Consider the following 57,671-nt stretch of genomic DNA (forward strand, 5'->3'; position numbering starts at 1 on the left):
GACCACTTGCCGAACAGCACGCGGTCGCCGACCTGGACGTCGATCGGGATCAGCTTGCCGCTCTCGTCGCGGCCGCCCGGGCCCACGGCGATGATTTGGCCCTGCGAGGGTTTTTCCTTGGCTGTGTCCGGAATGATGATGCCACCAGCGGACTTCTCTTCGGCATCAATGCGCTTGACCACGACGCGGTCGTGAAGCGGACGGAAATTCATGCAGCTCTCCTAAATACTTGCATTCGTTTATGATTTCCAGATTGCTAGCAATCGAGGCCCGCGAGTGCCAGCACAGGCGAGGTTGAAATAGGACGGTTTTCCTTGGGAGCAAGTGTCGGTAGAAAAAAAATGGACACTTCATGGCCCGATCTGCCAGTTCGTCGCTAACGGTAAGAGGCAGGCCGTGGTCATCAAGATTGGACGGAACCGGAGGGGCGCCACCATCTCGATGATCGAGCGGCGATCGAGTCTCGCCTTGAGCTGCAACCAAGACGGATGTGAATTGGCACGCCCTGCGAACACCAAAGTTCGCATCATTGGTGAGAGCTTGTCGGTTGCCCGCCTTTGCGCAAGCTTGCGGAACGTTACCTCCGATCTCAGCTGCGTCCGGAAGCCGCACGAGACAGCGCGATCTGCCGAAGCGGGTCTCGTGTAGACCAACAGAGGCACCGACCTGTTTGCTTGGAAGCTCTCTTAGAACTTGACGCTACGTGCGGTTCAAGGCATCCGAACAACATCAAGCTCGCCGAACCAGCAGACTCTACCGCTTTTCAATTCGGCATAGAGCTTGCTTCGTGCACAACACCATCACTGAGCCGCCGCGGTGATGGTGGGGGCGGAGCCGGCGTCGTTCTGAACGGCATCGTGTCCGCCTCGCTGATCTCTCAATCGGACCAGAAAGGCCTGATATCGAACTTGCGAGACGGCTGCACTCGCGTTGGGCTCGCAATCGTGCGCCTATTTCTCAGTGAGAACACGCAAGGTAAAGCGCGCTGTTCTTGATTGGAAAGAAGATCTGTACCGCACTTGGCGCGGTCGTTGTGAATGGCGGGTGCTACTACCATCTCCTGCCTTGAAGCCTGCCAGCGCGTGGGAGTCGATGAAAATATCTCGAGCGTTCGCAATGACAGGCTGTTCGATCAACCGCCAAGGAATTCTGCGGATCACAGCGATTGTCGTCAGCGGATGGCTGTTCATGCAGGCCGGCCAGATATCGAGCGCACCTCGACCGGCACAGGCCAGCGCTCCGTCGGGCGGGATTCTGGCCGATCCGGCCGCCCCTGATGACCTGGATGCGGATTACAAGTCAGTTGACGCTCGCTCGTTCCCGGCCGGACATTGTCGTGTAAAGGCTTCGGAGCTAAGCGTTGTTGAGTTCGGCTCAAACTACGCGGATGTTGTTCACGTGTTCGGCTACGCAGGCACTCTCACGTCAAGGGAGATCGTGGAAGGTATCAAGTTTCATTTATTTGCGTGGAACGACGGGCGGGTTTTAGCGCTGTTCGCGAACGGACGGCTGTTGATCGCATCGCAGTCCGACCCATCATGAGACATCCGAAGCTCTTGCAGGATTGATAACCAAGCATTTGCCCTTTGCCTTTCATCGCCGCCTCGACGTGCGAACCCCACTTCTGAAAAGTCCAACATCAAAGTTCGCGATTTTGTAAAGGTGGAGACGAACCGACCACTTCGCCATGTGCGGTTGACTGAAGAGAAACGATGTCGGTCCTTTCAGGACAAAAGCTGCAGCATTAAAGGAAGCCGAGCGTCTCGCTGCTATCAAAGATTGAACCTTCCCGAATTAGTCGCAGTTTAAATCCGGCCCATCGGCATCAAACTGATTGCCAACCGACTTATCGAGCCATCCGTGAGGTCGATGCGCGATTGAGGCCGCTGCGCACAAGGTGGCGGCGTTTCTCTATCATTTGCGGGCCGGACGCTTAGGTTCAATAGGCAACGCTCCGCAACTCCATTTCGCTCCGCCCGCGAAGGATCACGGCTGGATGGGCCCTGATGTTCCGCGCGCTGCGGCTGAAACATATCGGCGATGACAAGCAGAGCATCGCTGCGTTGTGCGAAGATCTCCTCGGCCGAGATATTGAGTTGAACCTGCCGACTAATCTCGTTCACCGAAGCAATTAGTTGCATCGCTCAAGTCGACGGGGCCGCCGCATCGGTGAATTTCGGCACTACATGCCCATGCGGCGCAGAAAATCCTCAGAATGACAGGAGAAGTGCAACAGAAAAGTAACTCGGTGATCTCGAGTAAACCACTTGGGATATTTCGAGCGGGCGATACGGCGGCAAACGATCGCCAACACAAGAAAAAATGTATCCTGGCGGGAAGTCCAGGGCGGCGACGGAATTGGGCGACTATTGCTATATATTGGCTACACCACAAGATGAGTCTTATTCAATGCCGATGATCTCGGTTCGTGCGTGTATCATCCAATAATTCACGCGGGATGCATGCGGTTGTAACAGTGTGTCGCGAGAATATGCGCTACTTTTTTCAACGGACGTTTGTGTAGAGGAGATTGTGATGCCTGACTCTGCAGCTCCAGCTTTACCGCGGCCAATGGTGCCCTTTATTGATTTTGTTTTTCACGGATGGACACAATCGGTCCTTGATTTCCAGAAGTCAGGTCTTTCTTCTGCGCCTGCAACACTCGGCCTTGGCCACTTTACGATCCCCCGACAGCTGGTCGAGCCGTTGCTTTGGGGATTCCGCCAATCCAACACCTTGGCGGATGCGCTGTTTTACGATGTCGGCTTGCTCGCGCTGCGTCTGCTGACGCGCGGCATTCTTGTCACCACCACCTCAACCCCACAGTTGACGGCCTCCGCGGAGGTCGGCCTCGCCGGTGCACAGGCCGCTGCCAAAATCATCAATCTGAGTGCGCAAACCAATCCAGAAGGTACGATACTTGTGATTGATGCGCACCACGCCCCGTTCGTTCATACCTACGATGACGTGCGGACATTCTTGCAAGACGGGCTGTCGTTCGTGCCCAGCCGAGGCGGACAGCCAAAGACGGTCAAGATTATCACGGTGACGGGCGTCGGCAGCTCTGCGCTCGGATCCGCTGCGTTTGCCTGGAACGTCTCGGAGTCGTTGCGCCAACCGGTTGCTGCGATCGTGCCCGGCTATGGTCTTGCCGACATTGTTCCGCAGGCGCTCGGCGGATGGTTCGGCTTCGGTGTTCACGACTTCGCGCGCCGCGTGGCCCAGCAATTCCTCGCGACTACGGCGTTGGAGCTGGCGAAGGTCGGACGGCACTTGTCGTCCACAGCGATCGGCGACGACGCGTTCCGGACAGGCAGTCCAGAAAGTGACGTCCTGCACGAGGTTCTAAGAAGCGCCGAACAAATTGAGCGCCTCTACGGCCATAGCAAGGGCGCGCTCTGTATTCAGAACGCCGTCCGCAGCCTACCGCCCGAACGTACTCGCCGCTTGCATATCACCACCTTTGGCTGCGTAATTCAGGAGGAGACGGACGCCGACTACAACCAGGTGATGGGCGATATTGACGGCCTTGGGCAGCTCAATTCATGGGGCAATTGGCCGGAGCATTGGATTAAGAGCTGGCACAGCACCAACTCATTACTGCCGCTGACGATGCCGGTTGCCGATCTCGTGAAGAAGGATGTCCGCGCCGAAGATCCCGTTACGATCGACGAGACCGTGCTCCAGAACGCGTTAATCGCCGCCCTTGCAAGGCTTCAGCCCCGAGTGCAGTGAGCAGATAAGAGATAGGGGCAATCTCTCCGTCCAGGCGCCGGCCCGAACCGGCTGGTTCGGGCCGTCCCGACGCGGACACTCAAGCAGGGTTCGGTTTTTCTCGGGCCGCGCCGTAACAACCTAGATAAGGGACAATGGGCGATATCGCCTTCAGCGCAAATTCACGCCGTTCTGTGAGTCCTGGCACCGAACCGAAGCAGGAACTGCTCAACCTCCGTGGCCGGCTTCGCGGCGCGAGCCCTGGACTTCGTTACAGCCTTCTGCGCGAAGCCAATCGAGCTGATCGGCGGTTTCGACGCCCTCCGCGGTCGCCGCGACGCGCTCGCCCGGCGCATGGCCGGCTTCGAGCGCGTCGCGTAGCCGCGCTTGTGCAGAGCGCGATTGGCCAGGTTGGTCATCCCATAGTGGTGTTCCATATGGGCGATGTGAGCTTCGGCCTTGCGGCGTTCGGTGATGTCTGCGGTCGCTACCAGATGGCACATAGCGGGCAACCGTTTCGCTGAGCCTCAGCGCCGCCTGTCACTTGCGCCGCAGTACGGACACGTCCTCGAACATCCTCGTGTCGATGTCTGCGGCTTGCGTCTCAGCACCACCTATCATGCATCCCCTGGATTCAGGTTCTCTACCCCGGGGCGCTAACAAATGCAGCTTGGCTTAATTCGCAGTAAACGATGGAGGTGAGTCGCATCGAACAAAGAATTGCGACAGTTTCAAATTATCTGATGGTTAGCGTACGTATCACAGGTGCGCGAAGAAATTGACGCGCCTGGCGACAGGCAAAGATCTAGGCGCGCGGCGCTCTGTTGCATTCCAACGGCAAGCTGCCGGTCGATCTGGCACTGATCGTCCTGCGAATGCACAAAGACGCAGGAAATCCTCGGCAACTGCCTGGAATTCGACGCGAATTCGCTAATAGCAGCAGTATGATCCCGAAATTGCTTCCACGATGGGGGCTCAATCACGATACGCGCCAGCCGGTGTTCGTCCGATCCATAGCAACGATGATCGGATATATCGACAAGTTTGTCCTCGGGGATTTCGATAATCGCGAGCTAAGGGTTTCGCGAGCAATCCGTTTGCGCTCAAGGATCATCCAAGGAACGCTGCTTGAGAGTCAGCTTGAGTCAGCGAGCCTCAAAAGCGAGAGTCCGCGGCCTACGATCTTACGGGTTACGCGCCTTCGTCCCCGACTATTGAACCAATCGTCATACCGTTCCAGCCTCCGGGGGACCGCCATGTCGAAACACTCGCCCACCCCTAACGTCGCCGATCTGGCTCCTGACGATTCAATGCTGACCCCCTATGATTATGAGCATTTTGGAACGTATCTGAGCCTGCTAGTCGCCGACGCGGAGGGCACCGATTGGCGAGAAGTTAGTCGGCTCGTGTTGCGCATCGATCCCGCGCAGGATCTGCAACGCGCGTGGCAGGCCTATAGCAGTCATTTTGCCCGCGCCACATGGATGAGTAAGCGGGGCCATAGGCACCTTTTGGAGGATATTCCAACTCTTCACTAGGAGCATTTCACATCTTTCGTTTGCACTTTCGTAGACGAGCGGGACGGCTCCCTCGCCGAAATCCCTTCCTCATCCCTACGGTCTCGCCGAGATGGTGACGTTTGATGATCAACCGTTTCATCAAAAGGTCGAAGATCCTAACTCGTCTTCTATCACCCCAAGGTGCCATCTTCGCTCTAGATCGCCTGATCACGTCGAGATCGGATGGCCCGGAGCAGATGTCCCAGCAGGATCAGCATCGCTGCGCAGGCCGTCAAAATATTCCTTCGCTTTCAGGTGCCTCTGCAAAGCGATTGGCCTGTACGGGCCGAAGCTCGTATAATTGCGTACCGAGTTCATCGCGAGCCGTTCGTAGACCGTCTCATGAAGTTGAGCCGTGTCCGGAACGACGCGGACAGCTTTCGACCAATGGAGCGCAGTTCCGCCGACCCCGACCATACACTCATCGTGCATCATTCCATCGGCCGACGGATAGAGCCCGCAGCAGGCTTTTGTCGACGATCACGCGGGCCGCCTCGGGAATCTTGTCTGTGATGAATTCCAGCATCCAAGCGAGCGTGATATCCGACAAACGGGACTCGTTCTCGGGATAGCTTCCACCGATGTCGGCATGATTACCGGCGAACCAGATCTGGTCAAACTGCTCGGGCTCGCCCTGCCGGTCAGGCCACTTCACGGTCCCGCTCCCTCCCCATGGCACCCGCTTGAAATCCTTGCGGCCTTCGTCGATCGATTGCAGATGCCGCGCGTACTGGACGTCCGAAGTGAAGTGCCGGTCGTAGGCCCAGTCGGGGAAGAAGCGCTGCCACCCGATCGCCGCGACGGCATCCCAGATGCCGATGAAATAGGCGGAAGCGCCCGCGGCGCGGCCGACTGCCGATTTGTAGGTGGATCGGAACTGCTCTGCTAGCTTGTCAGCTTCCGCCCCGTTCCGGGGCATTCCGAGCCGGTAGACGCACGAGACCGCCTCATTGGCTACACGCCGCAACGATTTCGGATCGAGGCTGATGGACTCGCCATTCCGCTCCTTGTGCGGAATGCCGCAGAGTTCAAGTACGTGTGCGAGACATCTGGCCGTGTAGGCTCCCCGGCTGAAGCCGAATAGATAGATCCGGTCTTCCGGCTCCCACACGCCGACGATCGCCATATAGCAGTCGATGATCTTCTTCGTGATTCCGAACCCGAACATCTGCTGGACGGTCTCCTTGAGACGGTCCCAAATGTTGTCGTGTCTCGGCGCCGGCGTTCCGATGCCCGGGACGTAGAGTGCGAGCTGCTTCTTCGGGTCAATGATCGAGTCGGGACCCGTCCGCGTCGCTCTGTACAGTTTGTAGACGTTGGTGCGGCTCTCGTCCGGCAAGAGGCCGCCCTCGTTTCCGGTACCGTCGACAAACACCAGGATATTCTTAGGCATGACGGCCTCCCTCAAATGACAACCGGCTCGAGCGACGCGTCGGCGATGACGATGCCGGTCGCGTCCGTGAAGATCGCCGCGACGTCCCTCGCCTTCTGTCGGTACGCGTCGTAGGTGTCCTGCCCCATCAATGGAATGGCCTCCGCCAGGCTTGCCACCTGCCCCTGCTTTTTCGCGATCGCGACGGCCTTGAGCTTCTGCTCGTCGCTGCGAAGAGCAGCGATGGCGTCGTTTAGATCGGAAATATTGGTGGGCGTCACGAGCTTGCCGCCGATATAGACGACCTGACTCAGTCCGACGATGCCCAAGATCGTGTTCGGGACGACGAACGTTGATAGCTGATTTACCCCCGCTGCGATCAATCCGCCGATCACCACCAGTCCGAAAATGAAGCTTTGGTACCGGTACACGTCGAAGACGCCGTTCGTCGCGAAGAAATCACGCCACGTTGCATTCGACGGGTCGACTACGGTCCTGGCCATAGGAATCCAGCCATGTCTGAGGAGCCACGCCCGATTGTCGGCCGACAGCGTATTGCGCTGACTGTCCGTACCCTTGGCGATCGTCGCTCCGATGCCGCTGATGCCGAGCAGCGTCAGAATCGAGCCCGAGAGGTCCACCAAGGTCCCAGTCTGCAGCAGTAGTAGTGAAATCAAAGCGGCGACGGACAGCGAGAAGGCCAACGTCTGGAAAGTCGAGAGACTGCCCCTCCCGTCCGGCCCCGCGGAGACCTGGGCAGGGTTCAATGCGCGAAGGAAAGACGCAAACGTATGATCCTGCTTGCGGAGCGCGAACGCGATCCAGACGTAGAGGATCAGGACCTCCGCGATGACGGCAAAGATGCTGAACCAGTACGGACTGAGCCTGACGCTCACGGACGAGACCCGCCAGGGAGATTGCCCGACCGGGCTGTTGCACGTGTAGAGATACAGATCGACCCGGCTCCAGAACCAAGCCAGATCGTCGCTCATGTTCAGGGTGACGATGGTCTGATCTGGCTCGAGCAGATGCTTCTGCACCAACGGATCGGATTCCATCGCGCGGTGTGTGACAACGTCCTGCCGCTTGAAAAGATAGGTCTCATCGCCGTAGTCGATTCCGGCGAAGTATCGAACGCCGTCAACGAACGGCGCACGCACGCCGACGTCGACACGCTGGTTCGTCGGCAAGAAATTCGTGGCAAGCACGATGGGTGCGCCTACTGGATTGCGTCCGGACCGAAGCTCCACAGCGAACTCGCCGGGCTTCACGCACTGCTTCTGCGGGTCGTTAGGTGTGCCCGCCGGCTGTGCCTCGGCACCCACATTTGCTGGTCCGGATTTCTGAGGTGGCTGAATGCCGCGCGGCTGGTCGGGGGTAAGACTCTGCGCGGCTGGCGCCGGACCGTTGGCCGGCGCCGTCTGCTGCTGGGATCTCGCCGGCGCGAGAAGAGCCACGCACAGCAGCGGGATGGCGGTAAAGATACGTAATTTAGACATTGCCCCCTCAAAAGTCCGACTTCGCAAAAATATTTGCCGATGGTTGTAGCGTGATCGCAAGCCAACCAACGCAAAATGAGCGGCGCTGCCCCCGAATAAAGACGGTTCTGTAGTAAACCAACTAACGTGCGTGGACCGGACGATTAGTTAACTTGCGCCAGTGAAACCCCTGGCGCGTAACGTCATCTTCGATCGTCTTGCTGGTAGCGCGAACCGCCCGCCTCTTGCGCCAAGGGCCATTCAAGTGTGCTGGCACGGATCCGCCGCTAAAAATAACGAGCAGCTCCCCCCGTCCGTTGACATACACGTCATACATGTGCGCCCCCGCAGCATCATTTCGTTAGTGAGGTTTGCGTTGATTAAGTCCAACAAAGGATCCGTCGATCATGAAACGCACCTCACGCGGATCTACCGCCGTACACGGCAACCGCGTTGATCATCGAGCTCCGTCTAGCGTGGCGGCAGCATCCAAGATCTTGCAGGCAACATAAACACCGTACGCCGGTCTGATGGGAGGAAAATATTACGCAATGCGCCTTCATAGATTCAACTACTTTGTCGAGAAGCCACACAGCTCCAAAGCGTGTTGAGATCTCGTCACAAAATCCTTGGGCCGCCCGCTCGAGATCGGCAGCATCGCGAACAAGCAACCGCTGAATGATGAACTTCCCCAGATTGGAACGAATGTAGCGGGGACCGTAGTGTTAAGTCAGCCCAAAGGCCTGGCGCGACGTTGTAGAACTGCCGAGATGCTTGAACATGGCCCGAGATCCATGTCATTCGCTTATTCTCGGCGCATGGCCTCAGATTACCGACTGCTGTGGGCGAGCCTTATGTCGTGGACGACGCTGGGCCGACGCTGTGTCGCGTTAGTAAAAGCATCAAATTATATTTGAAAATTGAGTATTTGCTGCAACTGCCCCCGCATAGGCGGCGATCTGGAGTCGATAGAAATGGCCAGCCCAGATCCCGCTCCGTCACTTCTCCTTTGCCAAACCAAACCAGGCGGCTCAATGCAACGGCTCCGCGCATGGATGCCATCTTATCGAACTGCCGATCGTGATTAATGTAATTACCACAGCAAGGACGCCTCGATTCTGCATTTTGATACGCTTCTCAACGGATTTCGTACCTCGCCGGCTTCCGAAACAGTCATCCGCGACTTCAGCGAAGCCACCCTCAAAGCTTACTGCTGTTTTTCGAACTTGAAGGATAGTGACCGGCGCGATGCCCGTCCCCTGCAGCGGAGACCATTCGGGTCAGCGCCGGCCAGCACCGCAGAATACACCGTATGAGGGTGGCTGGCACAGACTTCCAATTCGGCCAGCCGCCGCCCGGCGCGCGACTTGAGCTTCGTCCGGGCGTAGCCGTCTGCTCTGCCGAGGACGTCGGTTAGGCCGGACCGTTTCGATCCCAGTGCCGATTCAAGCATGCGCAGTGAGTGAGCTTGGACGGCCTAACCTCGCCAGCCCCCTCATGGAGCGTGCCATTTTTGGCCGACTCCGAACAGAGCACGGTCGGGCGCGCCCGCGAGTGGATCGTGACCGACGGAACGCGGACCACCAAGAGCGGATACTTCTTCTCCGGCGTCAGAGGCAGACATCATTGGTGAGCAGCCGCGGTCCGTGATGGCCCAGAACCGACCTGATGGTGTTATCTCGTTGCAAAGATCATAAGCTCGATCCCCGCGGCGCCGAGTATAGCAGCAAGTACGTAGCGCGTTGTCGTCTCCGACAGCCAACGAAGACCAATCGTGGTCCCTATCATCGCCCCTGCGACGGCCCCCAGTGCGTATAGCCATGTCTGCGGTGAAGGCAACTGCCCGGCGTAGGTCGCGCCGGCCAGGCCTACCGCGGAGTTCACCCATATGAAAGGGGCAGACAAAGCTGCCGTCTCTTTCGGCGAAGCCCACCGCAAAGCAATAAGGACAGGCGCGAGGAAAACGCCGCCCCCGACGCCAGTAAGCCCCGAGACGAGCCCGATACCGGCGCCTGTTGCAATTGCGCCCCACGACGGAATGGCACGAGCAGAATTCGCTCCCTTGGCTCGCCCGATCAACAAGACCGCAGCAGCGAAAAGAAGGACAAAACCCGTGATAGCATCATAGAGATGGGGTGATAGGATTGTGAATCCTCCAATCAGGGCAGTCGGCACCGAGGTGGATAGAAAAAGCTTCAGTCTCTTCCAATCAATAAAACCACCACGATTAAGCAGCCATGTCGAATACGTGGCGGCAACAATGTTGAGTAACAGCGCCGTCGGTCGCATCTGAGCTGATGGAAACGATGCAAAGGCCATGAGCGCAAGAAACGCGGTACCACCCGCCTGTCCAACTGTCGCGTAAAGAAGGGAGATGATAGCGAAGAAGATTGTCAACATTGCAACCGGCAATTCAGTGCTCTGAGCAGGCGATGAAAAGCTTCCGTATCCAGATGGATTTGCGAATGCGTGGAACGATTGGTTGCTAACGCACCGCTGCAGGGAGTCCAGAGTCTACACCCGAGCAGTTCGGACCAAAGAGCGCGCCGGCGCCGATCTTCCTCTTTAGTCATCGGCGAAGATTTGGACGATCACCCGGTTGGGGCGAGATGAGTTTCTCGATCGCCGCAACGGCGTTGGATCCAATGGCTCGTCCTCGCTCATCCATACCGGTCCAACACGACTGGCGTCCGCGCGGATCGACCTCCAGCAGTTTTACGCCTTCCGGCACGCGCGCGCCGTCCCGAGCAACGCCGCGGAGCACTCCTCCGATGGGCGCCTGGACCGGCTTGCCACCAAGACATCCCACCAGCAGGCCCTTGGATACCGGCGTGCCGATATCGACACCTGAGCGCCAAATGCCATCGCGGTATGAATACACGAAGCGCTCGCACCCCGCGCCGCCGAGCTCGCGAGCTCTGCCGTCGGCCAGCTTGGTGACACCTCGGGAGACAATTGTACCGGTCTGGGTTGGATGGGTCTCGATGGCGGTGTCGCAGTTGACGCCCACCTCGAATCGAGGCCCGATGCCGACTGTTACCGGAGCAAAGCCGCGGAGGTCGCGAGGTGTTCGATGCTTCTGCATGCGTGCATCGACGATCACGGATAGCGAGCGCAAGGCAATAACGTCAGAGAAGTGCATTTCGGTCACTGCCACGCTGTTCGGGTCGGCGTGAATCCGGGTGATTTCCGCTAGCGTATCGGCCCGTCTGCCCACGACGCCCTCAATTTCGCATAGCTTACCGAACAGCGAGTCATGAAATGCCATGCGGCGGCGGATCACCGGTGGAAAGGCATCGTGTCTCATCACCACGGCAAACATCCCTTCGGTGAGTTTCGTGGCGATAGCAGAAGCGATTTCGTTCGTGCCCAGGACCAATGCGAAGGGCCTTGGCGCGCCCGGATCATCGGCCTTAGCATTAACTTTCATGGCGAGCTTCGCGTTGCCGGGATCCCTAGCAAGCCTCGCGCCAATCGCGGATGCTCAAGCAAACTGGTTCGTCCTGCTGGTGACGGCGAAGCCACGTTCGAATGAATGTCCCGGCATGGTTGCAGATGCGACAAGGTGAGTTGGGTTTCTGCCAAATCGGCAGGACTACACCGCAATCGCAGTGTCGAGCGAGGCGAGCGCCCGCTCGGGGTATGTAGTCAGACGCTGTATGCGAAGTACAGGTCTTCATTGTAGTCGTAGAGCTGGGCTTCCCCGCCTGTGACTTTCACGGAGAAGTAGGATGACGTATCGTGATCGAAGCCGCCGTAGACACCGGAGCTCTTTGGTTTGAGCATTAAATGCGACCGTTCACCATGGTGGTACAGGTTTGGCAACGCGCCGGTTACGTAGCAGTGCCGGCCGTAGTCATAACCACTGACTATCCCCGCTCGTACAGACACGCTGATCTTGGAAGATACGGAAGCTTCGTATTCGTGCACGCGCACGATAGCGCGCCCTAAGCTGTGGGCTAGCGCAACCGCAGCCGCGGCCGCCCGAACGTGCACTTTCATTCATATATCCTCCTACTGATGGACATCAAAGCGGAGCGGTCCGACGCCCCGACGCCTCGATGTAATGCGCCGGCCCGCTCCTACATCGCCGGGGAGTTTCGGCAATGCTTCATTGAACGAAGCAAGCAGCGTGCCTAAGCAGGACTGCAGCTACTACAAACATTACGAGGATCTGCCCTGCCCCAGCACTACGCCGCGAAAGGCTTGGAGGATATTTCGTTCGCGGCCTGGGTCGTCTTGTGCGTCAGCTTGGCGCCATGATGGCACGTCGGAAACGCTCCGCAAGAGAGCAGACCCAAGGTCTCCTTCGGCGGCGCCGAAGGCACCTCATGAGCACTTACGCCCGAGCTCACGCTTCGCGAATACTCAATCGCTTCGGGGGCGTGAAATATCGATACTTTCCTGTGAGCGTTCCGTTAACGAACTGAAGACCGTGATCGCCATAGATCATATCCTCGCGCAAGTAGCCGTCGGCTATGGCCCCTTGATTGTTGCCCCCGACTGTCTTGCGGTTAGTCGCCACCCCATGGCTGCCTGGCGGCGAGCCGAACATTTCAACGATGGCATCGCGCGGTGTGCCCAGTTTCAACCTGTCAAACTGTTTGGCAGGAATCATCCCCGCTGCCTTGATGGGCTCAGCTATCATTAGCGGGAGATCTTCAGATCCGATTGGCCTACGAACCACAACTTTCTCGATGCAATGCGAATGAATTGGGATTCCAGGATGCGAGTCCCATTTAATGTAATGATCGGACCGTAAGGTCTCCCAGCCGGCTTCTGTATAGATGGCCTCCAGCTCTCCACGTGCGAACGATTTTTTGTGACCAGTTGCCAACCCCTCCTTAGGGATAGGATGGTCTGGTTGATCGAGCGTGTTGGTGAAGCAATGAAATCCTCCCGGCCGCGTCCGATCGACCAGGGCTCTGACGAGGGGTTTCCAGACGGTCCGTTCCGTGAAGTGCAAGACCGAATGCGCTATAAAGACGTCGAGGTAAGGAGGGGGCTGGAAATCTTCAACAGCAGCCACACCGCTTGTTACCTTCACGGCAAGATGGCTCGCGAGCCGATTCAGCTTGGAGATAGCGGCCTCGGATATATCGGTCGCGATGACCTGATTACCACACTGGGCCAAATAAAGAGCGTTACGCCCCTCACCGCAGCCAAGCTCGACAACCACACTTTCCGCGCGGAGTGCTGGCGCGATCTCGAAGATTTCCGGGCTAGGACCACCCATACATGAAACGTTGTGATCGGCGTACCCCGTATCCCACCAAAACGGTGAACGTCTCGCCTCCTCTTCCATACTGCCCTCACACTGCCTGATATTGCTCTTCAAGGGTAACCATCGTGTTGGAATAAAACATTCGGGCCATAATGCTCGAATACTTGAACCCCTTATGAGTAAGTTGATAAACATCACCATCTGCCAGATTGACGAGGTGCAAAGACTCGAGCGCGTTGAGTTCTTCACCAAAGTCGACTGCCAGCGCCCGTCCAAATAATGCAGCGTAATTTTTTCTGCTTAAGGCTGACAATGTGAGGCCGAGCAGGACGTAACGTCGCACAAGCTCTTCCGTAGCCAACTTTATTCCATGTGATGCTATTGCCCTGGGATCGAACGGACGCTCCGAGAAGGCGTTGATGATGCGCGAAGTCACGCTCCGGTCTACGGCATAATCTGTGCTATAGTGATATTGACCGAAATAGCTTCTGGCGCCAGCTCCCAATCCTAGCAGGGGCGTACCCTCGAAGTCCGACGCCTCCTGCCGATAGGCGTGGTCACCAGTGATCCTGGTGAAACGTGTGAAGGATTCCTGGCGGTAGTTTTTGGATTCCATCAAAGCAGCGTTCTGATCGTACACTCCATACTTTTCCGCTTCAGAGAAAAATAATTCAGGATTGTCGGTTTTCGACGCAATGATGTTCGTCATCGGACGAACAACAACGGGATAAAGGGAAACTGTCTGCGGCTCATAGTCGAGCACGCGGCCAAGCGAAAAGGTCCAGGAGTCGCGGCTTTGACCGCGGAGGCCGTAAATCAGATCGAAGTTGACGTGAGAAAAGCGCTTGGTGACGGCTTCGATTGCGGCTTTTGCAATCTCGACCGAATATGGTCTCCCGCATTTCGCAAGCTCGCCGGGCTCCATGGTTTGGATGCCCATGCTCACTCTATTAACGCCAAGTGCCTTCAGGCAATCCAGAAGACCGTTGTTGAAAGAGTCCGGCGCGGCCTCCACCGTAATCTCACATCGCCGGCTTCGTTTTGGAAATGCAACGTCGAGGGCGGCGAAGAGCTCGCCGAACTGATGCTGTGTTAGCAGCGTCGGAGTGCCGCCGCCGAAATAGATACTGACAACTTCGCGATCTCCGAAGTATGCTCCATATTGAGCGATGTGCTCCACCAATCGAGCAACGTAAGCCCCTTGGGTCGCCTGGCTATTGCGCGTTGTCAGAAAGAGAGTGCAATAGGTGCAGCGGTAGCGACAAAACGGAATATGGATATAGATGTTGATTTGCTTTGAGCGACTAGCCTGCTCAGCAATATCAGTTATGCGGAGTGGTTGCGGGAAAACCCTATACGATCGCTTCGAAGGATAGCCATAGACATAGGTTGGAAGCTCCTTTTTCTCTATCTTCGCCCGAAGAACTTCCAGACGATCCATGACTTATCCCTCAGTCGCCGTACATGACCTGAGGGTCATGGACGCCTGGCACTAGCCACCAGGATCGCGCGGCCGCTCCTGCTGGCGCGCAACGAGAGACACTCAAGAGTCGTGCCAACCGCGCAGGAAGAGCCCAGAGACACTCGTTCTGCATCTTATTCAATGACTTAACCGCGAGCGCGTGCACCGCACGTTGTCCGAACATCACTGTCTTGGAAGCGACAACCCGACAACAGGGAGCAGGATACCTCGGGAGAGCGGCAACGATCCTCCAGCGGTCCAGGGACGTTGCAATATGAATCCGTTTCGAGAACGGTCGTGAACGCGCCGCCACCGGGCATCGGCGTCACTACCCCAACCGACGGTGATCCGTATCCTAGCTCCAGCCGCGAACCCAATCTCGATCGCGCCCCCGTCCAGGAAGGCGCTGCCAGTACTTGCGGGCCGGCGCCTCGGAGACTGAGGCCAAGGGGCCAGGCCAAACAGTCCCCGCGGGCCTGCCGCCGCCAAACTGGAAGCAGATTAGGGTGAACGTTTCATGTTGGCACGCAACCTCGACAACCCTGGCCGCCGGCGCCAAGCTCTCTTCGATGATCCGAAGCTCCTCGGCAGCGGTCCACCGCCGTCGGGCTCGGGACCCGAGAGACCCCTCACCGCCGTCACGTTTGCTCATTTGCCTGACAAATAGAGATGGATGGGCTCTCACCGGATTCACCGATCATCACCGACGGACTCGCAGAGTTTTTATCATCGCTGCGGCGTTAAACCGCTATGTGATGATGCGTCCTTTTGGTAGGTCAAGATCGAGCAGCGTGAGTGTTGCGTCAGCAATACAAGCTTCTAGTCTGGCCCATTCGACGACCGCACGCCGAATCAGCTTTTCCTGAAGCAGCCCGATAGTTGGCTTGCTTCATCATTGGGGTTGCCAGGTTTGATGGGTAATTTCTGAGGGCGTGACATCTTCGGTGGTTTGCGCATATGTTGGCCGGATGACTGCGAAAAAACCGATCAACACTCTGAGAAAGAAGCTCAAGACCGCTTCGAGGCCGCGCTACGTGGCGCGCTCAAGACGCCGCATGATCCGTTGAAGGAAAAATCGAAAGTTCGGACGGTAAAGAAGCCCAAGAAGAAGCCCGGCAAGTGCGCCGGGATTCTCATTGATGGAGTCACTCATGAAAGTCCGTATTTTTATGTAGCTTGCTGAATTGTTCGGCGTGCCAATAAAAGTTCGAGACCGTCATTTTGGGCGACGGGCCTCAGATGTTGTCCTTTAGCCACTTGCTGCCGGATTCGTTGAATCCAAACCAGGCTGCTGCATCGCCTGAGATATCGACGACAAGCAATTGATCGTCGCTAAGAACGTGTTGTCTGAGGCGGTCGCGAACTTGTACTGGCGTATCGTTGCATTTTACGATCCAAGTTGAATCGAGATGATGCCACCAAGCGCCGAGTGCTTTTATCGCACTTACTAATTCCTCGTATGTTTCACCCCGGGTGGGATGAAGGTCGTAGCCTATAAGTATCGTGGCCATTCTGGCCCTTTCGTAAATGTGGGGCCAACTTCACTGCATAGGAGAATCCGGAACACTCCGGGTGTGAATACCCCTAATCGACCGCTGATCGACCCCATAAGTTGATTTGCGGCATCGGAAGCCCGCCCCGGCAAGGGCGGGCTTTTCCGACTCAACGGAGAGGTTGAGACGATTCGCCGATAAAAGTCTAGGTAGTGCGTAACCTTGGCGCTCCTACGGGTTGCCTCTGGCGTGGTCTCGCAAGGGCAGATTCGATCACTGCAGTTTTCCCAGCTCACCTGCTCGAGCGCTTTATTTGGAACCGACGCGCGTAATGCTCTTCGGCTTCCTCGAGATGAAGTGGGGTATCTTCCGACGGAATGATCCGCGTCGACGGTTGAAGCACATTTGAGAGTGGTCGGCGTCACGCATCGATCCCAGCTAGAGCGACTAGCGCGAGTCGACCAAACGGGTTGCGACCGTAATCGCAGAAGCACTCCGATAGTCGGTCGCCGAGCAGCTATCCGGCATGTCCTCATCGAGCGCGATTGGAGCGATGTCAAAGCCGAGATTCTTACCAGTGCGCTCCGGCCGCATGTCGCTGCTACGTGCTCAGGCTTGTCCGCGAGGAAATATACATGCTTTGGATCGTGGCGATTGACAACTCTCTATCGGATCGCCTTGATGCAATCAGGCGCAAAGAAACTCTTTCATGATCGCAGGTCTCACCGTCCTCCTTGTCTGCCAGCTCGTCGGTGAGGTCATTGTGCGGGGTTTGGCTCTACCGCTGCCCGGCCCCGTGCTCGGCCTTCTGTTCTTGCTGATATTGCTGCTTGCGCGCGACCGCTTCGTGGTGATCGCGCGCGGCCCTCTCCGAAACGAGGGCGTCGAGAAAGTCAGCAAGGTACTTCTGACCCATCTGTCGCTCCTGTTTGTTCCTGCCGGCGTAGGCCTCGTGCAGAAGCTCGATGTGCTCGCTACCTATGGGATCGCGCTCATCACAATTCTTATGCTGTCCGTAACCGCCACCCTGCTCGCGACCGTGCTGACGTTCCGGCTTGTCAGTCAGCTTATGAGGCAATAGGAAACGCAATGAAGGAGTATCCCTTCTCACTTTGGGTCTATCTCTCACAATCTCCCCTACTCTGGCTGACGGTCACACTGCTCGTCTATGCGATCATGGATGCCGTATCGTTGGCAAGGCACCGTCATCCACTCGCCAACCCCGTCCTGCACGCGATGTGGATTATCGGCCTATTTTTGCTTCTAACAGGCACTTCTTATACGACATACTTCGCCGGTGCTCAGTTCGTGCACTTCCTGCTCGGACCCGCAACGGTCGCCCTCGCGGTACCGCTCTATGAGAACCGCGCGATGGTTACTGCGGCGGTCGTTCCGACGTTGGTCGCACTGATTGTGGGCTCGCTCACGGCGGTCACATCTGTCGTACTACTTGCTGAGGTCGCGGGCTTGCCGCGCGAGGTGATCCTGTCTCTGGCGCCGAAATCGGTCACAGCCGGCGTTGCGATGGGAATCAGCGAAACGCTGCATGCGGATCCGTCCCTAACGGCCGTTGCGGTCATTGTCACGGGTATCATAGGCGCCATCATCGTAACGCCGCTGATGAACCGCGTCGGGATAGGCGATTTTCGGGCGCGAGGTCTCGCTGCAGGCGTTGCGGCGCACGGTATCGGTACGGCGCGCGCTTTCCAAGTGGACGAGATCGCCGGTGTCTTTTCAAGTCTCGGCATGAGCCTGAATGCCCTTGTGACGTCGTTCCTGGTACCGCTCGCCGCGACTACACTGATCCAATGATGAAAAAAGCCGCTGCTGGTTTTCTCCAGCAGCGGCTCAAGTCTAGGGAGAAAGCAGACGAGCCGGTCTGCCAGCGGATCTGGTCCCTCGTGCGAGGTCGGCGAACCTTCTAGGCCGCCTTGTCTTGATGGTTTCCGGGGCTCCTTGGAAATTTTGGTCAGCTGGCCACGCGCCTATCACATTTCCAAGTTTGTTCCTGATGGATCGACCTGACCATCAAGCTCCGGAAGCCGCAGTCTTTTGCCGCTGATGAGCCGATAGCAGGATGCTGTTGATGGCGCGGTATGCGAACACGATGGCCGGTCCGATCGTGATGCCTGCCCCGGGATAGATTCCACGCATTGGCGAGGTCATGTCATTGCCGCAAGCATACAGCCCAGGGATCGGCCGGCCACTTACGTCCAAAACCCCGCCGTAAGTATCTGTTGCCAATCCGGTCGCCGTGCCGAGGGTGGCGGGAACAATCGGCAGAGCAACGAACGGGCCCTTTCTGATCGGTCCAAGATTTGGATTTTTCGTTCCGACGGCCGGATCGCCGAGCGTGCGATTGAAAGCTGATTCTCCACGTTTGAAGAGAGGATCCAGCCCTATGGCAGCGTGCGTGTTGTGTTCCTGGATCGTCTTTTGCAGCTCTCCGGCGTCTAATCCCAATTGCTCCGCGAGCTCCCCAATCGTCTGGCCGACCTTGATGTAGTCAAGCCGCGCATATTTTCCCATGCTTAATGTCCAAGGCCAGGGCAGCAAATGTCCCATGCCTCTCAGGCGCACGAAGTCCCGGTCGCAGATGAAGTAGAACCGCTTGTCTGCCGGATATCCGTTCTTGAACATTGCGAGGCAAATATCATGGTACGAATTGGATTCGTTGACGAAACGTTTGGCATTTGGCCCCACCGCGAGGACACCGGGGCGGCCTCGGTCTAGCCAGCCGTACGGGACGACTTGCGAGTGGCTGCCGCTCTTTAGAATCGACACCGGAGTCCAGAAGCCGGCAGAGGCGACGTCATTGTCAATCGCGGCTCCGAGCCGGGCCGCAACGGCGATGCCGTCGCCGGTGACATCGGGATGGGCCAGCGTATTGTCATGCTGATGCGGGCCGCTAAGCTCCGTTCTTAAGCGCGCGTTACGAGCAAAGCCGCCTGTTGCCAGGATGACCCCGTGCGAAGCGCGCACGCGAACGTCAGAATCATTCAACTTGACGACCGCCCCCGCGACGCGCCCTTCCTCCTTGATGAGTTCTATGAGAGGAGACGCTGGCCAGATCTCTACGGCATACTTGCGCAGGCTCACGAGTAACCGCGCGATAAAAGCGTTGCCGCCGCTGAGTTCAGTGCCACGCCTGTAACTCAGCCGATCCCTCGCGTAGCGGCTGATCCGACGCAAGACATGCTTAAGCGAAGCAAAGGATTGAAACGGGTTTAAGAAGCTTCTCACCTCTCCGGAGGAGATCATCATTCCCCCGAGTACAACGCGAATTGGGTCGCCGATGAGATCGAAATCGGCGCCGAGAAGCCGTCCATCATAGGGGGCCGGGCTCAGTGCACGGCCCTTGTCAACTCCGCCGACCTGGCTCGAATGATAGTCGGGCGCGGACGCCAGAGTAAACTTGACTTCTGTCCCGTTCTCAAGTGCTGCAAGCGCTGTTGGGCCGTCCTCAAGATAGGCCTCAACGAAGTCTGTCCGGTAGTAGTTGCCAAGTTCATGCTGCAGGTATGTCCTGGCTTTCACAAGCGAGTCATCGATCTTTGCGGACCGCGCCTGGGTTGAACAAGGAACCCAGATCATCCCGTTCGACAGCGCCGTCGTCCCGCCAAGCCGAGGAGATTTTTCGCACACCACAACGCGCAGTCCGGCCTTTGCCGCATAGAGCGCCGCCGACAGTCCGGCTGCACCGCTACCGATCACGAGGACATCGGTTTCCCAATGATCGGGCTTACTCCCTCGAGGGAATGCCACCGTCTTCTGCTCGCCCGCTTGATGGGTCGGCTTGCTCATTGCTGCCTCGCTCCAAGATTTGCCGATGAACGTCAGTGATTTCGTGGAAGCGAGACGGCTTTGAATTCCTCTGCCGCCGCCTTCACTGCCCGTTCAATTGGGATTCTTTCGATGGAGGATGCGCCAACGAAGCCGACACACTGCGTCGATCGATAGACCTCGACCGTATCCTGCGGCTCTGCAATTGCCCCCCCATGGCAAAGGAGCACCACGTCCGAACGGATGCTTCTTGCCGCCGCATTGATGTCGTTGATGCGCCTGATCGCCTCTTGGATCGACTGGCCTTCTTCATGACCGACGAGCCCGCCGCGGGTTGCGCCGACATGCGGGACGATGCAGTCGGCTCCCGCGCTGGCCATGGCTTTGGCGTCTTCCGGGCTTGCGACATAGGCGAGCGAGAAGATGTTCTTCTTGCGGGCAGTGGCGATCATTTCGAACTCGCGCTCGAACCCGAGTCCGACGCGGCCGCGACGGTCACGCCATTTTTCGCCCATTGTGGAGATAGTCGGATAGTTGATCACGCCGGAGAAACCGGCTGCCCAGAACTTGTCGAGCAAGTCATCAAGATCGAGCCGAAGAGGGTCCCATGCTTCGACGCCGCCGATGACGGGTACAGAAGACACCACGTTGCGGATTTCAGCCGCAAGATCGAGGGTACGCGCGTTCGAATCGCCGATCCGGCTCGTGGGGAGCCCCATGAGACGCGACAGCCCGGTGCTGTAGACCACCAACATGTCGGCGCCTCCCAGGACAGCGCATTTCGCAACCAGGCCGCAGCTGCTCCCGGCAGCAAGGACCGCCGTTCCTTCATCGATCTGTTGGCGGATCCTGGATAGGATGTCGCTTCGCTCAAACATCCGCATTTTAATCAGCCTCTCTGCCCCAACCGTTTGAGGATCCACGTCGTGGCAGTCTCGGCGAATTCGGGATCGTTGATGTGGCAGTTCAGTTCGCGAACCGTAATGCTGGGTGCGAGGTTGCCCTTGATCGCTTCGAGCCAAGCCCTGTCAGCGTCGGGATTGCAAAAAATGCCACCCTCCCGGTCATAGTCCGAGACGCCCTTCGCTGGCCAAAGGACGGTTACAGGTCCCTCGGCCCGCGTCAGCCGCTCCGCCGTGAGCCGGCCGATGCTCGCATTCTCGGACGAAGTCGTGCGCATGAGCGTCGTATAGGGAGTGTGAGAGTAAAGCTGGCGGCCGCGAAATTGATCAGGAACGCTTGACGGCGGACCAAAATTGACCATATCGACCGCTCCAGGCGCGATCACTTGCGGGATTAATCGGCGCGACGCTGCCTTGAGCCGATCCGGACCGGCGCTCGCGGTGCCCCCGACGATTTCGTCAGCGAGCTCCGTTGTGGTCAGATCGATCACAGCGTCGAATTCGCCGGCTGCGATCAACTCCTCCATTTTGCGGCCGCCCGCCCCATTGGCAGGAAACACGATCGCATCCACGCCACCCTCGGCAAGGTGCTCCACGCATTGATTTGCCGCAGGCGTCGTCACGCCGAAGGCCGTGATTGCAACGATCTTCTTTTTCCGTTCGTGCTCGGTGGGTGCATAGCGCATGGCCGCAATGGCCCTGCCTGCATTTTCCAATACGCGTTCGGTAAAGGCGTTGATCCCGAAGAGATCGACGAGTGTCGGATAGAGGATGATGTCGTTATGGACTGCCAATTCAGCGAGTAGGGCCGGCCTTGCGCTGCTCACGAGGAGCTTGGGAAAGCCATAAGGCAGATCAGACACGATCTCGCCGAAGACTGCGCTGCCCTTACCACCAGCGACCCCGACAATCGCGCCGATGGTGCCCGTTTCCAGGAGGTCACGAACCCTTGCGCGCGTTGTTGTCGCTATCTCCTTCAAGAGCTCGGCGGGTGAGGCGACACGAGCGCCATTGCGATGGGGTTGTTTCGTCCCCGCAGCCTTCCCGGAGGTGGTGCCGACGTCGATCAGAACGACCTTGCGACCGCGCGCCTCAATGATATCTGCAAGGTAAGACGCTTCGCGGCCCTTGGTATCCAGCGTGGCCACGATCGCGACCGCGCCCGCAAGTTCGGACAGCTTACCATCCCGGACCGACTCTTGGCCGTCCGTGCAATGGTGAGACACGATCTTCCTCCCGGGTCATCTTAACAACCAGGCCGTCTTAGACCGGCCTGAAACCGGGAATTAAGATTGGAGAGGGGTACAGTTGGGTAAGATTGGGTAGATGCGCTGAAAGCGCTCCTGACGATCCGTCCGACGAGTCCACATTTCCTTACAAATCTATGCACCGTCTTTGCGCAGCCTTTTTGGGCTTGCGCAGTATCTGCATTGAGGGGTCCCTCGCCTCGATGCGGTGTTCGTCACCATAGATCCGGTGGCGCGCTGGGAGCATTTTGCTCGGTTTTCGAAAGCTGCCGGAACCGCGGCAATATAAACTTCCGTCGGTGATCGCCCCATAGAACCAGGTTTGAAGCCGTTCCGTAAATATTCGCGACGAAGAACGTGAACTGCGCCAAGGATCTTGAATCGGAGCGCAAAATCCGAAAAGTCGATGTGCTTGCGGCCGATGCATCTCATCGATGAGCATCTGCGCGTTTGGAGCTTTGTGTTGCGTCCTCCGGGTGAACGGCCGCCCACCGCCAACTGTGAGCTTTAACAGGTGGAATCGATCATGAGCATGTCGAGCGACCGGCCGTTTCCAGAAAGTCCTCGGAACACCCGTTCCCAACACCGCGGCTAGCCCAGCATACGTCGCCTTATAGATTGTCGTCGGCGTGCCCAAGGCTTCTGGGCAATCGCACCAGCGGCAGCCACGCTTGAGCGATGCACGATCCCGCTAACGACACGACGACCATCCACGCGTTCTTCTCGAACTTCCGTCGTTAAATGAGGTTCACCGCTTTCGCCAATATCGTATCGTCAAAGCAGAAAGTTCAATGAATTCCACCCCTAATACTTTTCGAATCCCACCATTTTCATGCTCCAGCGGTCGACGCCGCCCCTATCGGCACGATGAATAAACGTCTTCCGGATCGAGGTCTCTAGGCTTCTGCGTTCGTTTCCGAGCAGGAATGGAATGTCCAGTTGACGGGTTTGCACGAACTTTTCAACTAGGGCCTCGGTTGGATTGCAGGACGGCAGTCTTGCGGCAATGAGGTGCGTAGCATGCAGATCCTCGATAAAGTAAAAGCCACCAGGCTCGACGATGGGAAAGAGCTTTGCCAGAGCAAGCTGCTGGTGGTAAGCGGCGTGCGAAGCGTCCTCGATGATGATCCTCACGGGCGGGAGTGAACTCGCAAGGCGTTCGAGGGCTTGCGCATCACCCATGTCCAGGCGCTCGAACCGGAATCGGTCCATCTTAAAGGCGCTAAAATCGGCGATGTCGCAGCCGACGACCTCGGCTTTGGGAAAGAACTCCAGCCACATCTTAATGGATGGAATGTCGTAGACCTTGCGATCGACCAACACATCGGGATCGAGAGAACCGTGCCCGTGCTGCAATCCAATCTCGACCATCGTGAAAGGCTCGTGACGGAACTCCTCGAACAAAAACGAGTAGAAGCCGGTGTAGTTATGGGCGTCGCCAACCTCATCACCTTTGTCGGTTCCGAGGGCATTCGCTCGTTTCGTCAGATTCGGCACGCTCATTCCAAGATCACCTGTCATTACAAGACGCCTGCGCACGTGGACGACATCTTCAATTTGCGTGCCAAAGGGCAATCACCGTTTTCTGCGGGCTGCACCTATTTCGCATGTCATGGGTTCAACAAAGTGTCGCGACCTCGACGGCCGGCTTCAGCGCTGCACCTCACTCAATTGCTTGGCGCCCGTCTGACCAAGACTGGAAGACAACGAGCAACCTGATATCGCGTGCCTTCAGTTAGAATGAAGCGCCGCACGATGTTCTCTGCACCGAAAAATGCGCAGGCCCAATAAAGGCTCACAGGCTCCGCAGTCAAAAGGCAACACGACAGCGACGTCGAAATCGCTCCTCGAGCACCGATCATCGAAGGCAAGGCGAACGCCTCGATTCTTTCGATGAAAGTTTGCACGCGCTGGTTCAGCGAGTTAACTGCCTTCGGCGCGCCGCCATGTTCGGGGGCTAGTGCCGGTGCTACGCTTAAACTCGCGGCTGAAGTGATAGGCGTCGCAGAAACCGCAGCATTCGGCAATAGTGCCGAGCCCCGCGTTGCTTTCCAAGAGCAGCTTTTGCGCCATCATGATCCGCTCGCGAATTAACCAGCGCCGTGGGCTGATCTGCAGATGCCGTTGGAATAGCCGCCGGGTCTGTGCCGCGCTGAGGCCGGTGACCGAAGCCAGTTCCTCGGCATGCCAAGATCGCTGCGGGGCCTGCCGCATCTTTGAGACGATGGCACGCAATGGGGCGGGGAGACGGGATTCACCGTGCTTGGAGGAAGATGCTGCTGCAATCAGGTGCATCAATTCCGCCACCAGGCGATTGAGTGCCAAATCGACGTTATCGTCCCTGACGCGCAACACATCGAACAGATTTCCGAACCACCGCTCGATGTCTTTCGGCACCAATATCGTTGCGAGGGTTGCGCCGGCGCCGAACACCTTTCGCCGAATAGCTGCACAGTTCGGTCCGTCGATCCGCACCCATAGAACGGTCCAGGGATCGTTCTCATCCGGCCAATGAGCATGTGGCGTCTCGTTCGCGATCCAAATCAACTGACCGCGCCCAACACTCAATGTCCTGCCCTCACTGGATACGAAGCCGCGCCCCGCTGTGCAGTACAGAATGTCCTGACCCGGATAATCGTCTCGCTGGATGCGATGGTCGCGCGCGGTGATGGCTTTGCCAGCCCTAAGCACCGTAAAGGCGCAGCGTGTCCAGGCGACATCAGGGAGGACGTACTGATGGCTCTCAGGAAACTGTGTGCGTTGCAATAATATGGCCATGCGCGTTTTATATAAATCGGCGCGTGCTTTGTCCATTTCCACTCGCAAATTCTATATCTACGCTCGCTCATAACAACAAACAAACGGCGCGTCGAACGATGTCCGGGATGCACGTTTTGTATCCCCGAAGTTTGCGCGAAGATTCAAGGAGGAGCCGGAGCTGCCACCACGCTGAGTACGGATATTTATCCCGTGCCGATATCGTGGAGGCGATCCACACAAGCGCTAGCCTAAGGCACATTCAGGGGAGGACTCGATGAGTAAACCGAAAATCACCGTTGTCGGCAGCTTCGCGGTGGGACTAACCATTCGCGCTCCGAATATCCCGGTCTTCGGCGTCACGATGCTCGGTAGCAGTTTCGATATGGGGCCCGGCGGCAAGGGCTCAAATCAGGCGGTTGCGACGGCGCGGCTCGGGGCGGACTCGTCGCTAGTTGCCATCATTGGCAAAGACAAGTTCGCCGATATCGCAACCGACCTCTACAAGGCCGAAGGCGTTGACACAGCGCATGTCAAGCAAATTGCAGAGAAGCCAACGGCGGTGGGTTTCATCATTCTCAATGAGCGGGGTGAGAACTTCATCATCATGGACTATGGCGCCACCAACGCCATGGACCCGGCTTTCGTGGATCGCGCCGAGAGCCGCATTCGGGAAAGCGACGTAGTCATGGCAGTCCTGGAGCCTCCGGTTGAAGTGGCAATGCGGGCCATGGAGCTAGGGCGGAAGCACGGCAAGAAAACTGTGCTCAATCCGGCTCCCGCAGCGCCGTTGCCGGACGAGATTTTCCCATTGGTTGATTACCTGACGCCGAACGAGAGCGAACTTCGTATTCTGCTGGGTCTGCGGCCAGACGATCCGCGGCCCTCGCGCGAACTGGTGGAGATCCTGCGTAAGCGCGGTGCCGCCAATGTGATTGTAACGCTTGGCGATCGCGGAGTGCTCATCGTCACCGACACAATCGATGCAGCCATCCCGGCTGCCGAGGTCGACGTTGTCGACACGACAGGTGCTGGCGACGCGTTTAATTCCGGCTTCGCCGTGGCTCTGGCCGAGGGCCGGGATGTGATCGACGCCGCGCGCTTCGGTGTTTGCTGCGGTGCCCTGGTTTGCACCAAGCTCGGGGTCATTCCCGGCATGGCAACGCGCAGAGCAGCCGACGAGATGTACCGTACAATTTCCGCCTCGGGCCGAAAGGAAGCAGAATGGACCTGAACCAGAAGCTTCGAGACGCCGGATTGTCCTGCACCATCGTCAAGTTTGCCAATGGCGGGTTGAGAATCGCTTGCGAGCGAGAATGCGGAAGCTCGCCGCGCTCCTTTTGGCCAGACCTTGGCATCGCTGCAGGGCGGCACGGGGGCGAACGGAGTGCACGGTGATCGCTCATGATTCGACGTCATCTTACGCGGACGCCGGGCCGAAGAGCGATGCGCCGCAGCTCAGTCACGCGCCGATCTTCTCGAATTTTTCGACCGGCGTGGGTCGCCACGCCGGACGCCAATAACCTAGAGAGCTGACTGGCAAGATGCCTCGGATCTACGATTGGGCCGCGCGCGAAGCGGAGCGGACGGTGACGGTGGCCGACCTGTGCGCCGCGCGACACTCGGGCAAGCGCTACACTCAGGTCACCGCGGAGACCGCGGAAGAGGCGGCGGCGGAGGAATCCGGCATCGAGATGCTGGTTAGCCGCGCCGGCAACGTGGAGGCCGTGCGCAAGGGCTCGAAGCGGCTCTCCGTCACCGCGGCGCTGGGCTTTGTCGAGGCCGCGACGCAAGACGATATCCTACGTACTGCATTAAAGGCGCTGGCCCACGGCGCCGATGCGGTGATCACCGCCTGGGGCATGACGACCGTCTCTATGCTCGCGGCTGAGGATATTCCGGTCGTAGGTCATTTGGGGCTCGTTCCAAGGAAATCGACGTGGGTGGGAAAGCTTCGCGCTTTCGGCAAGAATGCGGAGGAAGCCCTCAAGCTTTTTCATCTTTTGTCTGGAAGAGGCCGGTGCGTTTGCAGTGGAATGCGAGCTCATCCCGGCCAGAGTTATGACAGAGATTGGCAGGCGGACCGGACTGGTGACGGTTTCGCTTGGCTCCGGACCAGATGCGGATGTGATCTTTCTTTTCACCGAGGACATATGTGGCGGGGAAGGCCGCAGGCCCCGGCACGCACGAACCTATGGGAACCTGAAAGCCCTGCAAGAGCGTGTCAAACAAGAGCGTATCAAAGCCCTCAGTGCATTCCGCGCTGACGTCAATGCGAGCGCGTTTCCGGGGCCGCACGAAATTTCGCAGATCGACGACGATGAATTTGCCGCGTTTACGGCAACGCTGCAGCAAGAGGGCTTTTGAGCACTGATGCGCAACCTCGGAGCGACATGCACGGAAACAGTGATTTCTCGGCGTCTGAGGATTTCGCTCGGAAGACGAGCATTTCTCATCCAGAAATCACAACGGAATGGAGGCAGATATGGATGACATCTTATACGGCACCCGTGACAAGCGCGGGAACTGGACGCCTAACAAAAGGCCAGAACGCGCTCCGATTTTTATCTGGCCGGTCCAACCGAAGAAAATTCTGCGTTGGTTGCCGGGATACTTGTTACCTTGGAACACCCTCTATTTCGTGATCTCGCTTGTATCGTGGATCTATCTGACACCCGCGCTTGAGACAATGCGGGAATTCCGCGCTGACTGGATTTTGCTCATTCTGCTGCGCAATGCCGGGCTAACGGTCTTCGTCTATGGCAGCTTCCACTTCATCCTTTACATCCAAAAGCGCCAGCAAACCAAATTCAAATACAATGCAAAGTGGCCCGACACCGACAATACGACCTTCATGTTCGGAAGTCAGACCGCAGAAAACGTGTTTTGGACCATGTGTAGTGGCGTGCCGATATGGACCGCATACGAGGCCCTCACCTGGTGGATGTACGCTAACGGGTTTGTGCCGTACGTCGATTTCGGAACGCACCCGGTATACTGCACCACTCTTGTGTTGGTGATGCCAGCCTGGCGCGAGTTGCATTTCTACCTAATTCACCGCCTCATGCACATGGGAGCGCTCTACCACATCGTTCATAAGGTCCACCACAAGAACGTTAACCCGGGGCCTTGGTCCGGCTTGTCAGCCTCAACGCTCGAACACATTGGTTATTTCTCCGGCGTGCTGATCCATTTTGTCGTACCCTCCCACCCGGTGCATGCAATGTTTCAACTCATGCACGCGGGCTTGTCGCCGGCGAAGTCTCACACCGGTTTCGACCGAGTCATGGTGGACGATGCAAAGGCCATCAACACCGACAATTTTTACCACTACCTGCACCACAAATATTTCGAGGTGAACTACGGCGAGCGGCGCATCCCGCTTGACGAGTGGTTCGGCACGGCTCACGACGGATCTGCGGAGGCCGACGAGAGGATGTATAAGCGCATCAAAGCCAAGAAGTGGGCCCGCGGCAATTAGCTCGCCCGTCGGTGGGGCAGCTAGGTCTATCCGCCCTTGCTATGAGCGCTGAGCACATGCGGCTTCCGCTCCACCGACCGACCGACGCCGCTGGCGGATCTCGTCAGAGCATCAGCGGCATCACTGCAAGCTCAACTTTAAGGAAACAGAATGACTAGTCAGGGTGAATGGGTCGCGGCCTGCGCGATCGATGCATTGATGCCCGAAGAGGCCCTTCGCCTCGATCACGGCGGCCGCACGTTCGTAATAGTTCGCGCGCCCGAAGGCGACTACTTCGCAATCGAAGGCCACTGCTCCCACGAGAAAGTCCATCTAGCGGACGGCATTGTCGATGGAGGCATCATCGAGTGCCCTAAGCATTTCGGAACCTTCGATTATCGAACCGGCGAATCGCGTGCACTACCTGCATGTGTCGACCTGCGCAGTTACGAGGTCAAGATCGAGAGCGGCACGGTTTTGATCAAAGTATGAGGCCATCAGATCCGGCAGGCGCGTTGATGTCGAAGCAGAGCTTACTTGTACTGCAGTCTCTCTGGGCGATGGAACGACGCCAGCCTGACGGCATCGAACGTTCTATCGATCAGAACCTGACCATGATCCGGGAAGCGGGGTTCGATGGGATCAGCACCTCGTGCGCTGATCCTGCACGCGTCGCTCTGATTGCGCGTGCCCTCGCCGGCTCAGGACTTGCAGTTGAGGGTATGTGCTTCCCGCAGACGATCGATGACTTGAAAGCTGGTATTGAACTCGCTGGGCAACTTGGCGTCTTGCATATCAACATTCAGCCTGACATCCGCCCCCGCCGTATTGCCGACTGTATCCCGCTGCTGGAAGGCTGGATCAGGGTGGCGCAAGATGCGGGCATGCCAATCTACTTTGAAACGCATCGCAATAGGATGACGACGGATCTCCTTTTCACCCTCGACCTGATGGACCAAGTTCCTGAGATGCGCATGCTTGCCGATCTCTCGCATTCCCTAGTCGGCCGCGAGTTCTGGTATCCGATCTCGGATGAAGACGAAGCGCTGGTGCGGCAGGTGCTCGACCGCAGTTGGGCTTTTCATGGCCGTGTTGCGTCTCGCGAGCAGATTCAGGTTGAGATCACTTTCCCCCAGCACAAAGTCTGGCTGGATTTGTTTCTTGGTTGGTGGAAATACGGCTTCAAGAGCTGGCGAAGGCGTGCTGGCGCCGATGCCCGCCTCACTTTCACGTGCGAACTTGGCCCGCAGCCTTATGCCATTAGCGATCGCCAGGGCAACGATACCACAAATCGCTGGGAGGAAGCTCTTCTCCTCAAATCCCTGGTGCGGAGTCTGTTCGAGAGTACGGCAAGCGATGCGCAGCCCTCGCTCGGAAAAGGATCGGCCGCTTGAGTGACCAATCCACAATAGTGATCGTTGGGGCGGGCGAAGCCGGCACGGCCGCTGCCATCGCCCTGCGCGAGGGCGGCTGGAGGGGCAGCGTGGCCTTAATCGGCAACGAAACTATGCTGCCGTATGAGCGCCCGCCTCTCTCCAAGTCGATCCTGATAGACGAGATGGACCCTGGGCCCAGGCCGATTGCGACGTCACAACGCCTCGCCGAGTTGGAGATCGATTATCTCCAGGGAAGCAAAGTGGTTTCGATCGATCGCGCGGCCAAGTTGGTTACGCTCTCAAACGGATCAAAGATGGCCTATTGCCGGCTCCTGCTGGCGACGGGAGCTCGACCTCGGACGCTGAGCGTTCCGATCGCTGAAGGAGCGAGGGTGGCGACGCTGCGGACGTATGAGGACGCCACGCGCATCCGCCAAGTTATTGGCCAAGGATGCGATGTGGTTGTGATCGGCGGCGGATTTATCGGGCTCGAGGTTGCGGCCAGCGCCGTCTCGAGAGGTGCTTCGGTGGTCGTACTGGAGGCAGGGTCGCGGTTACTTATGCGAGCAGTGCCACCTCCTATGGCCGAACTGATTAGAGCCAAGCACGAACGTTCTGGGGTGCGCATTGAGACTAGCGCCGTCGTTGAGCGGATCGACTTCGACGAAGGGCGCTGCAACGTGGTGCTGACCGGTGGGCGCACGCATGTGGCCGATCTGGTAATCGTTGGGGTCGGTGCGACGCCGAATGTCGAACTTGCGCAGGCGGCAGGACTAGCTGTCGATAACGGCATCGTTGTGGACGAGACGCTGGCGACTTCCGACCAGCACGTCTTCGCGGCGGGGGACTGCTGCTCGTTTCCGCATCGCCTCTATCGAAAGCGCGTCAGGCTGGAGGCCTGGCGCAACGCGCAGCGGCAAGGAGCGGTGGCGGCAGCGAATATACTGGGCAAGAACCGTCCCTATGAGGACGTTCCCTGGTTTTGGTCGGATCAATACGACGAAACACTGCAAGTTGTCGGTCTCTGTTCGGAAGGAGAAATCCTCGTGATCAAGAACCTCGGCGCGAGGGGCCAGTTCTTGTTTTACCTAGCCGACGACGGGCGCCTAGTCGCCGCTTGCGGATTCGGGAGCCTGGGCACTGTGGCGAGAGAAATACGTGTCGCCGAGATCATGATCAGCAGGCGGCTTAAACCCGCGGCAGAGGCGCTCGCAGACCCAGCGATAAATATGAAACGTTTGCTGGTTTAGCTGGGATTCGGCATTGCGCGCGCGTTCATCCCGAAGAACGTGGCTGTTCAAGATTATCCGAGAAGAACACGCAGAAGCGCCGTGCGCGCCTTCTTCGGCACGGGAGCTACGCAGCGCCCAGAATGAGACCATCGAAAGGAACGAGCTGACAGAGCAAGATGGCTCTCAGTCACCAAGATCGCTCACGGGCTCCATCGAGCTCGGCGGCCTGCGCCAGCTGGCGAGCGCGACAGTGGCCAGCTCATAGCGCCGAACGCGGCCTGGCGCGCGCCTGGAAATGAACTCGACCCTCGAGAACTCAAAGAGCGCATAGCTGCACGCGTCAGCCCTCGATGCTCGACCGGACCACTCTTTCCGGTTGGTGGGCGTAGCGCACGCTTTGTCCGAAAACACGCGCGCTGAATGTAACGAACCCGCCAGTCTGTTGGCGAACGCGAGAGCTGGGAAACGCGAAGAAATTCCTCCGATTCACGTTGGCCCAAATCATGCACACGCGCTACGCGCGGCATTCCCAATTAGATCTCGGCGCTCGGGTCTCGCCGCTAATGCCTGGACGGTCACGGATATGCGGATTGAAACATTGATCGAGGTCGAACGCCAGCTGTGCCAGGACGCGTCACTCCACTACGACCGCGTACTCGCATGCTTTCGGTATCGACTTCGATTTCCAAACTAGTCGAATTGCCAGCATTTGACATGGAGGCACTATGCGCATCTGCGGTATCAAGCTGACGCATGACGGAGCGATCGCTCTTGTCGAGGATGGGCGGCTTATCTTTTGTATCGAGCAAGAGAAGCGGAGCAACAACCCGCGATATCAAACGATCGATAATCTCGATGCAATCGTCGTCGCTTTGGCGGACCACGGTCTGCATCCACGGGAAGTTGATCAGTTCGTCATCGACGGCTGGGCGGGGAAGGAGGAGTCGCAGTTCGAGATTCTCAGCGGGACTGTACCTATCACTCTCAAGGGAGGGCCATATATTGAATGCCATCCAGAGGGCCTTCTCGACTCGCGCGACGGGTTTGGCCTTAAGCTCGACGGCAGCGATTTCCCTTATAGAAGCTATCCGCACGTTACAGGCCACGTGGCCGCAGCATACTGCACAAGCCCGTTTGCCAAAGCTGTACAGCCCGCTTTCTGCCTGGTGTGGGACGGCGGCTCGTTTCCACGTCTCTATTATGTAGAACAGGGGGGCGCCCGTTTCATCGAATGCCTGTTTCCGGTGATTGGGCACGTCTATGCCGCAGCTGGCCTTCACTTTGGACCGTACAAGCAAGCAAACCATCCCATTTGGGATCTAGGAGATCCCGGTGTGGACCCGGGCGGCGCCGGCAAGCTCAACCTGGGTGTTGCCGGCAAGGTGATGGCCTATATCGCGCTCGGGTCTGTTGACGAAACCATCGTAACGGTCTTTCAGGAGCTCTATCAGGAGCGCCTTGCGGCTGACACGAAGCTTGCCAGCTTTCGTACCGACATCAAGAGCGCGGAGTCCGCGCTTGCGAGCTTGCACGACTTCTTCGGTGCCAGCGCGAGCCGATTGAAGGCCAAGGCAGCCGAAGATGTGCTGTCATCATTTCATTGCTTCCTCGAGCGTCTGCTCGTCCGCGAACTGACCACTGCTTTGCAGCGCCATTCGCGCTTTGCGACGCGAAATTTGTGCATAGCCGGTGGCTGCGGACTCAATATCAAATGGAACAGTGCACTACGTGCGACAGGTCTGTTCGATGCTGTCTGGGTGCCCCCGTTTCCGAATGACAGTGGCTCGGCAATCGGTGCCGCTTGCTGCGCAATGGTGGCAGACAAGGGCTTCGTGCCGTTGGAATGGTCGGTATATAGTGGTCCGGCACTGCAAGCTAGCGAAGTGTCGCCCGAATGGAAAGCCACGCCGTGTAGCATGCGTGAACTTGCGATCATTCTCGCCAGCAACGAGCCGGTGATTTTTCTTGCCGGCCGCGCCGAGCTTGGACCTCGGGCATTGGGTAGCAGAAGCATTCTCGCGGCTGCGACATCGCCGCGAATGAAGGATTACCTCAACGACATCAAACTTCGCGAACATTTCCGGCCAGTGGCGCCGATATGCCTGGAGGATCGTGCACCGGATATTTTCAGTCCCGGAACCCCGGACCCTTACATGCTTTTCGATCACCAGACACGACCAGAATGGCGGGACAAAATCCCTGCTGTTGTACATCTCGACGGATCTGCGCGCTTGCAGACGATTTGCAGGACCTCTCAGCACAAAGTCGCCGAGCTGCTCGTCGAATATGAAAAGCTCACGAGCATTCCGTTGCTTTGCAATACGAGTGCCAACCACCATGGACGCGGGTTCTTCCCTCATGTCGCAGCGGCCTGCGAGTGGGGGCGCGTCGAGCACGTATGGTGTGATGGCATACTGTGGACGAAAGCTCCGTAAGCGCGCTGCGACCGCTATGCCGAACGCTTGCCTGCTCGCCAAGCTCAATCGGGCTTCTTGATGAACGAGCTAAAAAGTTCTTGTCTCGAACTGGTGCCAAAAACCTAAGGTGCGAGATACCGTAGAAGTTCCGGATTGCCGCGGACGTCACCTGCAGCCCCCTGCAGCGCGATGCGGCCGCGATCCAGTACATATGCGTGATTCGCCACGCGCAGCGCGAGATCGAGGTGCTGCTCGACGATGATGACCGCGATCTCCCTGGTGAGCTCAGTCAGGCGTTCCGTGATCTCCTCGATCACGCCGATCCAGACTCCCTCAGTCGGCTCATCCAGCAGCAGCAGTTTCGGGTTTCCCAGTAGCGCGCGTCCGATCGCCAACATCTTACGCTCGCCGCCCGAAAGTGTGCCGGCCAGCTGGTCCAGGCGGTGAGCGAGCTTGGGAAAGAACGTCAGGACGCGATCGATCGCCGAAGCATCGGTATTGAAGAGCGATCCGACTGCGAGATTGTCCCGCACCGATAGACGTGCGAACACTGAATGCTCCTGCGGCACATAGCCGATGCCGGCGCGCACGCGTTCCTCGGTCCGGCGGCGATCGAGATCGCGGCCGTCAAAAGATACCTCGCCCCTCCAGCTCGGCAGCTCGCCGACGATGGTTTTCATCAGCGTGCTCTTGCCTGCGCCGTTACGGCCGAGCACGGCGACGCCGCCGTGCCGGGGAATGCCGAGCGTGACGTCGAACAGCACTTGGCTGCGGCCATAGCCGGCGTCGAGATGTCTTATGTCGAGGAATTGTTGCTCAGGCACGGCGTAAGTAGATCTCCTGGACGCGTTTGTTGGCCTGGATCTCCGCCACGCTTCCCGTCGCCAGCACCTTACCCTGATCGAGCACGGTGAGGCGGTCGCAAATATCGCGGATGAAATCCAGATCGTGCTCGACGATAACTAGGGAGCAATGCTGCTTGATAGGACGCAAGAGTTCGCCGGTGACTCGGCGCTCTTCCAGGCTCATGCCTCCGGTCGGCTCGTCGAGCAGCAGAAGCCGGGGCTGCCCCGCGAGCGCCATCGCGATCTCCAACCATTGCTGCTGGCCATGCGACAGGGTCGCCGCTGCGGCATATGCGCGATTGGCAAGTCGAAACTGGGTCAGCATAGTCATGACCTGATCGTGCAGGCGCCCTCTTGTGCGCGAGAAGACGAGATCGGATAGTGAGGATTGGGCCTGGAGCGCGAGCAGGATATTGTCGTAGAGCGTAAGCGTCGGAAGTACGGAGGTGATTTGGAATTTCAGGCTGATGCCTGCCCGCGCACGCTCAGTCGGTGTGAACAGGGTGATGTCGGTGTTGACGAAACTGACCTTCCCTTGCGTCGGCACTTCGGCTCCTGCGACGCACTTCATCAGCGTACTCTTGCCCGAGCCGTTCGGCCCGATCAAGCCGTGGAATTCGTTCTCGCCGACAGTGAGCGCGGCGCTGTCTAGCGCGGTGAGCTTGCCAAACACCTTGGAGATGCCGGCGGCTTCAAGGAGCGGCATTGCGCTTCTCCTTGAGTCTCGGGCCAAAGTTGCCAACACGCTCCCGCTCACCGAGCACGATGCTGATCACGCCCAGCGGCCGGAACAGAATGACGAGCAGCAGCAGAACGCCGAGCATGATCGGCCAGATCTCGCGATAATTGTCCGAGAGCCAAAAGCTGAGGCCTTCGATGATCACGGTACCGATCACCGCGCCAATTAGTGTCCCAGAGCCGCCGAACAGTACGTAGAGTACGACCTGCGTGGAGACAACGACGCCGACCATGTTAGGCCAGACGAATCCCTCATGAAAAGCGTAGAGGCTGCCAGCAAGCCCTGCGATGGCGCCGCCGACCGCGAACACGATTGCCTTCAGATGCTGCGTCTTGTAGCCGAAGAAGGCGATCCGTTGCTCGTTCTCGCGAAGGCCTGCGAGCGCGAGACCAAACTGCGAGCGCACCAGGAAGCGGCACGCGAGGTAGACGATCACGAGAAACCCGAGAGCGAGATAGTAAAAGACCGGCCCTTCCGAGAACGCGTACGGACCAAGCGTCATCGGCGCGATGGAGGGAATGCCGTTTTGGCCCCCGAGAAAGTACCAGCCGCGCGCGAGGCGATCGGCGGCATAGGAGCCGGTGAGCGTGCCGAGTGAGACGAAGATCACGCTGGCCGGATGCCGGCCGAGCAGGAGGAAACCGCCGAGCAACAGAGCCAAGACAAGACCGACCAGCGTGCCGGCCGGCAGCACCAAGAGGATCGAAGTGATGTCGAGGTCCCGCGCGAGAAGGGCGACACCATAGCCGGCCGAGCCGAAGAACAACGCCTGTCCGAAGCTCATGATCCCAGCGTAGCCCCACACCAGATCGAATGAGAGGGCAAACAGCGCAAGGATGACCACGCGGGTGGCGAGCACCGTTAGGAAATCGTGCAGCACCCATGGCAGGACCAGTGCCGTGAGCAGCACCAGCCCTTCCACGATCGGCATGACCTTCCGCTCCGCCGCGGAGGGCGGCGCGCCGCTCTCAGCCATCGGGTCGCCTGCATCGCCGCCGACATCGGCGGTGATGGCCTTTTCTGCCACTGTCATCGACTTCAGCATTCCGCCTCAGCAGCCTCTCAGCATTCCTTGGGATCGACGAGGCCGTTGCTGCGCCCGACGATCTCGAACTGGCCGCCCTTGGCGACCGCGGTGTACATCTTCATCCTGCAGTGTCGTGTTCCCGGCACCATCTCAGCCGGTCCACCTGGACCTTCCGCAATCTTGGCGTGATCAAGGCTAGCAGCGACCGATTCGCGATCGACCTTGCCCGCTTCCTTGACCGCGGCTTCCCACAACTTCAGCCCGCGATAGGTGCTAGGCCCGGCACTGCTGGCGGCGAACATGAAGTTGCTGCCAGGGAATTGCTGTTCATAGGCCACCTGGATTTTGGCAGATACCGGGTCATCCTTGGCCACAGCCTTGTAGTAGTCGAGGCAGCTGGCAAGGCCCTCGATTTCGTTAGCCGGATGGATGCTGAGCATGTTCTCATCACTATTGACCGCGGCAAGCCGCCCGCCGTTTTTGAGGTAACCCGCTTGGTAGAGTTGCTTGAAGAGTGGACCGACGCCGGGCGGGATCACGGTGTTGAAGATGACGTCGACCTTGTTAGAAATGATCCCATTGACGGTCGCGGAGAAATCAACTTGATCTAATGGATAATACTCCTCGAAAACGACCTCGGCGCCGTTCGATTCGATCAACTTGCGAGCGTAGGCGTTAAGGGTGCGAGGCCAGATATAGTTAGAACCTGGAAGGGCGAATCTCTTGCCAGCATTCTTGATCAGCCAAGGGATGAACTCATCGCATTGCTGGGCCGGTGTGGCGCCGGTGCAGAACAGATATGGCGTGCACTCCTTGCCTTCATAGAATTGAGGATAGAGATAGAGCGTTTTGCCCCGTGACACGATCACATCTTTGATCGCGTTGCGCATCGAGCTTGCAAGACCACCGAGAACCATGTCGACCCTGTCGCGCTGGATCAGTTTGCGGACGTTGCCCACCGCGACCGATTCATTCGAAGCCGTGTCTTCGATGTAGAGTTCAAGCGGCCGGCCCAAAAGCCCCCCTGAATTGTTGATATCCTTGATTACCATTCTGGCAACATTGGCATTCGAGTTTCCGGCGTAGCCGATCGCGCCGGTCAAGTCAGTCGCAATGCCGACCTTGATCGGACCTTCAGCCGCATTTGCCCATTCGGGGCGGATCACCCAGCTGCCAAGCCCTGTGGCAGCGGCACCTGCAGTGAAAGCAAAATTTGAAAGGAAACGACGACGAGTGAATTGAACGAGATCAGCAACCATCTGACTAGACTCCCCTTCCTCCAACGAGGCCTTGCGGCCGGAACTTGATGAAAGCTATTGCGAGCACGAAGACGAGGACATCGGCTGCGACCGGTGCAATAATCCAGGGTAGCGCCGCGCTGAGCGCTCCAATGACGCCAGCGCCTGCAATTGGACCTACAAAGGAGCCGACTCCGCCGACCAATACGGCAACAAAGCCCTGGATGAGAAAGCGGATGCCGAGATCGGCAAAAAGAGTGAATACTGGCACGATAAGCGCGCCGGCGAGCCCCGCCAACGCTGCCCCGATAGCAAAAGTCGCACCGTACATGAACCTTGTGGAAATGCCGGAGGCTCGCGCCAGGGAGGGATTTTCCAGCGTCGCCCGCACGCGCAGACCAAAGCTTGTGCGCGACAGCAGCAGATAACAGGCGCCGATCACCAGAACCGTAATCACGACTATCGTGAAGCGCCAGGCCGAGATGTGCATCGTGCCGATATCTATTGATCCGCCAATCGGCTCCGGTACGGCTACATAAAAGCCGCCGATCAGGCCTCGCACTGTCTCGCGGATGATCAGACCGAGCGCATAGGTGCCAAGCATCGCCACGATCGGAGCCGCATAGAAGCGGCGGATAATGAGCGCTTCGAGCACAAAACCCAGTATTCCGACCAGGACCGGCGCGGCGGCCATACCGACCCACACCGGGAGACCGTGACTAAAGGCGAGATACGTAATGTAGGCACCCAGCAGCACGAACTCGCCGTGGGCAAAATTGAAGATGCCCATCATGCTCGCGATGATTCCGAGGCCGAGCACGATCAAGACGATGATCGCACCGAAGCTCAGAATCTCGAATGCCGCCATGAGTATGTTAGTCATACGTTGCGGTCCAGCCGGGCACCATCGGATCCCGCCTTACATGCTCTTCCAGTCGCCTATCTGTTCGAAGGCATGGGCGGCGCGGTAGATGGTGGATTCTTCAAAGTAACGGCCGACCAGCATCAGGCCGACAGGCAGGCCATCGACCATTCCGCAGGGCAGCGACATGGCCGGATGATGCGTAATGTCGAATGGCGCGGTGTTGGTGAACATTTCGATCGCGCGAGTGAAATAGTCCTCGCGACTGGCATTGGCCGGAGGCAGCGGCGTAGCTTTCATCGGCGTCGTCGGCATGAGCAGGAGATCGTAGGTCTCGAGAGCTTTGTCGTATGCTGCAGCGAGGCGGCGGGAGATATTGAGCGCCTTGCCGTAAAACCTGGAACCATAGGTGTTGTTGATGTAGGTGCCGAGTAGCAGGAATAGTTTGTTCGTCTCGGACAACGAGTCCGCCTGCCGTCGCCAGCCCCGATGGAACTCCATCAGCGAGATTGGGTACAGGTCGCCTCGGCTGAGACCATAGCCGTCGCCGAACATCATAGTCTGGACGGCGCCCTCAGTTCCGATCGGGGTCCAGATCGCCGCGCCCAAGAGGTGCATCGGAATCGAGACGGTCTCAACGGTCGCACCGAGATCTTTGAAGTGCTTTGCCGCCTCACCCACGCTCTCATTGACTGCAGACTCTGCGGACGGCTGCTCAAAACCTTCCTTGAGAATACCAATCTTTATCCCTTTGATGCCCGCACCCAAGGCCTCGGTGTATTGATCAACCTTCGGTGCCTTGATGCGTGAATCGTAGCCATCGTCACCGGCGATCACCTCCAGCAGCAGCGCATTGTCGGCCACCGTTGCTGTTATCGGTCCCGTATGATCGATAAATATCTCGATCGGCATGATCCCCGTATAGGGAACCAGACCCCAGGTCGGCTTCATGCCGTACGTGCCGCAGAACGAGGATGGCATGCGGATCGAACCGCCCTGATCGCCGCCGATCGCCATGTCGACCTCGCCCAGCGCGACCACAACCCCGCTTCCCGAGGAAGAACCGCCGGCCGAATAGCCCATCTTATGTGGATTGTGCACCGGGCCGATCGCATTGGTGTGGCTACCGCCCGAGAGGCAGAAGGCCTCGCAGTGAACCTTGCCGGCAATCTCGGCGCCAGCATCCAGCATACGCGTAACGATGGTGGCGTCGAAGTCGGGTACGTAGCCTTCGAGTGTGGCCGAGCCATTCATCATGGGCACCCCGGCCAACATGATGTTGTCCTTTAGGGCAACCTTCTTGCCCTTCAGTTTTCCGCCGGCGGCACCCTGGATGTTCGTTTTGCGGTACCAGGCATTGCGAGGGTTTTCGCTCGGCGATGGCCGATAACCAGGGGTACGGGGATATTTGACCACCGGCAATTCGTCGGGCATCGCTGCAACCAGATTGTACGCATCGAGCGAGCCCTGCATCAGGCTGCGGAACGAAGCAACGTCTTCATCGGTCAGCGAAAGACCACACTGCTCGGCGACGCTGCGAAGCTGGAGGGGCGTGGGAAGGGAAACTGACACGAGGCTCTCCTGAAAGGTTTCATCCCGGCATTTGGACATGCGGCCTACGGTTCTTCCGCGAAGGACGCTTTTCGGATAATTTTTAGCTAAGGCCGGGCGAGCTGCATCCGCCCAGAGGGCGCGCAACGCAATCCGGGTAATGTTGGGTAAAAGCGGAATGGGCTTGAGCTTTTGACGAGCCGGTACGCCCCATCTAAACAACAGCTTAGAGTTGTATGCTGGCAGCGATCTTCAGTGCAATGCAGCGGCTAGTTTCCGAAGGAGATAGTCAGCGACTTTGGTCGTGGATTCATGCGATGCGATGCGCCGATGCGCTTCACAACTTGAGTGACTTAAGCTTGAAAGCCGTCGAGGTCTCGGCAAGCACCGCCTAGGCATCGCCCTGGGCAAATCCCGTGGCGATGAAGGCGGAGACGACGCGCCGTCCGCTCTTGCCGGCATGCGCCAACGCGTAGCGCATAAAGTGCTCGGGGGTCGTTGAAGAAGTCGTCCTTAGATTCCCTCGGTCTAGCAAGCGGCGATTCATGTCCTCGCCTCAAACCCGAGCACATTGCTATGCTCGACCCGCTCATCCCCATCGCCTGCACCAGATCATCCGAACGACCGCATCGAGATGCCCTGCGCGTGGACTTCCTGCACCATGGCGGTAAGCGCCGCGCGGCTCCAGGACGACCGGGAAAGTTCTCGGTAGAGAGTAGGACAACCACCAACAGCCGGAGCTTGGCTCATTTCGTACCAGCGCGTCGCGCTTTAGACAGCGTGTCGGGATTCTGACAATGTCAGATCACCCTTGGCAGAATAGCTGAATCTCTCAAATTCCTGTCAGTCCGGCGGCGCGCGCCGATTCATCTCTGGATTGGTACGGCGCTTGCTTAAACGGGGCGGTACCACGTCATAACGCCAGCGCGGCTTAGATACGTTCGCCGGCATGGCTCCGGCGCCGGTTCCTCAACAAGTGGGGCTAATGAGCATGTCCGGTCTTGCCGCAGCGTTTCTATGCCCTTCGAGCAATTCACCGGCGAGGGTTTACGATCGTCTCGAGCACATGATTCCGAAACTAATTCTTCGTGGGCAGGCGGGAGTTGGCGTTGCAGCCTTCATGCACGAACGAGGTGTTCGATATGCGAGAGCGCTTCGGCCGTCGTGCGGTTCAGTGCGCATCGTGCACGACGAACGGGATTGCACTTTTAGCCCCCACGTTGCAATCGCCCATATCCGTAGCCGCTACCGCAGAAACGGCGATGACGGTGACATTCAGCCAATTCACAATAATGCGGGCACCAGCCGCCATTTGGCAATTTCTCTGGATGGTGCTTTGGTCAATGCTTGTGAATTCAGGGAAGACTTGCTTGCCCAGGGTCACAGGCTCAGCGGCAACACAGATGCTGAACTCTTGCTTAAATGGATCGAACGATCCTGCGAAAGAGACTACTGGCGGCACGGCCTGCCGGTCAATTACGAAACTGTCTTTCGCGACATCGATGATCGTGTTGATGGCGCGATCAGCGCGCTCTTCTTGGACGGAGAAGGAAATCTGGTTGCATACCGTAATCGATGTGGTTTGCGCCCCTTGGAAACCATGCAAACAGATGACGGGTTCCTGCTCTTCGCTTCGGAAAATTGCGCGTTTGCCGGTCTACAGGGTAAGACAAAGCAGCTTTTGCCGGGCCACATCAAATATGTAGATGGAACATTGGGATCCTGCGTTGATCGTTCGGTGGGCAACGGGCCATACAAAGCCAAACTCTGCGCCTACGAAGCTCTCTACCTGGGAAATCCGAACACATCGGTCGAAGGCCAATCACATTCCGAGACGCGCTACAACCTCGGGCTTGCTCTTGGCCGCCTTGTTGCGCAGCGACTTCAAGCAGAACCTTGCACCACGCCTTCGATCGTTTCCTCGATGCCACGTACCGGAGGGCCCTACGCTGACGGACTGTTTGCCTCTCTCGACGATTACGGCGTGTTCGCCCAGCGTCAGGAAGTCGTTGCAACGCAATTTCCTCACCGAACACTCCTTGATACACCTGACCAACGAAAGTCTCGTATTGCCGAAAAGTACCGCGTGTCGGGAACCGACCTTGCAAAAAGCAAGATAATAATCGTCGACGAGGCCCTCATCAGCGGCGACACCAGTCAGGCCGTCACGAGCATGCTGCTCGCCGCTGGAGCCGCAGCCGTACATTGGGCGATCGGTTCGCCGCCTATCGTGGCTCCGAACTATTACGGCGTGGGCATCGACAATCTAGATGAGCTCGCATTCTGGCGGATATGGAAACGATTGACGCCCGAGCAGCGCACGCAAAGTATTCGCTTTCATAAGATGGAGCCGAAAGTTCTCAAAATCGTCGAAACCAGGATTGCGGCATCCATCGATGCAGCCACGATAACTTATTTGCCGTTCGAACTTCTCGTACCGTTGCTGCCCGGCAGGCAGGACGACTTCGATTTATCACCGTTTACCTTCGAGATGCCGACTCCTGCGGGACAGACGCGCGCTAACAGGAATTTGCGCACGCTGGTGGCCAACCTTCCCTATTTGGAACCAATCCCTGCTTGAGGCTAGATCATGAAACCCGTTCTCGTATTCGATTGGAATGGAACGCTGCTCGATGACGCGTACGCGCTTCTTCAAACGACTAACGCCATCCTGCATCGCTTTGGTTACACAACGATCGACATGAACACTTTTCGCGAACACTGCGACGTTCCGCTATCTCTGCTTTACCGCAGCCTCGGAATGTCACAAGAAGATGTTGCGACGGTGGATGGGGACGGAAGTGCGCTCTTTCACGACACCTACGAACCACTCGCGGACAAAGCCGATCTGCGCGAGGGCGCACGCAGAGTGTTGGAGTTGGCGCGCCAAGAAGACGCTTCGTCGATCATCGTGAGCAACCATATAGTCGACCCGCTGCGTTCCCAATTGAGACGACTTGGAATCAATGATTACATCGACGACGTGCTCGCCTTTGAAAGCCGCACCACTCAATACAAGTCGATGAGTAAAGGAGAGCGGCTTCGGCAATACATGCAGGAAAACCACCTGGAGCCGGCGTCAACCTTCATCATAGGCGACATGCCTGTCGAAACGGATATCGCACGCAAGCTCGGACTCACGAGCATATCCATTACCGGAGGATTTGTTTCGGATTCGCGCTTGCGGGCTGCGCATCCAGACTACACGATCGACAACCATCATGAGTTGGTTCCGATCTTACAAGGCCGCGGTTTCTTTCGGAACGCGTAAACCATGATCGGCGAGAAATCGTTGCCCAGCACCGCTACCACGACGACCGGGCAGAGAATTGGCCTTATCGGAATCGGTCGCATGGGGACCGGTATGGGTATCAGCCTGTTGCGTCACCGAGTTGAGCTGCATATCAAAGCAAACAAAAATCGTTTCGGTGCGGATCGCTTAACTGGCGCAGGCGCTCATGAACATCCTTCAGTCGCCGAGTTGGCGCGGCAGGTAAGGGCCGTCGTGTTATCTTTACCTTCAAGCCGCGAAGTTGAGGCGGTGTGCCTTGAGGATGATGGGCTGTTCGCCCATATGTCGCCGGGAGGCTTGATAATCGACTGCACGACCTCTTATCCTGCTTCGACGGTCGCACTGGCTGAGGAGGCTCAAAGGCGCGGTCTAAATTTGATAGATGCCCCAGTAACACGAAGCCCCGACCAAGCAGAATTTGGGCTCCTCAACGCGATCGTTGGATCGAATGAAAAGCTTTTTCCTGTGGCTAACGGCATTCTTGCCGCATTTTGTGAAACCGTTCTTCATGTCGGGGATGTCGGACAAGGCCACAGGCTCAAGCTTGTTTACAATAGCATGACAATGGGCATAGCGGCAGTAGCAGCGGAGGTTTGCCAATTTGCACACGTTCTTGACATCGATCTTGTAACGCTGCGCTCTTTGGTCAGTCGCGGCTCGACTAATAGCGGAATATTCCAAGCCTTCGTCGCCTTTTTGTTGGGTGAGAAACCCGATGTTCTGGCGATCTCGATTGCGAATTCCGCAAAGGATATCGAATGCGCCGTGCGCCTGGCAGACGAGAGTGCAGTTTCGGTGCCGGTCCTGGCTGCCGCTGCGCAGAAGTTGAATGTCTCCGTTGCCGCGGGTAACGGCGAACTGACACTACCTCATTTGTGCCGCCTATAAATGCGGCCCATCCTGCCGCAACGAACTATATGAGGATGCGGAGCGGCCACATATATCCAGCCGGCTCGTCGGCACGCATGCGATTGTGGTAATCACAATGTCACAACGCCTCGCCATGATCCGTCATCTCTTCGATTAGGCCTGGTACGCCTCGGGCGTCTCGAAGGTTGGCCGCGGGTGAGAGCCGGGCCTTCATGCTCGCCCGGCGATACGAAGCATAGTCCGAGACGCGCGTTCCGCGCTCCTATCAGGGTCTCGTGACGCAGCAAGTTTAATCCCGTCCTGCTTCCAGGATCGCGCGTGCCAGCCGGGCCGGATCGGAGAAGCACAATTCGTGGCTGCCCGGCACCTGAACCAGGCGGAACAGCCCGAGCTTCTCCGACAGCCGCGGATGCCAGGGATAGCCGTGCGGCAGCGCGGTATCCTCGGTGCAGTTGATGTAGGACTTCGCCAGCTGCATCTCGGCCGGGTTGGTCTTCAGCGCGATCTTGTCGCTGAACGTCTTGAGGGGATGCGGATTGAGGATGTCGTAAGCCTTCTGCGCCAGTTCGAGATCGGCATCGTTGATGAACGCCTCGCGCCAGATCGGGAATGGCAGCACCACCGAGCCGTCGCCGCGCTCGGCCGCGATCATCTCGAACAGGCCGAGATAGTGCGGCGGCACCATGTCGTTGAGCGACTCGCCGTTGTTGGGGACGAAGGCGTTCCAATAGACCAGCCGGCGGATCCGTTCCGGCACGAGGTCAGCGACCCCCGTGATGATCATGCCGCCATAGGAGTGGCCGAGCAGGATCACATCCTTCAGATTGTTCTCGACGAGATAATCGGCGATGGACTGGATCGCCTCCTTGAGTCCCGTGGTCTTGGCATCGCCCACCCGGTTGCCCTTGATCGTGGGCGTATGAACGGTGTGACCGGCGGCGCGAATGGGTGCGGCGACCGGCTCGAGCTCGGCTCCGGTGTGCCAGGCGCCGTGGACGAGGACGTAGGTCGACATATTGTAGCTCCTCCGCAAGGATGGTTAGATCGGCGCGGCAGTCAGCGGACGCGGAAAAGGTATTTGTCGCAAAAAATATCAGGTATCCGCTTCTCGTTTGCTTCGATCGTATGACGACTCATCTGCTCTCCCACAAATCTTTTGCCGTCGCGGGTCTCCCCTGGTCCGGAGCAATCAAGGGACAAAAACGAAATCATTACCGACCGAATGACCGCAGGCGCGCCTCGCAGAAGTCGCCAACCTGCTACGGGAATCTGGTCAAGTCAAGGATACGCTGACCATACGTACACGAGCGAACACGCAACGGGGGCAAAAAATGCGTTTCGCAACGATAAATAATGAAACGATACGACGGAAAGGTACTTTGTATGTGCCATTTAATTTTCTTGGTACGATGGATGACTCCGATGGAGCTTGTCACACGAGTCTGCCAAGCGCCCCTTGATCGCGCGCGCCGCGTCAACGCCCCCAAGCGTGATGTCTTCAGGATGATGTTGCGCTTTTCAAGGACAGCGCCAGCGTCGATCGCAAGGAGCTGCAACGCATGCTCGCCAAGCTTTAGCTTGGGACGAGCCGCTGATGTCTTCCGTCGTCCACGAAGTCTCGGATGAGACAGAGCGAAGACCGCCTGGCGCAGGCGAAGTCCCCGAAATGCTGAGCCCGAAAGAGTAGTCTGGCGCTTCGATCGACACGGAACAATTGCCCGCAGCGGCCTGATTGCCGCAGGCTCTCGCGTGCGCTTCGACATTGCGGCGGTTGTCCCCCGCCCCGCGACATGTTCGGCTGCCCATGGCCTTTCGCTGACCATGCTGCCGTGGGAGATGGCCTGCCCCGTCATCGTTGCCGAGAGCCGGTTACACCGCCGTCCCCAGGCCGAGACCGACATGCAGGAATACTTCCGCGTCAGCCTGCCATTGGTTCATCAGATGGTGCTGACGCTCGAACGGGCAGGATTCATCCGAAGGCAGCCGAGGACACCCCGCAGCATCGAACTGCTCGTTGATCACCAACCAACTGCCGGACCTACTCTGACCCAGCGCTCAACCGGTCAGATTCACCGTACAGAGGTACTAGTTGTGCGAGTATCTTTTCGAGATCGCCCATCTTATTATCTTCAAAGATAGGCCCGTCCGACGCAAGTAGCCTTTGCGCTTGTGAGCAATGGGTACAGCATGACCTAAAGAATTCACCGGTTAAGTGAGAGAGAGATACCTCTAAGCGTTTTGAGATTGTCGAATTCATAGCCGACGCGGATAGTCGCGTCGGGTCGAACCAGTCAGATGCGACGAGAAATCCCCAACCTCGCAAGAATGAGGGAATCAACGCGCTGTAAGTATGAACTTGCTCAAAGACGCTCTTGAGCGTTCGCGCCAGCATTGCATGAGCGCGGCCGTCAGCAAAAGAAAACCTCAGCGCCTGAACGGCAACAACGCCGCCTGGCCTCAGCCGCTCTTTGATAAGCAGATAAAATTCCCGAGTGTAGAGAGCCAGCGCCGGGCTATCGGAAACGAGATCGCTCAAATCGATGACAATGACATCATAAAGGTCTTGGTCGTTTACGATGAACTCTCTACCATCCAAGAAAACGACCCTGCATCGGGGATCGTCGAACGCTCCTCGATGCCAGTCTTTCAGATATTTCCGGCATATACTAATCAGTTCGCTGTCGAGATCAACCATCGTTGCCGTCTCGACCGACTTATGGCGCAGCGCCTGCCAAATGGTCGCTCCTTCTCCCCCGCCGATAACCAGTACATTCCTAGGTGCTGGATGAGCGAGCATCGCGGGTTGGACCAAGAGTTCGTGATACAGCTCCTGATCCAAAGCAGCGCTTTGGATCATGCCATCCAAGAAAAGAGTGACGCCATAATTCGCGGTCTCCGCAACGCATACAGCTTGAAAAGGCGTATGGCCGAGATGAACGATGCGGCGCAGACAATAGCTGTATCTATCGAAGAGATCGCTGTCTTCCGAGAACGCAAGATAAGTCGGATGTTGATTGTCTTGCCTTGACACCACGGGTTTGCGCGTATGGGAAGAAGATTTCTCACTCATCATTCGAGACCTTATGCTTGAAGATCAATGGAGTTTTTGCAGCGCGGACGACAAATCCCGATGCGGTGACTCGACGAGATTGGCGCGAAACTGTGTCTGTCTGCAAAGACTATGAGGGTGAGCGGCAGTAGCCCGATGCGAGAGGTCCGGCGGGCCGAACTGATCGGCTCCCTTGGTGCGTGGTGCCCCTACTGTCGACGGGTCATGACCACCGATCGCATTCCCTCCCACGACGACGTCTGGCCGCGGCGCACCCTTTATGGGCTTTGGTCATAAGCTCCACTTGCCTGACCGTTACCTCTTCTCACACTGCGGACGTCAGATCGTCCAGGCTGGAAAGCCTCGATCAAAGCCGCGACTGCACTTTTTGCATCACCGCTGCCACAGACAAAAACATCAGCAGCCACGTAGCCGCTCTGAGGCCAGGTATGTAAGGTCATGTGCGATTCGGCCAACAAAGCTACTGCCGAAACGCCGTGACTTGGAAAGAACCTATGCACATGAAGGTGAATCAGCGTCGCTTTCGCTGCGCGAACAGCTTTCCGAATTGCGTCTTCCGCGATGGACGGATCGTAAAGGTGGTTCGCTTCCCAAAGGTCAAGCAGGATATGAGCTCCACCAATAGAATTTACCGGTCCAGCATCAATCGCTCCGTCATCAGTCATTTTGCATTCTCAACTGAATTTTCGATCCGATAGAGCTTTTGAAGGCGCGGGGCAATTGCCAACGGAAGACGGGGCGACACGATCGCAGGGGCGATACAAGTTGAGCGAATGGGGCAATCATTGAGAGAGGTGTGACGCAGCGCGGTGAAATCAAACCGCATCGATTCTCTCCCCCTCCCGGCCGCGCTTTGCGCGCACGACATGTACCTTCTGAAACAGCTCAACTTAGCTGATAGTTGAAGAGCAAGAAAACTATTAACTCTGGTAGTATGGCCGTGCCTAAGTCCGACTGGCGCTGCAACGCCCGCGCAGCCGGCGGGTGCTTACAGAAAGGCAATCAGTTTCCGACGAGCACATCCAAATGGATTATTGCGAGCCCGTTTTTGGCGGTGTGAAGCTGTCCTTTATGGCCCGGCGGTGGCCTTCCACCGACACCGGCTTCTGCATGAACGTGCCCCTCGAGACCTGCGACGACCGGCATCATCGCTGATGCGAGGGTTGGTTCAATACTCTCATGTTCGGCAATTTGGAAGACCATGGGGCGCTGACGAGAGGATCTGACGCTGCGGTGCATAACGCGGTGAAGGTCCACTTCCTTCACAGCCCAATGCTTGCGCTAAGATTCAAAATTCGTTGAGCATGTCAGGCGCTGTACGATTGAGGTAGATCGCGCTGTTTTGGAGCGGATGCACCTCGGCATGGAGTATCCAAAACTTCACTCCCCGCGCGGTCCGTTACCCTGACCAACATACGCAATCTCGTCCGGCACTCCTTCCTGCATGAACAAGCAACCAAGGGGAGCCGACCTACCAATTCCCGCAGGTTGTTAGCGGCGAGAGCGAAGCGTAGATGCTAGCCTGGAGATAGCGCATGTTTTATGTTTACAAGTACGCGCGCATGCCCCGGCCGAGTAAATGGACCTTTGCGTCGCAGCACTCGAAGTTGGAAGACGCCGAAGTGGCAGAGCGCAGGCTTTGCCCACAAGGCGTTGACATCTGCACGGAACCAAGCACCGAGCCGCGACATGGCTTCCTCGGCTCCGTGCAGGGGCTTGATTGGTCCGCAATGATCGCGCGGCAGACACTCAAGTAGAAGCGGATAAGGGATGGGTACTCACCAGCCCAATTGCTCATCCCTGACGTGCTTCGCTGGGTCGAAGTGTACGCGCTAGCCTCTGGCATGAGACGGTCACTTGCTCGTTGTTGGCTTCAGGCGCGACAAAGCGACGCCGAACCGCTTGATCACGAGCGGAACATGATCGCAGCATTAAACGGCGCTCCCGAGCGAACAGTAGGTGCAACTTGCCCAAGATGACAGAAGGCCGACCTCATCGCGATGGAAGTGACTGTGTCCTCGCGCGCGCGCTCCGACGAACGTAATTGACTTTTATCGCGAAGATTGTCGGGACAGTGCGACTGATTACATCCCTGCAAGAATGGCGGCCCTTGCGGCGTGCGGCCGTCGCGTCTCGACGAGCAAGCAAGCAAAGGGGTGATCTGCATCTGTCCAATGAGGATTCTCGTGTGAATGCCGATCAACTTTCTGTGGCCACGTTCGCAACATCACCGGGGCAGGACGCCGCGCCGAGTTTGGGGATTCGTGCTCTGATGCTGGGCGACCGCATCAATGCGGCGGGCTTGGAGATCGGAACGATGGTGTCGTCGACGCCGGCCGCGTTCCGGGTTCACGCCGGGCTCGCCGTGATCTTCCGCTACGGCATCGTGGTGCTGATCGGCCTCTTGCCCTCCGAAGAGAAGGTTCTGGTCGACACCTTGAAGCCGCGCGTGATCGGCGAATTCAGTCCCTACGAGGAAGAGACCGCGCAGGTGCAGCTCTGCAACGATGACGCCTCTGAGACTATCCAGCCTGGCGGGCCAATCTGCATCGCCAAATTCTCGGACGACCGGCTGCTCCTGATCGCGGACGCGATCGCCAAGAGCACGGCGCTTGCCCGCGACGAGCGCCGCGTCGGCGCCGTTTTCGACGTCATCGAGCCCTTTGCGCGAGAGCTCGCCCAGCGCGGCCGCACGCCGCGCCGACGCAAGGGAATCCTGCAACTGATTGGTAACGTGCTGCTGGTGCAGCAGCGCGTCGCTGGCCGTGTCGCGGTCGCGGAGAAGCCTGACGTGCTCGGGGAGAGGCCAGGCCTCGACCGTCTCTATTCGCGTCTCGAGGACGAATATGAGCTGCAGGAGCGCCTCGACACGCTCGAGCGCAAGCTCAAGGCAATCTCCGAGACTGGGAATGCGCTAACGGATATTATCGACACGCAACGCTCTTTTCGCCTGGAGGTCGCCATCGTCGTGCTCATCCTGATCGAAGTCGTGATCGGCTGCGTCCAGATCCTCACTGGAACTCACTAGCGATTACGTTCGCTCAATCGCGTAGTCCCCAGCGTGTACGAGCATGAAGGGTCGCGGATACAACAGGATCAGTGTCCGCGCGGCCGGAGCAAAGGGGGGCGTGCGGCCCAGGCGATCGGTCGCTCGCGCGGCGGCTGGACGACCAAGGTCCACGCGCTCACTGACGTCATTGGCCGTCCCTATGCCCTGATGCTGACACCCGGCCCGCTCGAATGGGCCGGGCCGATCCAATACCTGCTGGGTGACAAAGGCTATGTCGCCGACCGGCTACGCCGCCTCGCCTGCCAAGCAGGCGCCACGCCCGTCATACCCGGCCGCCGCAATCGCAAGCGTACCATCCGATATGACGAGCAGCGCTACCGGGGCCGCCACTTGATCGAGAAACGCCTTCTGCCGCCTCAAGGACTTCCGGTACGACCGGCTCGCCGCCAATTTCCTGTCCGCCGTGGCGCTCGCAACCGCCGTCGCCTTCTGGCTCCGGACCTAAGAGCAATCCGGGTCGGCTAAGCAAGAAAAGGTTCGGCAGAGCCATTCCGTCGCCGGGCTGAAGCTGCAAAAACCTGACGGATCGTCGACCTGCGCATTGGTGTCGGCCAGTCCTGCGGCCTCAGCGACGAAAGTCGGCCCCATTACTGCAAGCGCGATGGCGGTCGCAGTCACAAACAAGATTTTTTTCATTCGAGCGTCACTTCCTTAGCTTAACCCCAGCCGTCCTTCTGCTTAACAGAGCGAATGCAAAACGCAAATCTAACGCTACGTCAGGTTACATCTTGTTCCTGTCCGCCGTGGCGCTCGCAACCAACGTCGCCTTCTGGCTCTGATCGAGTCTCAGCCCTAGGATCCGAGACGCGACCGCCGGCGTCACCAATGCTATATCGGAAATGGGATCGAAGGCGTTGCGGAGCGCGGACACCTCGCGCAAACGTCGAGCCAACTGAACGGCTTGGGGGGAACTCTGACCTTGGACTTGCGTCCGATCCTTCAAGTCCTGCTTCGGCAGCCATGATGAGCGCGAAATCCCAGCCCGCGCGGCCGATTGTATTCTCGAAATGATTCTACCGCCCTGAAGCAGCACTGGTTCTGCGCTCAAGCGCTGGGGCAGCAAGCTGGCCAAACGCATCGGCGCCAAAAAAGGCCAAGGTTGCCGGATGCAAGTCCACGTCAGCAGAGCAAGAGACTGGCCCCACGCGACAAAGCCGAGCCTCCAGTCCCAACGGTCCAAGCGCCAGATCGGCTCCCTTGCTAGCGCCAATCTGAGCCGCACTTCCATTTTTTTGATAGCGACGGTCAAGGAATTTCGCTGCGGATTGGCGCAGCAACTCACTATTCTTTTCCTGCACGTCTGGCCGCACTTTAGCTTGGTCTGGCGTGCCAGAGAAGGAAAGGAAAACGTGATGAAGAAGAAGATCGCTGAGATCAAGACCACCATCCGCACCACCACTCCGTACACCGGTACGCTTTAGGTTGGTTCGACGAGTGCCTTGAATGCATCTACCTGATGAGGGCATAGCGACACCGGAGGGTGGTCTTTTCGACCACCCTCCTTTGTGACAGTTCCGGAGAGTCGAATGGTTGATTTGATCCAGCAGCGCATTGCCCCGGCCATATCATCTTCCGTCGAAATCAGTCCGATCACCATTTTGAAGGCAGAAGCGGGCATGGCACCGATTCCGACGATCAAATCGGCACTCGCGAGCTCCGGCCGGGACATCTCGATCACTGACGGCGACTGGCGGACCGGCGGCTATCTTGCGGGGCTGCAAACGCTCATCGACGCCGAACTGACGTGGGCTGCTGAAAATGGCCCAAAGTTGGTTGAGGCGGCACAACAATCCTTGAAGCGGCTATTCCCTCGCCTAGTCAGCGATGCCTTTAGCGTGCCGAAGGATCTCACCAATACCTCGAGCAAGGAGGAGCGCACACGCTTCTATCATCATGAATACCAAAATAAACTCTTGGTTGGATTAGCCGAATTCCTGATCAGGTGTGCCCGAGAACGCAACGAACGTCATATCGTCGTCATCGACCGGGCGGCTACCCTGTCCGCCCCGGCGAAGAACCTGATCAAGCTGCTCAACAGGCTGGACGACGATGCGCGCCGGTTTCGGTTTCTCCTGATCGATTATGAACAACGCCTCTATTTCCAGGAAGCCAGCGAAGTTCATTTCGGCAGATATAGCATGCAGGACCTGGGGCCGATCCTGGATCGGAATCTCGCTACGGAGAAACAACGGCAGATCTATGAGGCAAGTGGTGGGAATCCGCTGATCGCCGAGGCCTTGAGCAAATGCGCGGCTGCCGGATTGCCGGTCATCGGCTATCTCGAGCCGATCGCGATCGTGGATCTCCATCTGGCCAGCCTCAGCACCGGGGAACGGCACAGCCTTCTCAGATCGTACATTGAATCCGATTGCACGACGCCTGATCTCATCGCGCAACGAAACTATGCGATCTTCGAGCAGGCGACCGCAGATCATCTGCACGAGCAGATGCACCGCGCTTCCCTCGACCGCTATCTGACGGGCGAGGCGCCGCTCGTCATGCTTCATGCGCTATCGATAAGGGACAAATACAAGCGTCTGGAACTGGTTGCAGAACCGAGTCAGATCCTCCAAAGCATCGGCCTGTATGACCTCTGGTTCGGCTACTTCGGGGAAATTTTCGTCGATCCTGCGCTTCGCACCTACGGCTCGGGAGATGCTTCGGTGAACGCCGCGTTCATCAACGCGGCCTTTGTGCTGTATTCGCTCGGCTGCGGGCGGGTGTCCGTTCCCTATCTGAATGAATTCTACGAGACATTCCCGAAGAGCCGATACACGCCGACGGTTCTCTATGCCCAATCAATGACGTATGGACGTTATCAGCAGCCGGTCAATCTCACGGTGGCCGAAGAGTACGCCGTCCGAAATCTGGAAACCATCGAACGGGATTTCAAGGATCACGACAAGTATGATTATATCAAGGTGTTTGCAGAGAATGCCTATGCTTACATCAAGGCCAAGCAGAAGAAATATGAGGAAGCCCTCAGCCTGTGCGCGGAAGGTCATGGCAAGATGCTTACGGCGTATGGCGACGAGCGGTTCAAGCTTCACCAGTCGATTCTTATCTACAACACCAGTCAGGTCTATGAACTCGTCGACGATCTTCCTCGGGCTGAGAAGCAGTTGCGTGAGGCCATTGCCTACGATCCCTACTATGGAGAGTATCACAATGACCTTGGGAACCTGCTTTCTAAAGTACCCGCAAGGGAAGCTGAGGCTCTAAAGGCATATGCGCGCGCCATTGAGCTCTGTCCCCCCTATTACGAAGCTCATCTGAACAGGGCCGCACTTCGCAACAGAATGGGAGATGCCGCAGGCGCTCTAGCCGATCTCGACAGAACACTTGTCATCAAGCCAAACGAGTGGCGAGCTCACTTCGAGAAGGGCAACATCTTGATGCGGCAAGAGAGGCCGAAAGCTGCTCTGGAGTCCTACCTAGCAGCAGCCAATATCAATTCCTCGAATCCAGATTTGCAGAGCAACCTCGGTCTTGCCTATTCCGAGCTTGGTAAGGCGAACGAGAGTATCGCGCACTACCTTCGAGCTCTTGAACTCAACCCTCGCCACGCGCCCACGCACAACAATCTCGCCATCGAGTACTTCAACGAGGGTCGGCGAGATACATCACTGAACCACGCCACGGTCGCTGTCGAGATTGGCGGAGATCCAGATTACCTCCTCACTCGTGAGCACATCCGGACAAGTCTGCAAGCTGACCTGGCTTCGCGGCGGGATCGAGCTTCTGCGTCTTCGGCCACGCCTATATGAGCTGGCGGCTCATGGCATTCCTTGCCATCGAAGCCGAGCGGCGTGCGGCAGGATCGCCAGGAAAATGGTAGCTGCACCTCGAAGCTTAAGGGCAAAGTCTAGCGGATCCTGTCGCGCGAGACGCGCTCTAAATTCAGCGACCGACGAGGCAACGGGATCCGGGTTGGCCGACAAGTTGTCCCGAGCGACCGCACGCCACAGGCGGGGAGGCAGATATGATGCCTTCTGACCAGTCGTCCTGTTGCAAGAGCGTTCGTCATACCCTTGTCGGCTCATCACACCGATGTGGCGGCACAAGACCAGCGTCATTTTCGCTTCCGCATCAAGCGAACCCGATGACATTTTCGATGAGCTAGAAATGAGCGGGTCGAGCACACGACAATTGGTTTATCTATCGCATCTGATCGTTCAGATCGGCGGCTGGGCGTTCCGAATCGGCATCCTGATCGGCCTTCTCCAATCCGGCATGAGCGCCGCGGGTCTCGGCGTTGCCTTCAGTTTTGCGCCTATCATGCTTGGGAGCCTTTTCTTGTCGCCGCTGGTCGACAGACGTGACCCGATCTCCGCCATGATGATCGTCAATGCGATTCGCATATGCGCACTGCTCGCCATCTTCGGCACCGACGGAGCGGATTCCTTTATGAGCTATGCCTCAATGGCCGTCCTAAGTCTGGTCCAGCCCATTTACTTGTCTGCGGAAGTTTCTTTCTTCCGTCGTATCACATCGAAAGACGGCATGATCTCGGTGCTGCGCAACATTGCCAATATTGACCTGCTAACCTATCTGATCGGAATGTTTGCAGGTGCCATGCTCTCCAACCAATTGCACCTACCTGGCGTCTTGGCGTTCAACTTATCGGCGATCATCCTGTCGTTGATCGTGCTTCTTGGCATTAAGCTGCAGTTCAGAAGGACACCAGCAATCCTTGAGAAGCAGCCTTCCGGAACCCTCCTGGATTTGACACCGCTCTATCCCGCATTCCTTGCTGTCTTTCTGCTCAATCTTGGCGCGGGCATCATCAATGTCTATCCCGCTATACGTGCCACAACTGGAGGGGTTCTCGACAAAGGCCTTATATTGACAATCGTCATGAGCAACGGCGTTTTGGCCCTGCTCGGGGCGCTAGCCGTCAAGCCGATTTTCAACCTGTTGGGCGCCTTGCCAACGGTCGCCGGGGCCGCAATGCTGCTTGCGGCATGCCTTGCGATCATGTCGCTCGATGCCGGCCTGACTGTGGTCATCGCGTCCAGCAGCGCGATGCTCGGCTTTGGCCAACTATTTGCGGCTGCCGCCCACACGCACATGGTCTCTGCAGTTGCTCCGGATCGAGCCGGCCGCCTTTCCGGGTTATTTCAATGTTGTACCTTTAGCGGGGTTGCGGGGAACGGCATCGCTGTCTCGCTTTTAGGTGACCGGCTCCCTTTCGGCAAGATCGTGCTTCTATGCGCGGCAAGCGCATTTGTTGCCTTCGCTGTTGCGACCTTTGCAGTGGTGAGATCAAGGCACTCTCAAGGTTCATGTCCGGTCGATCGGTAGTTCAGGGATTCACGCGATGCCATGGGATCAGTTGTTTCTTTTAGAACGCTCGTTTGCAGATCCGTCCTTGCCAGGACGAGAATTCTATTGCTGGCACTGCTTGCTATTGGACGGGGTGCTGTCCGCGTTTCCAAGCCGCGCTGCGATGCTCGACGTTCGTCGGGTTGCCTGGGCCAAGCCACGAACGGCACTCATCGAGAGGCTTGGCCAGGATCATCAGTCCGCGCCCGCTCTTATTCTCGAGAAGGGAGGCCCTGCACCGGAGAATGCGAAGTACGCGAACGGGCTCGCCTATGTCGACGATCCATTTGCAATCCTTCATTGTTTAGCTGTGCGTCACGGATTTCCGGCGCCTTATCCCGGAAGAGTGGCGCCTTGGCCATGATGGTCATCATCGGGTTGACACCAGCATTGGCCCAGGGGAAGCTTCGATTGAGCGGCCTGCTTGATCTTGCGAGTTGCGGCCTGGGACAGGCGATGGCTGATGACTCCAGCCTAGTAGTTCCGGCAGTACCCAGCGTTCAAACTCGTTAACAGCCGCAATATTTCGCGTGTGCTCATTGACAAACATGTAGATTGAGCGATCGACCGGCACAAAGCCAAAGGGAGCCACAAGCTCTCCCTTCTCAAGGTTGCTTCGGACCAGAATTTGCGGGGAAATCGCGGCTCCAAGCCCACTTTTTGCCGCCTCCACAGCCAAGGAAAATGTGTCGAACACGACGCGGCGCGACCTCTGTAAGCATATTGCAGCCGCGCTGGCCCATTGGCTCCAGGCGTCCAATCTGGCGGCCTCGTGCAGCAGAGGAATAGACAAAATCTCTTGCGGGCTTTTGATTGCCTTGAGCGTAGCAGGCGAACAGACAGGGCCAATCATCTCGTTCGCTACGTGCACCTCACAAGCCGGAAGCGGCCGCTTCAACAAGCCGCAAACGAACAATACATCCAACGCACCAACAGCCAGCGCATCTAGATCGGCCTCGGTCTCAAAGACAAAATCAATGTCCTGATAGCGTTGGCGGAACGCACCAAGACGAGGCAACAAGCCGTGGGACAAAAATGTGGTTGAGCACCCCACCACTACGGAACGTCCTGCATCGTTCCTTCGTAGCTCATAGCATTCTTTCTCGAGCATTGTGAACGCGCTCGAACAGCTGCTCTTTAGCTGATCGCCGTCGGATGTCAGCCGCACGCCCGAACTACGGCGAACGAATAGCCTCTTGCCGAACCAATCCTCGAGAAGGCGCATCTGGTAGCTTACCGCGCCGGGCGTCATGTTTAGCCGCTCGGCCGCCCTTGAGAAGCTTGGAAACTCGCTAACCGCCTCAAATAAATGAAGGCTTTTCAGAATAGGTAACTTGCGCATCTGACTTACCTCATGGGCGCAGCTAACTGCGATGAGTTATTTGTTGTTGAGCTCCTTCCCAGCGCCAACGACCGCTATTGCTGGCTGGTTGGACACACTTGAGGACTGAGACCTCTTCGGTGCTAGGCCTATCAACGCGAGTCCACCGATCAAGTTCGCTGCCCAGTTTCGGTCGAGACACACGGACGCTTCCGGTCTTGTCGTCCTTGAGGTACGGTTGCGTTAGATTCCCGCTCGGTGCAGCGTTCATTGCTGTGCGATCTCCTCCAGAAGGAGGCAACGGAATTTGAGTTGGAATGGCAAGTCCTGGACCGATCAGGCTCTGCAACACTTTGCCCGTCGACGGAGATGCCGCCGGGCTAGCCACGCTGCAAGACGAGCAGCTAGTTAACGGGCTTGCCTTCGAACGCTTCTCGCGCTCATGGAATTCCTCCAATCAATCTCAAGATCCGGCATCGTATCTTGCCCGCCGATTGGGTGGTTCGCTGCTTTAGCCGCGCGTCCGCCTCGGTCAATACAGGCAGAGGACGTGATGACGTCGAGATAAGCAATGGTTCTGGAATTGTCTGCTTCGATAAGCCCCTCCGCTGAATTTACTGCGAACAAAGCCTTTTCGATGCATAGGTGTATTCGAGCGCCAGTCGACGTGCGTATTCGATGAGATTGGCCGCGGCAGCGTGTCCCCCATCGATGTTCTCGTAGTAGAAGTAAGGCTGGCCCAGCGCGGCGAGTTTCGCGGCAGCCTTGCGCCCGTGCGCTGGATGCACGCGGTCATCCTTGGTTGAGGTAAGAATTAAGGGAGCGGGGTAGGTCTTGCCCGATGCCAGCTTCTGATAGGGCGAGTAGGGTTCAATCCACGAACGGTGCTCGGCGACGGCGGGATCACCGTATTCGGCAATCCAGGAGGCGCCCGCGCCCAGGCTGGTGTATCGAAGCATGTCAAACAGCGGCACCTGCATGATCG

51 protein-coding genes and 3 pseudogenes (1 of these 54 running past the window's edge) are annotated in these 57,671 nt (G+C 57.8%); 25 read left to right on the forward strand and 29 right to left on the reverse strand.

The window, feature by feature from the left end; translation table 11 throughout:
* On the reverse strand, nt 1-212 hold a 212-nt coding region (locus Q3C01_RS15755; RefSeq protein WP_458146234.1), incomplete at its 3' end, for a co-chaperone GroES.
* A gap of 904 nt (nt 213-1,116) precedes the next feature.
* On the opposite strand from Q3C01_RS15755, the gene Q3C01_RS15760 reads away from it, so the two are divergent.
* From Q3C01_RS15760 to Q3C01_RS15780, 5 genes are all read left to right on the forward strand, one after another.
* On the forward strand, nt 1,117-1,542 hold the full coding sequence (locus tag Q3C01_RS15760; protein WP_458146235.1) for a hypothetical protein: 426 nt from the start codon (nt 1,117-1,119) through the stop codon (nt 1,540-1,542).
* A 464-nt stretch (nt 1,543-2,006) separates the two neighbouring features.
* Complete coding sequence (locus Q3C01_RS15765; RefSeq protein WP_458146236.1) at nt 2,007-2,135, forward strand: hypothetical protein; 129 nt, start codon at nt 2,007-2,009, stop codon at nt 2,133-2,135.
* A gap of 400 nt (nt 2,136-2,535) precedes the next feature.
* Entirely contained in the window at nt 2,536-3,735 is a 1,200-nt protein-coding gene (locus Q3C01_RS15770; RefSeq protein ID WP_458146237.1) for a hypothetical protein, read from the forward strand.
* A gap of 216 nt (nt 3,736-3,951) precedes the next feature.
* Nucleotides 3,952-4,095: a hypothetical protein gene (locus tag Q3C01_RS15775; protein WP_458146348.1), complete on the forward strand. Its 144-nt coding sequence runs from the start codon at nt 3,952-3,954 to the stop codon at nt 4,093-4,095.
* An 875-nt stretch (nt 4,096-4,970) separates the two neighbouring features.
* Nucleotides 4,971-5,252, forward strand: a complete 282-nt coding sequence (locus tag Q3C01_RS15780; RefSeq protein WP_458146238.1) for a DUF2285 domain-containing protein — start codon at nt 4,971-4,973, stop codon at nt 5,250-5,252.
* A 442-nt stretch (nt 5,253-5,694) separates the two neighbouring features.
* On the opposite strand, the gene Q3C01_RS15785 is transcribed toward Q3C01_RS15780, so the two are convergent.
* The 8 genes from Q3C01_RS15785 to Q3C01_RS15820 all read right to left on the reverse strand — a co-directional run bounded on the left by Q3C01_RS15785 (nt 5,695) and on the right by Q3C01_RS15820 (nt 16,320).
* On the reverse strand, nt 5,695-6,666 hold the full coding sequence (locus Q3C01_RS15785; RefSeq protein ID WP_458146239.1) for a phospholipase effector Tle1 domain-containing protein: 972 nt from the start codon (nt 6,664-6,666) through the stop codon (nt 5,695-5,697).
* A gap of 11 nt (nt 6,667-6,677) precedes the next feature.
* Nucleotides 6,678-8,144 carry a hypothetical protein gene (locus Q3C01_RS15790; protein WP_458146240.1) on the reverse strand — a complete coding sequence of 489 codons (1,467 nt, stop codon included), beginning with the start codon at nt 8,142-8,144 and terminating at the stop codon, nt 6,678-6,680.
* Between the two features lie 1,653 nt (nt 8,145-9,797).
* Entirely contained in the window at nt 9,798-10,523 is a 726-nt protein-coding gene (locus Q3C01_RS15795) for a sulfite exporter TauE/SafE family protein (protein WP_458146241.1), read from the reverse strand.
* 169 nt (nt 10,524-10,692) lie between these two features.
* Complete coding sequence (locus Q3C01_RS15800; RefSeq protein ID WP_458146242.1) at nt 10,693-11,553, reverse strand: xanthine dehydrogenase; 861 nt, start codon at nt 11,551-11,553, stop codon at nt 10,693-10,695.
* 218 nt (nt 11,554-11,771) lie between these two features.
* Complete coding sequence (locus tag Q3C01_RS15805) at nt 11,772-12,125, reverse strand: hypothetical protein (RefSeq protein ID WP_458146243.1); 354 nt, start codon at nt 12,123-12,125, stop codon at nt 11,772-11,774.
* 349 nt (nt 12,126-12,474) lie between these two features.
* Entirely contained in the window at nt 12,475-13,428 is a 954-nt protein-coding gene (locus Q3C01_RS15810) for a class I SAM-dependent methyltransferase (RefSeq protein WP_458146244.1), read from the reverse strand.
* Between the two features lie 7 nt (nt 13,429-13,435).
* A complete protein-coding gene (locus Q3C01_RS15815) occupies nt 13,436-14,788 on the reverse strand; it encodes a coproporphyrinogen-III oxidase family protein (RefSeq protein ID WP_458146245.1) in 1,353 nt (450 codons plus the stop codon).
* Between the two features lie 1,256 nt (nt 14,789-16,044).
* Nucleotides 16,045-16,320: a hypothetical protein gene (locus tag Q3C01_RS15820; RefSeq protein ID WP_458146246.1), complete on the reverse strand. Its 276-nt coding sequence runs from the start codon at nt 16,318-16,320 to the stop codon at nt 16,045-16,047.
* A 691-nt stretch (nt 16,321-17,011) separates the two neighbouring features.
* On the opposite strand from Q3C01_RS15820, the gene Q3C01_RS15825 reads away from it, so the two are divergent.
* Both Q3C01_RS15825 and Q3C01_RS15830 read left to right on the forward strand, forming a co-directional pair.
* Nucleotides 17,012-17,383, forward strand: coding sequence for a CidA/LrgA family protein (locus Q3C01_RS15825; RefSeq protein WP_458146247.1), 372 nt, complete (start codon nt 17,012-17,014; stop codon nt 17,381-17,383).
* Between the two features lie 8 nt (nt 17,384-17,391).
* A complete protein-coding gene (locus Q3C01_RS15830; protein WP_458146248.1) occupies nt 17,392-18,114 on the forward strand; it encodes an LrgB family protein in 723 nt (240 codons plus the stop codon).
* 216 nt (nt 18,115-18,330) lie between these two features.
* Here the strand turns inward: Q3C01_RS15830 and Q3C01_RS15835 are convergent, their stop codons facing one another.
* From Q3C01_RS15835 to Q3C01_RS15860, 6 genes and pseudogenes are all read right to left on the reverse strand, one after another.
* Complete coding sequence (locus tag Q3C01_RS15835) at nt 18,331-20,106, reverse strand: FAD-dependent oxidoreductase (protein WP_458146249.1); 1,776 nt, start codon at nt 20,104-20,106, stop codon at nt 18,331-18,333.
* Nucleotides 20,107-20,138: 32 nt separating this feature from the next.
* Nucleotides 20,139-20,969, reverse strand: a complete 831-nt coding sequence (locus Q3C01_RS15840; protein ID WP_458146344.1) for a phosphoenolpyruvate hydrolase family protein — start codon at nt 20,967-20,969, stop codon at nt 20,139-20,141.
* 5 nt (nt 20,970-20,974) lie between these two features.
* Nucleotides 20,975-22,213, reverse strand: coding sequence for a Tm-1-like ATP-binding domain-containing protein (locus tag Q3C01_RS15845; protein WP_458146250.1), 1,239 nt, complete (start codon nt 22,211-22,213; stop codon nt 20,975-20,977).
* 634 nt (nt 22,214-22,847) lie between these two features.
* Nucleotides 22,848-22,951, reverse strand: a pseudogene (locus Q3C01_RS15850) (IS5/IS1182 family transposase); the annotation flags it as partial.
* Nucleotides 22,952-23,038: 87 nt separating this feature from the next.
* Nucleotides 23,039-23,737 (reverse strand): hypothetical protein, encoded by a 699-nt coding sequence (locus Q3C01_RS15855; RefSeq protein WP_458146251.1) that lies wholly within the window; start codon nt 23,735-23,737, stop codon nt 23,039-23,041.
* Nucleotides 23,738-24,157: 420 nt separating this feature from the next.
* Nucleotides 24,158-25,048 (reverse strand): AraC family transcriptional regulator, encoded by an 891-nt coding sequence (locus Q3C01_RS15860; RefSeq protein WP_458146252.1) that lies wholly within the window; start codon nt 25,046-25,048, stop codon nt 24,158-24,160.
* Between the two features lie 220 nt (nt 25,049-25,268).
* Between Q3C01_RS15860 and Q3C01_RS15865 the strand changes: the two genes are divergently transcribed.
* From Q3C01_RS15865 to nodU, 8 genes and pseudogenes are all read left to right on the forward strand, one after another.
* Nucleotides 25,269-26,225, forward strand: coding sequence for a ribokinase (locus Q3C01_RS15865; protein WP_458146253.1), 957 nt, complete (start codon nt 25,269-25,271; stop codon nt 26,223-26,225).
* A 460-nt stretch (nt 26,226-26,685) separates the two neighbouring features.
* Nucleotides 26,686-26,928, forward strand: a pseudogene (locus tag Q3C01_RS15870) (3-methyl-2-oxobutanoate hydroxymethyltransferase); the annotation flags it as partial.
* A gap of 124 nt (nt 26,929-27,052) precedes the next feature.
* A complete protein-coding gene (locus tag Q3C01_RS15875) occupies nt 27,053-27,358 on the forward strand; it encodes a hypothetical protein (RefSeq protein ID WP_458146254.1) in 306 nt (101 codons plus the stop codon).
* Nucleotides 27,359-27,476: 118 nt separating this feature from the next.
* Nucleotides 27,477-28,472, forward strand: a complete 996-nt coding sequence (locus Q3C01_RS15880; RefSeq protein WP_458146255.1) for a sterol desaturase family protein — start codon at nt 27,477-27,479, stop codon at nt 28,470-28,472.
* Nucleotides 28,473-28,622: 150 nt separating this feature from the next.
* Nucleotides 28,623-28,943 (forward strand): Rieske 2Fe-2S domain-containing protein, encoded by a 321-nt coding sequence (locus Q3C01_RS15885; RefSeq protein WP_458146256.1) that lies wholly within the window; start codon nt 28,623-28,625, stop codon nt 28,941-28,943.
* 26 nt (nt 28,944-28,969) lie between these two features.
* Nucleotides 28,970-29,845: a sugar phosphate isomerase/epimerase family protein gene (locus Q3C01_RS15890; RefSeq protein WP_458146257.1), complete on the forward strand. Its 876-nt coding sequence runs from the start codon at nt 28,970-28,972 to the stop codon at nt 29,843-29,845.
* On the forward strand, nt 29,842-31,077 hold the full coding sequence (locus Q3C01_RS15895; protein ID WP_458146258.1) for an NAD(P)/FAD-dependent oxidoreductase: 1,236 nt from the start codon (nt 29,842-29,844) through the stop codon (nt 31,075-31,077). The genes Q3C01_RS15890 and Q3C01_RS15895 overlap by 4 nt, the downstream gene beginning before the upstream one ends.
* A 707-nt stretch (nt 31,078-31,784) precedes the next feature.
* Nucleotides 31,785-33,494 carry a nodulation protein NodU gene (nodU, locus tag Q3C01_RS15900; RefSeq protein WP_458146259.1) on the forward strand — a complete coding sequence of 570 codons (1,710 nt, stop codon included), beginning with the start codon at nt 31,785-31,787 and terminating at the stop codon, nt 33,492-33,494.
* 104 nt (nt 33,495-33,598) lie between these two features.
* Here the strand turns inward: nodU and Q3C01_RS15905 are convergent, their stop codons facing one another.
* From Q3C01_RS15905 to Q3C01_RS15930, 6 genes are read right to left on the reverse strand one after another with little or no spacing between them, the layout of a single operon-like run.
* A complete protein-coding gene (locus Q3C01_RS15905) occupies nt 33,599-34,300 on the reverse strand; it encodes a branched-chain amino acid ABC transporter ATP-binding protein (protein WP_458146260.1) in 702 nt (233 codons plus the stop codon).
* The gene (locus Q3C01_RS15910) at nt 34,293-35,027 is read right to left on the reverse strand and encodes an ABC transporter ATP-binding protein (RefSeq protein ID WP_458146261.1); all 735 of its coding nucleotides are present in this window, start codon (nt 35,025-35,027) and stop codon (nt 34,293-34,295) included. Before Q3C01_RS15910 ends, Q3C01_RS15905 begins: the two co-directional genes overlap by 8 nt.
* Complete coding sequence (locus tag Q3C01_RS15915; RefSeq protein WP_458146262.1) at nt 35,014-36,105, reverse strand: branched-chain amino acid ABC transporter permease; 1,092 nt, start codon at nt 36,103-36,105, stop codon at nt 35,014-35,016. The genes Q3C01_RS15910 and Q3C01_RS15915 overlap by 14 nt, the downstream gene beginning before the upstream one ends.
* 17 nt (nt 36,106-36,122) lie before the next feature.
* The gene (locus Q3C01_RS15920) at nt 36,123-37,346 is read right to left on the reverse strand and encodes a substrate-binding protein (RefSeq protein ID WP_458146263.1); all 1,224 of its coding nucleotides are present in this window, start codon (nt 37,344-37,346) and stop codon (nt 36,123-36,125) included.
* Nucleotides 37,347-37,350: 4 nt separating this feature from the next.
* On the reverse strand, nt 37,351-38,208 hold the full coding sequence (locus Q3C01_RS15925) for a branched-chain amino acid ABC transporter permease (RefSeq protein WP_458146264.1): 858 nt from the start codon (nt 38,206-38,208) through the stop codon (nt 37,351-37,353).
* A gap of 36 nt (nt 38,209-38,244) precedes the next feature.
* Entirely contained in the window at nt 38,245-39,759 is a 1,515-nt protein-coding gene (locus Q3C01_RS15930) for an amidase (protein WP_458146265.1), read from the reverse strand.
* A gap of 970 nt (nt 39,760-40,729) precedes the next feature.
* Between Q3C01_RS15930 and Q3C01_RS15935 the strand changes: the two genes are divergently transcribed.
* The 3 genes from Q3C01_RS15935 to Q3C01_RS15945 are packed head-to-tail and all read left to right on the forward strand — an operon-like array spanning nt 40,730 to nt 43,918.
* Nucleotides 40,730-42,319, forward strand: a complete 1,590-nt coding sequence (locus tag Q3C01_RS15935) for an amidophosphoribosyltransferase (protein WP_458146266.1) — start codon at nt 40,730-40,732, stop codon at nt 42,317-42,319.
* 9 nt (nt 42,320-42,328) lie between these two features.
* Nucleotides 42,329-43,009, forward strand: coding sequence for an HAD family hydrolase (locus tag Q3C01_RS15940; protein WP_458146267.1), 681 nt, complete (start codon nt 42,329-42,331; stop codon nt 43,007-43,009).
* A gap of 3 nt (nt 43,010-43,012) precedes the next feature.
* Entirely contained in the window at nt 43,013-43,918 is a 906-nt protein-coding gene (locus tag Q3C01_RS15945) for an NAD(P)-dependent oxidoreductase (RefSeq protein WP_458146268.1), read from the forward strand.
* A gap of 271 nt (nt 43,919-44,189) precedes the next feature.
* On the opposite strand, the gene Q3C01_RS15950 is transcribed toward Q3C01_RS15945, so the two are convergent.
* The 5 genes from Q3C01_RS15950 to Q3C01_RS15970 all read right to left on the reverse strand — a co-directional run bounded on the left by Q3C01_RS15950 (nt 44,190) and on the right by Q3C01_RS15970 (nt 47,796).
* Nucleotides 44,190-44,915, reverse strand: coding sequence for an alpha/beta hydrolase (locus tag Q3C01_RS15950; RefSeq protein ID WP_458146269.1), 726 nt, complete (start codon nt 44,913-44,915; stop codon nt 44,190-44,192).
* Between the two features lie 854 nt (nt 44,916-45,769).
* Complete coding sequence (locus tag Q3C01_RS15955; RefSeq protein WP_458146270.1) at nt 45,770-45,922, reverse strand: hypothetical protein; 153 nt, start codon at nt 45,920-45,922, stop codon at nt 45,770-45,772.
* Nucleotides 45,923-45,938: 16 nt separating this feature from the next.
* Entirely contained in the window at nt 45,939-46,973 is a 1,035-nt protein-coding gene (locus Q3C01_RS15960) for a spermine/spermidine synthase domain-containing protein (RefSeq protein WP_458146271.1), read from the reverse strand.
* A gap of 254 nt (nt 46,974-47,227) precedes the next feature.
* Nucleotides 47,228-47,635, reverse strand: coding sequence for an adenosylmethionine decarboxylase (gene speD, locus Q3C01_RS15965; protein WP_458146272.1), 408 nt, complete (start codon nt 47,633-47,635; stop codon nt 47,228-47,230).
* Nucleotides 47,632-47,796 carry a hypothetical protein gene (locus Q3C01_RS15970; RefSeq protein WP_458146273.1) on the reverse strand — a complete coding sequence of 55 codons (165 nt, stop codon included), beginning with the start codon at nt 47,794-47,796 and terminating at the stop codon, nt 47,632-47,634. The genes speD and Q3C01_RS15970 overlap by 4 nt, the downstream gene beginning before the upstream one ends.
* 709 nt (nt 47,797-48,505) lie before the next feature.
* Here Q3C01_RS15970 and Q3C01_RS15975 point away from each other — a divergent pair.
* The 3 genes and pseudogenes from Q3C01_RS15975 to Q3C01_RS15985 form a co-directional block, all read left to right on the forward strand.
* Nucleotides 48,506-48,727 carry a hypothetical protein gene (locus Q3C01_RS15975; protein ID WP_458146274.1) on the forward strand — a complete coding sequence of 74 codons (222 nt, stop codon included), beginning with the start codon at nt 48,506-48,508 and terminating at the stop codon, nt 48,725-48,727.
* A gap of 431 nt (nt 48,728-49,158) precedes the next feature.
* On the forward strand, nt 49,159-49,998 hold the full coding sequence (locus Q3C01_RS15980) for an RMD1 family protein (RefSeq protein WP_458146275.1): 840 nt from the start codon (nt 49,159-49,161) through the stop codon (nt 49,996-49,998).
* A 90-nt stretch (nt 49,999-50,088) separates the two neighbouring features.
* Nucleotides 50,089-50,485, forward strand: a pseudogene (locus Q3C01_RS15985) (transposase family protein); the annotation flags it as partial.
* On the opposite strand, the gene Q3C01_RS15990 reads toward Q3C01_RS15985, so the two are convergent.
* Complete coding sequence (locus tag Q3C01_RS15990; RefSeq protein WP_458146276.1) at nt 50,482-50,676, reverse strand: hypothetical protein; 195 nt, start codon at nt 50,674-50,676, stop codon at nt 50,482-50,484. The pseudogene Q3C01_RS15985 and the gene Q3C01_RS15990 overlap by 4 nt on opposite strands.
* 470 nt (nt 50,677-51,146) lie before the next feature.
* Between Q3C01_RS15990 and Q3C01_RS15995 the strand changes: the two genes are divergently transcribed.
* The 4 genes from Q3C01_RS15995 to Q3C01_RS16010 all read left to right on the forward strand — a co-directional run bounded on the left by Q3C01_RS15995 (nt 51,147) and on the right by Q3C01_RS16010 (nt 55,729).
* A complete protein-coding gene (locus Q3C01_RS15995; RefSeq protein WP_458146277.1) occupies nt 51,147-51,461 on the forward strand; it encodes a hypothetical protein in 315 nt (104 codons plus the stop codon).
* Between the two features lie 105 nt (nt 51,462-51,566).
* Nucleotides 51,567-53,807 carry a tetratricopeptide repeat protein gene (locus Q3C01_RS16000; protein WP_458146278.1) on the forward strand — a complete coding sequence of 747 codons (2,241 nt, stop codon included), beginning with the start codon at nt 51,567-51,569 and terminating at the stop codon, nt 53,805-53,807.
* 283 nt (nt 53,808-54,090) lie between these two features.
* Nucleotides 54,091-55,344 (forward strand): MFS transporter, encoded by a 1,254-nt coding sequence (locus tag Q3C01_RS16005; protein WP_458146279.1) that lies wholly within the window; start codon nt 54,091-54,093, stop codon nt 55,342-55,344.
* Between the two features lie 16 nt (nt 55,345-55,360).
* Entirely contained in the window at nt 55,361-55,729 is a 369-nt protein-coding gene (locus tag Q3C01_RS16010) for a DUF3088 domain-containing protein (RefSeq protein WP_458146280.1), read from the forward strand.
* 6 nt (nt 55,730-55,735) lie between these two features.
* Here the strand turns inward: Q3C01_RS16010 and Q3C01_RS16015 are convergent, their stop codons facing one another.
* Nucleotides 55,736-56,707, reverse strand: a complete 972-nt coding sequence (locus tag Q3C01_RS16015; protein WP_458146281.1) for a LysR substrate-binding domain-containing protein — start codon at nt 56,705-56,707, stop codon at nt 55,736-55,738.
* A gap of 593 nt (nt 56,708-57,300) precedes the next feature.
* Nucleotides 57,301-57,671, reverse strand: the 3' end of a protein-coding gene (locus Q3C01_RS16020; RefSeq protein WP_458146282.1) for a prolyl oligopeptidase family serine peptidase. 1,750 nt of this gene lie beyond the right edge of the window; the window shows 371 of its 2,121 coding nt (coding positions 1,751-2,121); its start codon lies beyond the right edge, outside the window — the gene reads right to left on this strand; it ends in the stop codon at nt 57,301-57,303.

This window comes from Bradyrhizobium sp. UFLA05-109, from assembly GCF_054185165.1.

Bases quoted from the DNA above. Each gene is read 5' to 3' on its own strand.
- Q3C01_RS15860 (WP_458146252.1), bottom strand. From the start codon at position 25,048: ATGGACAAAGCACGCGCCGATTTATATAAAACGCGCATGGCCATATTA.
- Q3C01_RS15760 (WP_458146235.1), top strand. From the start codon at position 1,117: ATGACAGGCTGTTCGATCAACCGCCAAGGAATTCTGCGGATCACAGCG.
- Q3C01_RS15970 (WP_458146273.1), bottom strand. From the start codon at position 47,796: ATGCGGTTTGATTTCACCGCGCTGCGTCACACCTCTCTCAATGATTGC.
- Q3C01_RS15865 (WP_458146253.1), top strand. From the start codon at position 25,269: ATGAGTAAACCGAAAATCACCGTTGTCGGCAGCTTCGCGGTGGGACTA.
- Q3C01_RS15950 (WP_458146269.1), bottom strand. From the start codon at position 44,915: ATGTCGACCTACGTCCTCGTCCACGGCGCCTGGCACACCGGAGCCGAG.
- Q3C01_RS15795 (WP_458146241.1), bottom strand. From the start codon at position 10,523: ATGTTGACAATCTTCTTCGCTATCATCTCCCTTCTTTACGCGACAGTT.
- Q3C01_RS15840 (WP_458146344.1), bottom strand. From the start codon at position 20,969: ATGCGGATGTTTGAGCGAAGCGACATCCTATCCAGGATCCGCCAACAG.
- Q3C01_RS15855 (WP_458146251.1), bottom strand. From the start codon at position 23,737: ATGAGCGTGCCGAATCTGACGAAACGAGCGAATGCCCTCGGAACCGAC.
- Q3C01_RS15915 (WP_458146262.1), bottom strand. From the start codon at position 36,105: ATGCTGAAGTCGATGACAGTGGCAGAAAAGGCCATCACCGCCGATGTC.
- Q3C01_RS15810 (WP_458146244.1), bottom strand. From the start codon at position 13,428: ATGGAAGAGGAGGCGAGACGTTCACCGTTTTGGTGGGATACGGGGTAC.
- Q3C01_RS15830 (WP_458146248.1), top strand. From the start codon at position 17,392: ATGAAGGAGTATCCCTTCTCACTTTGGGTCTATCTCTCACAATCTCCC.
- Q3C01_RS15765 (WP_458146236.1), top strand. From the start codon at position 2,007: ATGTTCCGCGCGCTGCGGCTGAAACATATCGGCGATGACAAGCAGAGC.
- Q3C01_RS15920 (WP_458146263.1), bottom strand. From the start codon at position 37,346: ATGGTTGCTGATCTCGTTCAATTCACTCGTCGTCGTTTCCTTTCAAAT.
- Q3C01_RS15785 (WP_458146239.1), bottom strand. From the start codon at position 6,666: ATGCCTAAGAATATCCTGGTGTTTGTCGACGGTACCGGAAACGAGGGC.
- Q3C01_RS15935 (WP_458146266.1), top strand. From the start codon at position 40,730: ATGTCCGGTCTTGCCGCAGCGTTTCTATGCCCTTCGAGCAATTCACCG.
- Q3C01_RS16010 (WP_458146280.1), top strand. From the start codon at position 55,361: ATGCCATGGGATCAGTTGTTTCTTTTAGAACGCTCGTTTGCAGATCCG.
- Q3C01_RS15960 (WP_458146271.1), bottom strand. From the start codon at position 46,973: ATGATGAGTGAGAAATCTTCTTCCCATACGCGCAAACCCGTGGTGTCA.
- Q3C01_RS16000 (WP_458146278.1), top strand. From the start codon at position 51,567: ATGGTTGATTTGATCCAGCAGCGCATTGCCCCGGCCATATCATCTTCC.
- nodU (WP_458146259.1), top strand. From the start codon at position 31,785: ATGCGCATCTGCGGTATCAAGCTGACGCATGACGGAGCGATCGCTCTT.
- Q3C01_RS15790 (WP_458146240.1), bottom strand. From the start codon at position 8,144: ATGTCTAAATTACGTATCTTTACCGCCATCCCGCTGCTGTGCGTGGCT.
- Q3C01_RS16015 (WP_458146281.1), bottom strand. From the start codon at position 56,707: ATGCGCAAGTTACCTATTCTGAAAAGCCTTCATTTATTTGAGGCGGTT.
- speD (WP_458146272.1), bottom strand. From the start codon at position 47,635: ATGACTGATGACGGAGCGATTGATGCTGGACCGGTAAATTCTATTGGT.
- Q3C01_RS15875 (WP_458146254.1), top strand. From the start codon at position 27,053: ATGACAGAGATTGGCAGGCGGACCGGACTGGTGACGGTTTCGCTTGGC.
- Q3C01_RS15880 (WP_458146255.1), top strand. From the start codon at position 27,477: ATGGATGACATCTTATACGGCACCCGTGACAAGCGCGGGAACTGGACG.
- Q3C01_RS15990 (WP_458146276.1), bottom strand. From the start codon at position 50,676: ATGAAAAAAATCTTGTTTGTGACTGCGACCGCCATCGCGCTTGCAGTA.
- Q3C01_RS15780 (WP_458146238.1), top strand. From the start codon at position 4,971: ATGTCGAAACACTCGCCCACCCCTAACGTCGCCGATCTGGCTCCTGAC.
- Q3C01_RS15885 (WP_458146256.1), top strand. From the start codon at position 28,623: ATGACTAGTCAGGGTGAATGGGTCGCGGCCTGCGCGATCGATGCATTG.
- Q3C01_RS15800 (WP_458146242.1), bottom strand. From the start codon at position 11,553: ATGAAAGTTAATGCTAAGGCCGATGATCCGGGCGCGCCAAGGCCCTTC.
- Q3C01_RS16005 (WP_458146279.1), top strand. From the start codon at position 54,091: ATGTGGCGGCACAAGACCAGCGTCATTTTCGCTTCCGCATCAAGCGAA.
- Q3C01_RS15825 (WP_458146247.1), top strand. From the start codon at position 17,012: ATGATCGCAGGTCTCACCGTCCTCCTTGTCTGCCAGCTCGTCGGTGAG.
- Q3C01_RS15805 (WP_458146243.1), bottom strand. From the start codon at position 12,125: ATGAAAGTGCACGTTCGGGCGGCCGCGGCTGCGGTTGCGCTAGCCCAC.
- Q3C01_RS15770 (WP_458146237.1), top strand. From the start codon at position 2,536: ATGCCTGACTCTGCAGCTCCAGCTTTACCGCGGCCAATGGTGCCCTTT.
- Q3C01_RS15945 (WP_458146268.1), top strand. From the start codon at position 43,013: ATGATCGGCGAGAAATCGTTGCCCAGCACCGCTACCACGACGACCGGG.
- Q3C01_RS15890 (WP_458146257.1), top strand. From the start codon at position 28,970: ATGTCGAAGCAGAGCTTACTTGTACTGCAGTCTCTCTGGGCGATGGAA.
- Q3C01_RS15820 (WP_458146246.1), bottom strand. From the start codon at position 16,320: ATGGCCACGATACTTATAGGCTACGACCTTCATCCCACCCGGGGTGAA.
- Q3C01_RS15940 (WP_458146267.1), top strand. From the start codon at position 42,329: ATGAAACCCGTTCTCGTATTCGATTGGAATGGAACGCTGCTCGATGAC.
- Q3C01_RS15835 (WP_458146249.1), bottom strand. From the start codon at position 20,106: ATGAGCAAGCCGACCCATCAAGCGGGCGAGCAGAAGACGGTGGCATTC.
- Q3C01_RS15910 (WP_458146261.1), bottom strand. From the start codon at position 35,027: ATGCCGCTCCTTGAAGCCGCCGGCATCTCCAAGGTGTTTGGCAAGCTC.
- Q3C01_RS15925 (WP_458146264.1), bottom strand. From the start codon at position 38,208: ATGACTAACATACTCATGGCGGCATTCGAGATTCTGAGCTTCGGTGCG.
- Q3C01_RS15975 (WP_458146274.1), top strand. From the start codon at position 48,506: ATGTTTTATGTTTACAAGTACGCGCGCATGCCCCGGCCGAGTAAATGG.
- Q3C01_RS15995 (WP_458146277.1), top strand. From the start codon at position 51,147: ATGCAAGTCCACGTCAGCAGAGCAAGAGACTGGCCCCACGCGACAAAG.
- Q3C01_RS15815 (WP_458146245.1), bottom strand. From the start codon at position 14,788: ATGGATCGTCTGGAAGTTCTTCGGGCGAAGATAGAGAAAAAGGAGCTT.